The sequence below is a fragment of the Pantoea sp. GM_Pan_3 genome (assembly GCF_026541045.1).
In the GTDB taxonomy this organism is placed as follows: Bacteria; Pseudomonadota; Gammaproteobacteria; order Enterobacterales; family Enterobacteriaceae; genus Pantoea; species Pantoea anthophila.
The window spans coordinates 737,318-794,448 of record NZ_JALNVA010000001.1 but is presented as its reverse complement, the minus strand read 5'-3'; the positions used below and the strand labels follow the sequence as shown (position 1 = coordinate 794,448).

At 55.9% G+C, this 57,131-nt stretch carries 52 protein-coding genes, 2 pseudogenes and 1 other annotated feature (2 of these 55 running past the window's edge); of the genes and pseudogenes, 28 read left to right on the top strand and 26 right to left on the bottom strand.

Features of this window, described 5'->3' with window-relative positions; translation table 11 throughout:
- Positions 1-581 carry the 3' portion of an oxidoreductase gene (locus OXR04_RS03780; protein ID WP_267369289.1) on the top strand. 532 nt of this gene lie to the left of the window's left edge, so 581 of the gene's 1,113 nt are visible here — the last part of the coding sequence; its start codon lies off the left edge, out of view; its stop codon occupies positions 579-581.
- A gap of 27 nt (positions 582-608) precedes the next feature.
- Here OXR04_RS03780 and OXR04_RS03775 read toward each other — a convergent pair whose 3' ends face one another.
- Entirely contained in the window at positions 609-1,505 is an 897-nt protein-coding gene (locus OXR04_RS03775; protein WP_267369550.1) for a LysR family transcriptional regulator, read from the bottom strand.
- A 930-nt stretch (positions 1,506-2,435) separates the two neighbouring features.
- Between OXR04_RS03775 and OXR04_RS03770 the strand changes: the two genes are divergently transcribed.
- Positions 2,436-3,152, top strand: a complete 717-nt coding sequence (locus OXR04_RS03770; protein ID WP_267369288.1) for a metallophosphoesterase — start codon at positions 2,436-2,438, stop codon at positions 3,150-3,152.
- A gap of 368 nt (positions 3,153-3,520) precedes the next feature.
- On the opposite strand, the pseudogene OXR04_RS03765 reads toward OXR04_RS03770, so the two are convergent.
- From OXR04_RS03765 to OXR04_RS03745, 5 genes and pseudogenes are all read right to left on the bottom strand, one after another.
- Positions 3,521-4,475, bottom strand: a pseudogene (locus tag OXR04_RS03765) (integrase core domain-containing protein).
- A gap of 988 nt (positions 4,476-5,463) precedes the next feature.
- Complete coding sequence (locus OXR04_RS03760; RefSeq protein WP_267369287.1) at positions 5,464-5,667, bottom strand: hypothetical protein; 204 nt, start codon at positions 5,665-5,667, stop codon at positions 5,464-5,466.
- Positions 5,668-5,743: 76 nt separating this feature from the next.
- Positions 5,744-6,454 carry a YoaK family protein gene (locus OXR04_RS03755; protein WP_046101899.1) on the bottom strand — a complete coding sequence of 237 codons (711 nt, stop codon included), beginning with the start codon at positions 6,452-6,454 and terminating at the stop codon, positions 5,744-5,746.
- A gap of 167 nt (positions 6,455-6,621) precedes the next feature.
- Positions 6,622-8,166 carry a methyl-accepting chemotaxis protein gene (locus tag OXR04_RS03750; protein WP_267369286.1) on the bottom strand — a complete coding sequence of 515 codons (1,545 nt, stop codon included), beginning with the start codon at positions 8,164-8,166 and terminating at the stop codon, positions 6,622-6,624.
- Positions 8,167-8,327: 161 nt separating this feature from the next.
- Positions 8,328-9,914, bottom strand: coding sequence for a PTS transporter subunit EIIC (locus OXR04_RS03745; RefSeq protein ID WP_267369285.1), 1,587 nt, complete (start codon positions 9,912-9,914; stop codon positions 8,328-8,330).
- A 261-nt stretch (positions 9,915-10,175) separates the two neighbouring features.
- Between OXR04_RS03745 and OXR04_RS03740 the strand changes: the two genes are divergently transcribed.
- From OXR04_RS03740 to pdeR, 5 genes are all read left to right on the top strand, one after another.
- Positions 10,176-12,479 (top strand): FdhF/YdeP family oxidoreductase, encoded by a 2,304-nt coding sequence (locus OXR04_RS03740; protein WP_267369284.1) that lies wholly within the window; start codon positions 10,176-10,178, stop codon positions 12,477-12,479.
- A gap of 110 nt (positions 12,480-12,589) precedes the next feature.
- Positions 12,590-14,524, top strand: coding sequence for an exoribonuclease II (locus tag OXR04_RS03735; protein ID WP_267369283.1), 1,935 nt, complete (start codon positions 12,590-12,592; stop codon positions 14,522-14,524).
- A 199-nt stretch (positions 14,525-14,723) separates the two neighbouring features.
- Positions 14,724-16,793 carry a carbon starvation CstA family protein gene (locus tag OXR04_RS03730; RefSeq protein ID WP_111207592.1) on the top strand — a complete coding sequence of 690 codons (2,070 nt, stop codon included), beginning with the start codon at positions 14,724-14,726 and terminating at the stop codon, positions 16,791-16,793.
- Positions 16,786-17,076 carry a CstA-like transporter-associated (seleno)protein gene (locus tag OXR04_RS03725; protein ID WP_046101904.1) on the top strand — a complete coding sequence of 97 codons (291 nt, stop codon included), beginning with the start codon at positions 16,786-16,788 and terminating at the stop codon, positions 17,074-17,076. Before OXR04_RS03730 ends, OXR04_RS03725 begins: the two co-directional genes overlap by 8 nt.
- Before the next feature lie 159 nt (positions 17,077-17,235).
- Positions 17,236-19,221 carry a cyclic di-GMP phosphodiesterase gene (gene pdeR / locus OXR04_RS03720; protein ID WP_046101905.1) on the top strand — a complete coding sequence of 662 codons (1,986 nt, stop codon included), beginning with the start codon at positions 17,236-17,238 and terminating at the stop codon, positions 19,219-19,221.
- Positions 19,222-19,233: 12 nt separating this feature from the next.
- Here the strand turns inward: pdeR and OXR04_RS03715 are convergent, their stop codons facing one another.
- Both OXR04_RS03715 and araD read right to left on the bottom strand, forming a co-directional pair.
- Positions 19,234-20,100, bottom strand: a complete 867-nt coding sequence (locus tag OXR04_RS03715; RefSeq protein WP_009089985.1) for a crotonase/enoyl-CoA hydratase family protein — start codon at positions 20,098-20,100, stop codon at positions 19,234-19,236.
- Between the two features lie 356 nt (positions 20,101-20,456).
- On the bottom strand, positions 20,457-21,155 hold the full coding sequence (gene araD / locus OXR04_RS03710) for an L-ribulose-5-phosphate 4-epimerase (RefSeq protein WP_267369282.1): 699 nt from the start codon (positions 21,153-21,155) through the stop codon (positions 20,457-20,459).
- A 347-nt stretch (positions 21,156-21,502) separates the two neighbouring features.
- On the opposite strand from araD, the gene osmB reads away from it, so the two are divergent.
- Entirely contained in the window at positions 21,503-21,718 is a 216-nt protein-coding gene (gene osmB, locus OXR04_RS03705) for an osmotically-inducible lipoprotein OsmB (protein WP_003853848.1), read from the top strand.
- 77 nt (positions 21,719-21,795) lie between these two features.
- Here osmB and yciH read toward each other — a convergent pair whose 3' ends face one another.
- From yciH to pgpB, 5 genes are all read right to left on the bottom strand, one after another.
- The gene (yciH, locus tag OXR04_RS03700; RefSeq protein WP_046101907.1) at positions 21,796-22,119 is read right to left on the bottom strand and encodes a stress response translation initiation inhibitor YciH; all 324 of its coding nucleotides are present in this window, start codon (positions 22,117-22,119) and stop codon (positions 21,796-21,798) included.
- A complete protein-coding gene (pyrF, locus tag OXR04_RS03695; RefSeq protein WP_167336720.1) occupies positions 22,119-22,838 on the bottom strand; it encodes an orotidine-5'-phosphate decarboxylase in 720 nt (239 codons plus the stop codon). The genes yciH and pyrF overlap by 1 nt, the downstream gene beginning before the upstream one ends.
- Before the next feature lie 195 nt (positions 22,839-23,033).
- Positions 23,034-24,203 carry a lipopolysaccharide assembly protein LapB gene (gene lapB / locus OXR04_RS03690; RefSeq protein WP_267369281.1) on the bottom strand — a complete coding sequence of 390 codons (1,170 nt, stop codon included), beginning with the start codon at positions 24,201-24,203 and terminating at the stop codon, positions 23,034-23,036.
- A 6-nt stretch (positions 24,204-24,209) separates the two neighbouring features.
- Positions 24,210-24,518 (bottom strand): LapA family protein, encoded by a 309-nt coding sequence (locus OXR04_RS03685; RefSeq protein WP_046101909.1) that lies wholly within the window; start codon positions 24,516-24,518, stop codon positions 24,210-24,212.
- Between the two features lie 134 nt (positions 24,519-24,652).
- Positions 24,653-25,411 (bottom strand): phosphatidylglycerophosphatase B, encoded by a 759-nt coding sequence (gene pgpB, locus OXR04_RS03680; protein WP_267369280.1) that lies wholly within the window; start codon positions 25,409-25,411, stop codon positions 24,653-24,655.
- Positions 25,412-25,637: 226 nt separating this feature from the next.
- On the opposite strand from pgpB, the gene ribA reads away from it, so the two are divergent.
- A complete protein-coding gene (gene ribA, locus OXR04_RS03675) occupies positions 25,638-26,231 on the top strand; it encodes a GTP cyclohydrolase II (protein ID WP_033783243.1) in 594 nt (197 codons plus the stop codon).
- Positions 26,232-26,474: 243 nt separating this feature from the next.
- Here ribA and acnA read toward each other — a convergent pair whose 3' ends face one another.
- The 4 genes from acnA to topA form a co-directional block, all read right to left on the bottom strand.
- A complete protein-coding gene (gene acnA, locus OXR04_RS03670; protein ID WP_009089971.1) occupies positions 26,475-29,156 on the bottom strand; it encodes an aconitate hydratase AcnA in 2,682 nt (893 codons plus the stop codon).
- Positions 29,157-29,755: 599 nt separating this feature from the next.
- Positions 29,756-29,914, bottom strand: coding sequence for a YmiA family putative membrane protein (locus OXR04_RS03665; protein WP_009089968.1), 159 nt, complete (start codon positions 29,912-29,914; stop codon positions 29,756-29,758).
- A gap of 495 nt (positions 29,915-30,409) precedes the next feature.
- Entirely contained in the window at positions 30,410-31,384 is a 975-nt protein-coding gene (cysB, locus tag OXR04_RS03660) for an HTH-type transcriptional regulator CysB (protein WP_009089966.1), read from the bottom strand.
- Positions 31,385-31,568: 184 nt separating this feature from the next.
- Positions 31,569-34,166, bottom strand: coding sequence for a type I DNA topoisomerase (gene topA / locus OXR04_RS03655; protein WP_111207589.1), 2,598 nt, complete (start codon positions 34,164-34,166; stop codon positions 31,569-31,571).
- A 372-nt stretch (positions 34,167-34,538) separates the two neighbouring features.
- On the opposite strand from topA, the gene OXR04_RS03650 reads away from it, so the two are divergent.
- Positions 34,539-34,787, top strand: a complete 249-nt coding sequence (locus tag OXR04_RS03650; RefSeq protein WP_009089962.1) for a YciN family protein — start codon at positions 34,539-34,541, stop codon at positions 34,785-34,787.
- A 28-nt stretch (positions 34,788-34,815) separates the two neighbouring features.
- On the opposite strand, the gene sohB is transcribed toward OXR04_RS03650, so the two are convergent.
- Positions 34,816-35,862 carry a protease SohB gene (gene sohB / locus OXR04_RS03645; RefSeq protein WP_267369279.1) on the bottom strand — a complete coding sequence of 349 codons (1,047 nt, stop codon included), beginning with the start codon at positions 35,860-35,862 and terminating at the stop codon, positions 34,816-34,818.
- Between the two features lie 173 nt (positions 35,863-36,035).
- Between sohB and OXR04_RS03640 the strand changes: the two genes are divergently transcribed.
- Both OXR04_RS03640 and cobO read left to right on the top strand, forming a co-directional pair.
- Positions 36,036-36,797, top strand: a complete 762-nt coding sequence (locus tag OXR04_RS03640; RefSeq protein WP_046102053.1) for a YciK family oxidoreductase — start codon at positions 36,036-36,038, stop codon at positions 36,795-36,797.
- A complete protein-coding gene (gene cobO / locus OXR04_RS03635) occupies positions 36,797-37,387 on the top strand; it encodes a cob(I)yrinic acid a,c-diamide adenosyltransferase (protein ID WP_140925463.1) in 591 nt (196 codons plus the stop codon). Before OXR04_RS03640 ends, cobO begins: the two co-directional genes overlap by 1 nt.
- Before the next feature lie 53 nt (positions 37,388-37,440).
- Here cobO and rluB read toward each other — a convergent pair whose 3' ends face one another.
- A complete protein-coding gene (gene rluB / locus OXR04_RS03630; RefSeq protein WP_058958472.1) occupies positions 37,441-38,331 on the bottom strand; it encodes a 23S rRNA pseudouridine(2605) synthase RluB in 891 nt (296 codons plus the stop codon).
- Between the two features lie 780 nt (positions 38,332-39,111).
- On the opposite strand from rluB, the gene OXR04_RS03625 reads away from it, so the two are divergent.
- Complete coding sequence (locus tag OXR04_RS03625; protein WP_267369278.1) at positions 39,112-39,759, top strand: serine protease; 648 nt, start codon at positions 39,112-39,114, stop codon at positions 39,757-39,759.
- 10 nt (positions 39,760-39,769) lie between these two features.
- Here OXR04_RS03625 and OXR04_RS03620 read toward each other — a convergent pair whose 3' ends face one another.
- Together OXR04_RS03620 and OXR04_RS03615 are read right to left on the bottom strand one after the other, a co-directional pair.
- On the bottom strand, positions 39,770-40,390 hold the full coding sequence (locus OXR04_RS03620; RefSeq protein WP_009089952.1) for an L-threonylcarbamoyladenylate synthase: 621 nt from the start codon (positions 40,388-40,390) through the stop codon (positions 39,770-39,772).
- 12 nt (positions 40,391-40,402) lie between these two features.
- Positions 40,403-41,320 carry a PHP domain-containing protein gene (locus OXR04_RS03615; protein WP_190311340.1) on the bottom strand — a complete coding sequence of 306 codons (918 nt, stop codon included), beginning with the start codon at positions 41,318-41,320 and terminating at the stop codon, positions 40,403-40,405.
- Positions 41,321-41,440: 120 nt separating this feature from the next.
- Positions 41,441-41,542 (top strand) — a sequence feature (Trp leader region).
- Between the two features lie 23 nt (positions 41,543-41,565).
- Between OXR04_RS03615 and OXR04_RS03610 the strand changes: the two genes are divergently transcribed.
- The 6 genes and pseudogenes from OXR04_RS03610 to OXR04_RS03585 all read left to right on the top strand — a co-directional run bounded on the left by OXR04_RS03610 (position 41,566) and on the right by OXR04_RS03585 (position 48,593).
- Entirely contained in the window at positions 41,566-43,131 is a 1,566-nt protein-coding gene (locus tag OXR04_RS03610) for an anthranilate synthase component 1 (protein ID WP_009089949.1), read from the top strand.
- A pseudogene (gene trpD, locus OXR04_RS03605) lies at positions 43,131-44,725 on the top strand (bifunctional anthranilate synthase glutamate amidotransferase component TrpG/anthranilate phosphoribosyltransferase TrpD). Before OXR04_RS03610 ends, trpD begins: the two are co-directional and overlap by 1 nt.
- 2 nt (positions 44,726-44,727) lie before the next feature.
- Positions 44,728-46,089: a bifunctional indole-3-glycerol-phosphate synthase TrpC/phosphoribosylanthranilate isomerase TrpF gene (gene trpCF / locus OXR04_RS03600; RefSeq protein ID WP_267369277.1), complete on the top strand. Its 1,362-nt coding sequence runs from the start codon at positions 44,728-44,730 to the stop codon at positions 46,087-46,089.
- A gap of 46 nt (positions 46,090-46,135) precedes the next feature.
- Entirely contained in the window at positions 46,136-47,326 is a 1,191-nt protein-coding gene (trpB, locus tag OXR04_RS03595) for a tryptophan synthase subunit beta (protein ID WP_009089941.1), read from the top strand.
- Complete coding sequence (gene trpA / locus OXR04_RS03590; protein WP_009089939.1) at positions 47,326-48,129, top strand: tryptophan synthase subunit alpha; 804 nt, start codon at positions 47,326-47,328, stop codon at positions 48,127-48,129. Before trpB ends, trpA begins: the two co-directional genes overlap by 1 nt.
- 149 nt (positions 48,130-48,278) lie before the next feature.
- A complete protein-coding gene (locus tag OXR04_RS03585; RefSeq protein ID WP_009089937.1) occupies positions 48,279-48,593 on the top strand; it encodes a BON domain-containing protein in 315 nt (104 codons plus the stop codon).
- A 48-nt stretch (positions 48,594-48,641) separates the two neighbouring features.
- Here OXR04_RS03585 and ompW read toward each other — a convergent pair whose 3' ends face one another.
- The gene (gene ompW / locus OXR04_RS03580; protein WP_009089935.1) at positions 48,642-49,274 is read right to left on the bottom strand and encodes an outer membrane protein OmpW; all 633 of its coding nucleotides are present in this window, start codon (positions 49,272-49,274) and stop codon (positions 48,642-48,644) included.
- 254 nt (positions 49,275-49,528) lie between these two features.
- Here ompW and OXR04_RS03575 point away from each other — a divergent pair, with 254 nt between their 5' ends.
- From OXR04_RS03575 to yciA, 4 genes are read left to right on the top strand one after another with little or no spacing between them, the layout of a single operon-like run.
- Complete coding sequence (locus OXR04_RS03575) at positions 49,529-49,945, top strand: YkgJ family cysteine cluster protein (RefSeq protein ID WP_009089933.1); 417 nt, start codon at positions 49,529-49,531, stop codon at positions 49,943-49,945.
- 27 nt (positions 49,946-49,972) lie between these two features.
- Positions 49,973-50,707, top strand: coding sequence for a YciC family protein (locus OXR04_RS03570; protein WP_009089932.1), 735 nt, complete (start codon positions 49,973-49,975; stop codon positions 50,705-50,707).
- A gap of 51 nt (positions 50,708-50,758) precedes the next feature.
- Positions 50,759-51,298 carry a septation protein A gene (locus tag OXR04_RS03565; RefSeq protein ID WP_046101919.1) on the top strand — a complete coding sequence of 180 codons (540 nt, stop codon included), beginning with the start codon at positions 50,759-50,761 and terminating at the stop codon, positions 51,296-51,298.
- 59 nt (positions 51,299-51,357) lie between these two features.
- Entirely contained in the window at positions 51,358-51,780 is a 423-nt protein-coding gene (gene yciA / locus OXR04_RS03560) for an acyl-CoA thioester hydrolase YciA (protein WP_267369276.1), read from the top strand.
- A 35-nt stretch (positions 51,781-51,815) separates the two neighbouring features.
- Here the strand turns inward: yciA and tonB are convergent, their stop codons facing one another.
- Positions 51,816-52,565, bottom strand: a complete 750-nt coding sequence (gene tonB, locus OXR04_RS03555) for a TonB system transport protein TonB (protein WP_267369275.1) — start codon at positions 52,563-52,565, stop codon at positions 51,816-51,818.
- A gap of 195 nt (positions 52,566-52,760) precedes the next feature.
- Between tonB and OXR04_RS03550 the strand changes: the two genes are divergently transcribed.
- Entirely contained in the window at positions 52,761-53,057 is a 297-nt protein-coding gene (locus OXR04_RS03550; RefSeq protein ID WP_009089924.1) for a YciI family protein, read from the top strand.
- Positions 53,058-53,128: 71 nt separating this feature from the next.
- Positions 53,129-53,314, top strand: coding sequence for a hypothetical protein (locus OXR04_RS03545; RefSeq protein ID WP_267369274.1), 186 nt, complete (start codon positions 53,129-53,131; stop codon positions 53,312-53,314).
- 83 nt (positions 53,315-53,397) lie between these two features.
- Here the strand turns inward: OXR04_RS03545 and ycgZ are convergent, their stop codons facing one another.
- Positions 53,398-53,640 (bottom strand): regulatory protein YcgZ, encoded by a 243-nt coding sequence (gene ycgZ / locus OXR04_RS03540; RefSeq protein WP_009089921.1) that lies wholly within the window; start codon positions 53,638-53,640, stop codon positions 53,398-53,400.
- Between the two features lie 344 nt (positions 53,641-53,984).
- On the opposite strand from ycgZ, the gene OXR04_RS03535 reads away from it, so the two are divergent.
- Positions 53,985-54,302, top strand: coding sequence for a hypothetical protein (locus OXR04_RS03535; protein ID WP_009089920.1), 318 nt, complete (start codon positions 53,985-53,987; stop codon positions 54,300-54,302).
- 77 nt (positions 54,303-54,379) lie between these two features.
- Here the strand turns inward: OXR04_RS03535 and OXR04_RS03530 are convergent, their stop codons facing one another.
- The gene (locus OXR04_RS03530) at positions 54,380-54,553 is read right to left on the bottom strand and encodes a YciY family protein (protein WP_128084052.1); all 174 of its coding nucleotides are present in this window, start codon (positions 54,551-54,553) and stop codon (positions 54,380-54,382) included.
- Positions 54,554-54,711: 158 nt separating this feature from the next.
- Between OXR04_RS03530 and cls the strand changes: the two genes are divergently transcribed.
- Complete coding sequence (gene cls / locus OXR04_RS03525) at positions 54,712-56,172, top strand: cardiolipin synthase (RefSeq protein ID WP_009089916.1); 1,461 nt, start codon at positions 54,712-54,714, stop codon at positions 56,170-56,172.
- Positions 56,173-56,217: 45 nt separating this feature from the next.
- Positions 56,218-56,541: an HI1450 family dsDNA-mimic protein gene (locus tag OXR04_RS03520; RefSeq protein ID WP_009089915.1), complete on the top strand. Its 324-nt coding sequence runs from the start codon at positions 56,218-56,220 to the stop codon at positions 56,539-56,541.
- A gap of 84 nt (positions 56,542-56,625) precedes the next feature.
- Here OXR04_RS03520 and oppF read toward each other — a convergent pair whose 3' ends face one another.
- Positions 56,626-57,131, bottom strand: the 3' portion of a protein-coding gene (oppF, locus tag OXR04_RS03515) for a murein tripeptide/oligopeptide ABC transporter ATP binding protein OppF (RefSeq protein ID WP_009089913.1). It continues 496 nt past the right edge of the window; only the last 506 of its 1,002 coding nucleotides appear in the window; its start codon lies off the right edge, out of view; its stop codon occupies positions 56,626-56,628.

Here is a 57,131-nt window from a genome sequence, read left to right as displayed (position 1 = left end):
CGCGGGTGGTGGCGGGCTTACAGGCACTGCAGGCTCAGCCGGTTCGCTGGCTGCCCGGCAGCACCGCGCCCCCCGATGCAGAGGCAACCGGCTTCGATCAGCCCGCCCGCTGGCAGCCGGTGCTGAAGCCGCTGGAGCTGCGTTATGCCAGCGCGGAGCAGCTCGCAGCAATCACCCGTTGCCAGTCACTGCCGGGTATGCAGGAGGCGGTCTGGGTGCTGGCACACGATCCTGCGGCGTTATATGGCTGGGCGCAGCTGCGTCAGCACCTCTCTGACGAACCTGCCTTGCCAGAGGCGGTCGCCGCCCGCATCCTCGGCAGTCGCTGGCTTTTCCGGCTGCTGGACGGTCAGGCGAGTCTGATTGAAGGGGTCGATGATGCCGGATCACGCGGCGCAGAACAGCAGATTATCGCACTGGCGGCGCAGCTTACCCGCTCACCGGAGCGCTTCAGCGCGGCCCATCTGCAGCCCCTCATGGAAGCGGGCTGGGAGAATGATGCGCTGTTCGCGCTGATTCAGCGTGTCGCGATAGGCAACTGGAACAGTCGCCTCTTTTACGCACTGGGCGAAGCGCAGTAAGCGTAAAAAGTGCGAGCCTGCCGCCGGTTACATCGGCAGCCGCGCGCGCGCTTCATCGAAAAAGTGCTGGGCCAGCGGGGTGGCACGGCCAGGCTCGGCGATAACCAGCGCCGCCTGACGTGCCATGGGTGGCAGCGTGATGGCGCGCTGCTGCAGCCCCTGAAGTGAAGCGGGCAACAGATGCCCCACTGGTGACACCAGCAGCCCCAGCCCGACCTGGGCACACTGCATCAACTGCATGACGGAAGCGCTCTCGACGATCACCCGTGGCACCAGCCCCGCCTCACGAAAGGCCATGTCGAGATAACGGCGAAAATAGCGGGTCGGCTCCGCCAGGCAGAGCGGCTGTTGCGCCAGATCCGACAGCGCCAGCGGCGTATCACCCACCAGCGCCGGGAAATGGTCAGGATGGAACACCGCTTCAACGCCGCGGTCCGCCAGCAGCTCGGTCTGAAAATGGAGTTCGCGCAGGGTCGCCATCTCAAAAAAGCCGATGCCGACATCCACGGTGTGACTGTTAAGCGCATCCAGCAGCTGATCAGCACTCAGCACCGCAATGCGGTAGTCGAGCTGCGGATATCTATCCTGAACCACTTTCAGCAGCAGCGGCAGGGCCATGCTGCACTGCGGAACCACTCCCACCCGCAGCGTGCCGTTTACCCCATGTTTCAGTGATTCGACTTCCAGCTTCAGCCCCTGATACACCGAAACGATTTCCCGCGCCCATGCCAGCACGCGATCGCCCTCTGGCGTAAATCCGGCGAAGTTATTACTGCGGTTAATCAGCGGCAGGCCCAGCTCTCGCTCCAGATTTTTCAGGCGCATAGAGAGTGTCGGCTGTGTAACGAAACTGGCTTCTGCTGCGCGCCCGAAATGGCGTTCGCGCTCCAGGTTACACAAATAAATCAGTTGTTTAATGTCGATTTTAATTACCAATCAATTAGTCAGGTGTTAATTAAATTTCCATCTAGTGTTTTACGTACTACGCGATGACCTAAATAAAATTTCACCTCAGATTTCTTTTCTTCTCACATCATACTATGCCTGTTGCAGGTGAGCTTCAAATTGTGGGTCGGTTTGACTTTAACACTGACAGAACTTCAGCTGTAACCTTACCCAACACGATGATGCCCTGTAGTTCATGACCCTCTATCGTCTCACCATCCTGAGTGATAATCCCTGTATTGAATAATTCCCCAGTTGCAGGTAGTCATCAAACTGGAATGATACCGTATCACCTGGTCGGGCCTGAAGAGATCGGTCTAACATAGCAAATCCGCCTTGCGTTTCTATGCGGAGCATGTGGTTCGGGCTCTGTCGCCTGTTCCATGAACATATCCTGTTCGCGCCGTATCCACTGATTGCACTGCTGCAACGTCCAGTGATGGTTAACGGCCTCCAGCTTCGTCTGGAATGCACTGGTCGTCACTATCTGCCGCCCCAGTCGGTTCAGCGTTATAGCCTGTTTGAATGCAGGCTGTTTCTCATAGTCTCTCGCCATCAATTATCTTCTTCTGATAAGTACTGCATGAATAAACAACAATAGCGATAGATGGATTTAATCAATGCGAAACGGGAAGCAAAATTGTAAAGCTGAGGATGGTGTTGAAATTTTCGGCTAGAGGCTTCGGTTACGAATAACTAATCTCAAATTACATCCCCCGCAACTTGCTCATTGAGGTGCGGTTGATTCATTACCTGGTCGCCAGGTTTTTTTCGCTTTTAGTAGTATGATATAAATCACGCAATACTAATTTTAATAAATTCCTTAGGGGCAAAATACTTACCAGAAGGGGTTTTTTAGCAATTACTGCAGGTCTGTCTTTAGTTAGCTGTGATTCGAAGTTTTTCTCCATGAGAAAAGACGTTCTTCGTATCTGTGTAGCCTCTAACCTTCACTTTGGTCAAAAAGATACTGACTACCTGGCTTTTGCTAACAGTTTTATCTCGACAGTTAATGGATTTAACAAAAAAGAGAAAATCGATTTTTTAGTTGTTAATGGTGATTTGGTTCATGACGATAGCAAATTCATTATGCCGGTGAGAGACAAATTAAACGAACTTGATATGCCGTATTATGTTACTAAGGTAAATCACGATACTGTTGATGAAAAACCATGGAAGGATTGCTTTAAAACAGAATTCAATCATGAATTTGTAGTTGAAGATGATGCGCTTATTTTTCTTAATACTTCGGATTATGCAGGTGCTTATCTTTGTCCTGACCTTAGCTGGCTTAAAGACCATCTTGAGAAGCACAAGAATGCCAGAAACATCTTGGTGTTCATGCATATTAATCCGGCTGGAGAGACCAAATTTGCGGCAGAGTGCGATGAAATGCTGAATTTGTTTTCTTCGTACCAGAACGTCAGAGCAGTCTTTAATGGTCACGATCATGAGGAGGATGGCGCGATTCTGCAAAAGAGTACGCCATTTATCTTTGACGGCCACATTGGCGGGAGTTGGGGCGTCAATTACCACGGTTTCCGAATCATCGAAATCAGAGGCAAAGACAAAATAATCACCTATATGATGAATCAAGATAAAGTCATCAACAAAACAAAAACTTAATAGTCAGGAGGTGTTAACCTCATCTTGACTGGAATGATTTAGGCATATCTTTCCAAATTATTTACTGAGCTTTTAGGATACGAATCAGACTGAACATCACCCTATATTTTACCAATGCCTTAAGGCTTTCATTTTCCACTTTGGTGCCAATTCTTATTTTGAGTAGACCTGAACGCACAAATCAATCCAGCGCCCAATTGGTATATCAATCGGCGCCCCAGCCTCATATCCTTTAACTTCATTGCGAGCTCAATCCGGATCTGATGCATGTTCGCGATGGAGAGTTTTGATAAGCAGGTTGTGCTGCCCCATAATTAGATAAAACCTTCAGTTAGTAATGTCGGCTGATTTTCTTCATATTTCCTGTTTCACCAGTCCGTTGCAAATCCAGCTGGTGTCTGGTAAGCCAGCAATGAATGGGGACGGATCTCGTTATAGCCCTGCCGCCAGTCATTAATCATTTTCCGGGCATGAAAAATATCGCTAAACCAGTGTTCTTTCAGATATTCATCGCTAAATCATCCTTTGAACTTTCAATAAATCCCTTCTACTTTGGCTTGCCTGACGGGATAAGCTGTATCCACACCATGCTCAACGGCAAATTGATAGAGTGCGCAGCAGGTAAATTCCGGGCCTTGATTGGTTTTTATTGTCGTCGGATATCTTTGAGACAGCGCTATGCTGTCCAGAATACGCGTGACCAGAACGCCTGAAATAACTTAAAGTCTCCTTCGTGAAATCATTTAAACAGGTCAGGCACTTAATCCTGCGGCCGCTGGCAAGTAAGCCCATAAAGAAATTTATCGACCATGTAAGGTTCGGCGCATCCGGGCGCAGAGGCGGAACATGTACGGTCCCCAGCCCTTACGGCGTCGTGTTCGTTTAATCGCAAGCTCATCAATACGCCCTGATAAATGTGCATCAGCAGCCGGACGCTGAGCATCATAACGGCAGTTCGTCAGGGACAAGCCTGTAAGCCTGCTGGCACAACGTTGCGACAGACCGGTTGCATCACACATCAACACTACGGCTCCCTGCTTCTGGCCTGTCGTCAGTACTTTCTCCCCAGAGCCATCTGAAGCGCCTCCTTATCCAGCATGATCCAGCATGTCTTCGGCAAGCAGCTTCCTGAACCTGGCGTTCTCTACCTTTAGCCCCATCAGGCGCTTAACCTCGGACTCCTCCATACCGCCATACTTCTTACGTCAAATGTAAAAGGTGGCGTCGGAAATAGCTTGCTTACGGCAGAGCTCACGGTCAGAAACCCGGCTCAGCCTTGCGGAAAATAATGATGATTTGTTCGTCGGAAAGACGCTTCTTCATAGGGATGTCCTCATGTGGCTTATGAAGACATTACTAACATCGCAATGTATTAATCAACGGGGGGATGTCAACTCCGCCTTAACCTCTCAGTGTGGTAAAGAACTCATATCCATAATTCGCAGGTAAAATTATTTGAATCGGCAATTAATGGCTGGTAAATAATCTTAACTTTCAATAAGGAGATGGATCATGCCTTTGTTCAAATTTGGCCTGTTAACAATTGCAGGTGCAGTTTTAGTACCTGCATTATGGCTGTTATTTTATGGATTCCGCCGTTTTGGAGCCTTTATTGACCGCAAACCAACCCCGGGCGATCGGGTCCCATGGTACCTAGCTATTAGTCTTGTCTTTGGTATTGTTGCTGGCTCTTTATTACAGCCTGGCTGGGATAGAGTAAGCAGTTGCCATAATTATGATGGCACACCGTACGCAAAATGCGTCGGAAACATGATCATACCAGGCAGATAGCAAAAAACCCGCCAAGTAGCGGGTTTTCTAATCGCTTTCTTTAGGGTGGCGAAATAGCTTTGCCTGATTCATTGGCCGCTATACCCATCATAAATGCTTCCGTTGCTTCAAAAAAATGATAGTACGATTAATTGACGTATATTCAAGCCAAAGCATCAGTGCTGGAGTTGCACCAGCCTCCACCACCGCTATCCTAAAGCATTTTGGCCATACGAAAATGCAACATAAAAATCAATAAAATCAACATTCATGAAAATCATGGGCACTGTTCATCTATAAAGATATCGCTGATTTACCTTCGAGGATATGTTAGGTATTCAGCCTGTCCATACATGGGTCATTTACGCACAAAGCATTGAGGTATGGCTGATTACCTTTGGAAAAGGATTATAAGGAGCTTAGATCCAAGCACGACTTGATATAGGCTTTAACGCGCAGACTATTTAAGAGTTTAATGCCGAAATCGGCCAACTGAAGTCTGTAATTGGTTTTCTTTTGGCCAAGCTTCGCCTATGCCTCCTCAGTCAATCAGCAGATACTTAGCGACAGAGCCAATCTTGAGTTCATCGGAAGTTTCAGTGACGTTAATCTCTTCAAGACTGTAGTTTGGAGTGCCAACTTTAAAACGGGCGTCCAGTTTGTCGATGTACCGGCGCAAGATTGCATCATGCGAGCGGAATGCTGAGCTGCTAATAGAGTCGACCTTCAAAATCAGGCCTTCCATGGCGTAATCCAGCGCTCTGAATTGATTGGGGTTTAGAGGTTACCCTGTGCCGGCCCTGAAGGTTTAACCGCACGGTTCATTTGCGCGGCCGGAAAATGGCGTTCAGCGCCAGGCAGATCAGGCCGAACCCCACCAGCAGCAGAAAGTCGTAGCTGAGCAGCCTGTAGAGCCCTATTCCGGCTATACCGCCCGCCAGGAATGCGAGCAGCGTCAGCACATGCAGCCGCAACCGGCTCAGGTAGAGCGGTGCCTCTTTCGGGGAGATTTTACGCCGCAGCACCTCAAACAGCATCGCCAGCTCAATCCCGATATCGGTCGCCGTGCCGGAGACATGGGTGGTACGGACGCGGGCGTCCGAAATCCGTGTGACCACCGCATTCTGCAGCCCCATCAGAAAACTGAGGCTCAGGATTAACACCACGCCAGGCGACAGCGGCGGAAAGTGATTTTCAATCACCCCCAGTACCATCAGCGCAGCGCCTTCAGCCAGGATGACAAAGGCATAAATAGTGCGGATGTTTCTGCGGCGACCGGAATTGATAACCAGGGTGGAGAGCGCCGATCCGGCGATGAAGAGGATGACGATGGCGAGAAAAAAGAGGCCGGTTCCCGGATTCGCTTTTGCCAGATGATCGGAGAGCAGCGAGACATTGCCGGTCATGTTGGCAGAAAAGAAACCGACAATCTCAAAGGCGGCGGTGTTCAGCGCCCCCGCAGCGGCCGCCAGAGTACAGGCCAGACGGGTGTCGGCGCTGTGGCTGCGGGCACTTTCTGTACTGATAAGCATGACCACCACATATTCAGAGGAAAGCCTTATCATCCGCCGATTCCCGGCCGGCGACAAGGCGCTGAATCAAACTCTCCCGGCGCACTGACCTCAGGGCAAGCTGCCCGGATAACATGCCTTACCGGCAGCAGGTTTCGCGCGGCACTGGCGCCGCGCGGAACCGCCGGTTAATGGCTGGCGAGACGGAACGTGGATACCGACTGCGTCAGGTACTGCACCTGCTCTTCCAGCGAGGCGGAGGCCGCTGCAGACTCCTGCACCAGCGCCGAGTTCTGCTGCGTCACGCTGTCCATCTCGGTCACGGCCTGTTCAATCTGACCGATGCCGCGACTCTGCTCATCTGACGCGGTAGAGATATGCTCCATCAGCAGGTTAACCTTGCTGACCGAGGAGATAATCGCGCTCATCGCCTCACCCGTGCGGCTGACCTGATCAGAACCGGCGTGAATGATGGCGACCGATTCGGCAATCAGGCTCTCAATCTCTTTAGCGGCCGTGGCGCTGCGCTGCGCCAGGTTCCGGACTTCGCCCGCCACCACCGCAAAACCGCGACCCTGCTCCCCGGCACGGGCCGCTTCCACCGCTGCGTTCAGCGCCAGAATATTGGTCTGGAAAGCGATGCTGTCGATAACGGTCGTGATCTCTTCAATCTTCTTCGAGCTGGCGTTAATCAGCCCCATTGAAACCACCACTTCCTGCGACACTTTCTCACCGCTTTCGGCATTTTTCACCGCTTCGCTGGTCAGGCGGCAGGCTTCAAAGACGTTTTCGGTGTTCTGTTTCACCGTTGCGCCCAGCTGCTCCATGCTGGCGGCGGTCTCGGTCAGCGCGGCAGCCTGCTGCTCGGTGCGTGAGGCGAGATCGATGTTGCCCGCAGCAATTTCCTGTGACGCGGTGGAGACGGAGCGGGTCGAGTCACGAACCTGCAGAATGATAGAGGTCAGCGCGCTGCGCATCTGCTCCAGCGAGCCCATCAGCAGCTGAATTTCACTGCGGGAGTTCGCCCTGACCGGGACGCTGCTGTCCAGCACGCCCGCCGCAATCAGCCTGCAGTGTTCCTGCGCATCATTCAGCGGAGAGAGCACGTAGCGCTTCATGAAGATGTAGATCGCGATAATGATGGCAAAAAAGAGCACGCCAAACAGTCCCAGCAGGGTAATGCCGGTGGTGAAATGACTCTGCGCATCACTGTTGAGTTTTCTGGCGTAAGTTTCATGCTGCGCCAGCACCCGATCCAGAATGATTTCATACTGGCGATCCAGACGCACCACGGTGGCAATCTGGTTTTTGAATCGCAGCTGGTCGTGCGCTTCTGCTGCCTCAATTAACGGCTGCAGGCCCTGCTGGCGATAGGCCTGATAGGCCTGACGATAGGCTTCCGCTTCAGCCTCTTCGCCCGGCAGACGCGGCGCGTTCATATAGGCTTCAAACGCCGCATCCGCCTTACCGGCAACGGTGCGAACGCTGTCCAGCGTGGCCGGGTTATTCGCCTCACTGCCCTCTATCGACTTCATGTACTCCATCAGGCGGACACGCAGCGTACGGCTGTGGTTGATAGGGTCGATCACCGACAGCACAACGCGAATCTCTTTGTTAACCGCATTCAGGGAGTGATTGCTCTGAACAAGCAGCCAGGTACTGATTGCCACGCTGGTAAGAAACAGCGCCAGCAGGAAAGAAAAAATAATCAGGGAGGACTTTTTTAACGACATCGCTACGTTCCGGAAATTGGGAGGATTAGTGGCTATATCGGCAAAAAAAAGCAGCCCATTAGGGCTGAACTTTTTTTAGTTACAATAAGCGGAGCGGCAGCGTGCAGCCTTTCTCCCCCTTTCCGGCAGACCGCCCGCTGATGACCCGAAACAGGCTGTCGCTAAGCTACGCCGAGCGCCCGCTTTACCTCACTGGCGACTTTCTCGACCTGTGGCCCGTAAATTACCTGAACATCATGCTCGCTGACGCGATTGACGCCGTTGGCACCGGTGCTCATCAGCGTCTGATCCACCACCTGATTCATCTCTCTGACCCGGACCCGCAGTCGGGTAAAGCAGCAATCGACATCCTCGATATTGGCCTGCCCGCCCAGCCCGCTGATAATCACCTGAGTGCGCTCATCCGCCGCGACCTGCTGCGGTTTCTCCTCTTCCGATTCCCGGCCCGGCGTTTCAACATTCATCCGGGTGATCACCAGCCGGAAAGCGTAGTAGTAGAGCGGTGCGTAGACGGCCCCCAGCGCCAGTGTCCACCACCAGTGCGTTTTCGCCCCGCCCAGCATGCCGAACACCACCAGGTCGATGATGCCGCCCTGCACATTGCCAATCATCAGGTGCAGCATCGACATCAGCATGAAGGAGAGACCGGTCAGGAAGGCGTGCAGGAGATAGAGTACCGGCGAGACAAAAATAAAGCAGAACTCCAGCGGTTCCGTAATACCGGTCGTAAACGAGGTCAGCGCGCCCGCCATTACCAGCGCTTTGACCCGCTGTTTATGCTCTGGCCGTGCGGTGTGATAGATCGCCAGGGCAGCGGCGGGCAGGCCAAACATCATGACGGGAATTTTGCCCTGCGCCAGAAACTGCGTGGCGGTGCGTAGCGTCGCATCCGGGATCGACCCCGGGTGGGTCAGCGACGCGTTGAAGATGTTGAGCGCACCGACAATGGTCTGGCCATCGACCACCGCCATACCGCCGATCGGGGTGAAGCGGACGGTTTCGTTGAGGATATGGTGCAGGCCGGTGGGGATCAGAATGCGTTCAAATGCCCCCAGCAGGAACGCGCCATACTGGCCACTTTTACCGATCATCGCGCCGATCCACGCAATCCCCTGGCCGATGGTCGGCCAGACCAGCGCCAGCAGTACCCCCACCAGCGGCAGGCAGACGACGGTGACGATTGGCACAAAACGCCGCCCGCCAAAAAAGCTGATCGCAGTAGGCAGTTGCTGGGTGTAAAAGCGGTTGTGCAGCGCGACCGTTATCAGCCCGGCAATCACCCCACCCAGCACGCTCATGTTGTAGGTAAAAACCCCCAGCATGCTGATATATTCCGCCGAGGTCATCATCGCCGTCGTCTGATCCATCCCCGCCTGCTGCAGAGCGGCCGGTGTGGTGGTGGCGGCCGTGATCCCTTTGGCCGCCAGAGTGGCGCTGATGCCGACATTCATCACGATGTAGCCAATCACCGCAGCAAACGCGGCGGTGGGCTTCTCCGCTTTTGCCAGCCCGATAGCACTCGCCACGGCAAAGAAGAGCGGCAGGTTTGTAAACAGCGCACCGGCGATCTTGCGGATAAAGCCGATGATGACCTGCGGCACCGCCATCTGGACAAACGCCTCACCGGTCACCGCCGGGTTCTGCATCGCCGCCGCCAGCCCGAGAAAGATCCCTGCGGCGGCGATCACTGAGATTGGCATCATTAGCGCTTTGCCGAACGCGTGGATCTGGCTGGTCAGCTGTTTCATGGTGTCGCGCCCTCTCTGATGATAAACAGCAAGTATTAGCCCGTTACCGAGAGAACTCCCGTTATCAGCGCGTTAAAACTGGGTAAAATCTGACCAGCATCACACTTCTGGCCGATGCACGATAAACGCCAGCTATCGCACCATTATGTCAATCAATTAGACAAGGTATGACGATAATTGCACACTCCCCTTCACCATCAGGCTATAACCTGATAACAATCATCAAACAATTATTCCTACTATAAAAAGCCTGCACTCAATATGAAATTTAAACGCCAAATCAAACCCTACCGCGCGGCTGCGGGCGGCTGGGGTTCACTGGAAGCCACCACGCGTTTCGTTCTTGACAGCAAAGCGGCCCTGAAAAATATGCGCAACCTGATGCGCATGAATAAAGCACGCGGTTTTGACTGTCCGGGCTGCGCCTGGGGTGATGACAATAAAAGTACCTTCAGCTTCTGCGAAAACGGCGCCAAAGCGGTGACCTGGGAAGCGACACGTCGTGTGGTTGATACCGACTTTTTCGCCCGCCATAGCGTAACCACCCTCTACACCCAGAGTGACTACTTCCTGGAATATCAGGGTCGTCTGACGCATCCGCTGCGCTACAACGCCGAAACTGACCACTATGAGCCGATCAGCTGGGACGACGCCTTTGCGCTGATCGCGCAGCACATTAAGGCGATGGACAATCCGGATCAGATGGAGCTTTACACCTCCGGTCGCGCCAGCAATGAAGCCTCCTGGCTCTATCAGCTGTTTGGTCGCCTGGTGGGCACCAATAACTTCCCTGACTGCTCCAATATGTGTCACGAAGCCAGCGGCACCGGGCTGAAGCGCAGCATTGGCGTCGGTAAAGGCACCATTCGTCTGGACGATTTTGACCATGCGGATGCGATTTTTGTCTTCGGTCAGAACCCCGGCACCAACCATCCGCGCATGCTGCACAGCCTGCGTCACGCTGCCGACCACGGCGCAAAAATCGTGACCTTTAACACCCTGCGCGAACGCGGTCTGGAACGCTTTGCCGATCCACAGAAACCGCTGGAAGTGGTGACCTCTAAAGCCGGCACCATCAGCTCCTCCTATTACCAGCCGAATCTCGGCGGTGATATGGCCGCCGTGCGCGGCATGGTGAAATCCCTGCTGGAAACCCACCGTGCCCGCCTGGCGGCGGGAGAAAGCGGCCTGTTCGACCAGACCTTTATCAATGCCAAAACCAACGGCATTGAGGCCTACCTCGAGGCCGTAGACAACACCAGCTGGATGCAGATTGTGGCGCAGTCGGGCCTGACGCAGGCGCAAATCCGCGAAGCGGCGGCCATCTATCAGAGCGCTGACCGGGTGATCTGCACCTGGGCGATGGGGATCACCCAGCACAAGCATTCGGTAGACACGGTGCGTGAAATCACCAACCTGCAGCTGCTGTTTGGCCAGCTGGGCAAAAAAGGCGCAGGTCTCTGCCCGGTGCGCGGTCACAGTAACGTGCAGGGCAACCGGACGATGGGCATTGATGAGAAACCGACGCAGGCGTTCCTGGATGCGCTGGGCAACCATTTCGGTTTCGAGCCACCGCGTGCTGCGGGCCACAACACCGTTGAAGCGCTGAATGCCATGCTGCGTGATGAAGTCAAAGTGCTGATTGCGCTGGGTGGCAACCTGGCCGCGGCGGCGCCCGATTCACCGCGCACGGAAGAGGCGTTATCGCGCTGTGGTCTGACCGTACACATCAGCACCAAGCTGAACCGCAGCCACCTGGTGCCGGGTCATGAAGGGCTGATTCTGCCGACGCTGGGCCGCACGGAACGTGACCGCCAGGCGACCGGCAATCAGTTCATTACCGTCGAAGACTCGTTCAGCATGGTGCACGCCTCCGAAGGGATCGGCATTCCGCTGGCGGAGACGCAGCGCTCTGAAACGGCCATCGTCGCCGGGATCGCGCAGGCGGTGCTGGGTGATGACAAAGTGAAGTGGCGCGACCTGGCGGGTGACTACAACCTGATCCGCGACCATATCGCCGCGACCATTCCGGGCTTTGCCGACTTTAACGCGAAATGCGATATTCCTGGCGGGTTCTACCTGGGCAATGCCGCTGCGGAGTTACGCTTCAATACGCCGAGCCAGAAAGCGGAATTTAATGCGTCGATGCTGCCGGACTCGCTGTTCCCGGCGCTGGAGCAGGCGGTGCCGTTTACCCTGCAGACCCTGCGTTCACACGACCAGTACAACACCACCATCTACGGCCTCGATGACCGTTATCGTGGCGTGTTTGGTCAGCGCGAAGTGGTGTTTATCAATCCTGACGATATGGCGGATCTGGGCTTTACCGAAGGCCAGAATGTCGATATCGAAACGCTGTGGAATGATGGCATCACCCGTCGCGTCAGCGGTTTCAAGCTGGTTCCTTATAATATTCCGCGCGGAAATCTGGCGGCCTACTATCCGGAAACCAACCCGCTGGTTCCGCTGAACAGCTTTGGGGATGGCAGCGGTACGCCGACCTCCAAGTCGGTGCCCGTGAAGCTGGAACTCTCCCAGGCGCAGGCCGATCAGCGCATCGCCTGATCCTCTGTCAGCCCCTCTGAAAAGCCGGTTCGTCCGGCTTTTTGCCTTGCCGCGCGGCGTCGATTCGCGTAAAACTGTCAGCCGCATTCAGGCCACGAAACGTAAAAATTATGTTCCAGGATAACCCGCTGCTCGCGCAGCTGAAAGAGAAGCTCCATTCACAGACACCACGTGCAGAAGGCGTGGTAAAAGGCACCGAAAAAGGCTTCGGCTTTCTGGAAGTCGATGCGCAGAAAAGTTACTTCATTCCGCCTCCGCAGATGAAGAAAGTGATGCATGGCGATCGTATCGTCGCCGTGATCCACACCGATAAAGACCGCGAAAGTGCTGAACCGGAAACCCTGGTTGAGCCGTTCCTGAGCCGTTTTGTCGGCCGGGTACAGAAGAAAGACGATCGCCTGTCGATCGTGCCGGACCATCCCCTGCTGAAAGAGGCTATCCCGTGCCGCCCGGCGCGCGATGTCAGCCATGAGTTTGAGAATGGCGACTGGGCTGTCGCTGAAATGCGTCGTCATCCTCTGAAAGGCGACCGCGGTTTTTACGCCGAAATCACCGATTTTATCGTCAAAGCGGATGACCATCTGGCGCCGTGGTGGGTGACGCTGTCGCGTCACAACCTTGAGCGTGAAGCGCCGGATGTCAGCTTTGGCGAGATGATGGATGAGAATCTGACGCGCGAAGATCTGACCGCGCTCAATTTTGTCACCATCGACAGCGCCAGCACCCAGGATATGGATGATGCGCTTTATGTGGAAGCGCAGGCGGATGGCTCGCTCTCCCTGACCATCGCTATCGCCGACCCGACCGCTTATGTCGCGGAAGGCAGTCAGCTGGATAAGCTGGCAGCGAAGCGCGCCTTCACCAACTACCTGCCGGGCTTCAACATCCCGATGCTGCCGCGCGAACTCTCTGATGATGTCTGCTCGCTGCGTCCGAATGTCCGCCGTCCGGCGCTGGCCTGCCGCGTCACCGTGGCCGCCGATGGCAGCCTGGCGGATGATGTCACCTTCTTTGCGGCCTGGATCGAGTCCAAAGCCAAGCTGGCTTATGATGACGTTTCTGACTGGCTGGAAAACAGCGGCAGCTGGCAGCCGGAGAGTGACGCGATTGCAGAACAGATTCGTCTGCTGCATCGCCTCTGCCAGGCGCGCAGCGAGTGGCGTCAGACCCACGCGCTGGTGTTCAAAGATCGCCCTGACTATCGCTTCCTGCTGGGAGAAAAAGGTGAAGTGCTGGAGATCGTCGCGGAACCGCGTCGCATCGCTAACCGCATCGTTGAAGAGGCGATGATTCTGGCAAACATCTGTGCGGCGAAGGTGCTGCGTGACCGTCTCGGCTTTGGTATTTACAACGTCCATGCCGGTTTCGATGCCACCAATGCTGAACAGGCCGCCGCAGTGCTGGCGAATCACGGCATCATCGTGGATGCTCAGGCGATTACTACCCTGGAAGGCTTCCGCGTGCTGCGTCGTGAACTCGATGCCCAGCCGACGCCGTTCCTGGACAGCCGCATCCGTCGCTTCCAGACCTTTGCCGAGATCAGCACCGAGCCGGGCCCGCACTTCGGGCTGGGACTGGAGGCGTACGCCACCTGGACCTCACCCATCCGTAAGTTTGGCGACATGATCAACCATCGCCTCCTGAAAGCGATTATCCGTGGCGAGACGATCGCCCGTCCGGACGATGCCGTGACGGTCACGATGAGCGAGCGCCGTCGTCTGAACCGCATGGCCGAGCGTGATGTGGGTGACTGGCTCTACGCCCGTTATCTTGCGCCGTTTGCCGGCACCGATCGTCGCTTCAGCGCCGAGATCATCGACGTGTCACGCGGCGGTATGCGCGTTCGTCTGCTGGAGTATGGCGCGGTGGCCTTTATCCCTGCTCCGTTCATTCACGCGGTGCGTGATGAGATGGTCTGCAGCCAGGAGAATGGCAGCGTTCAGATTAAAGGCGAGGTGGTTTATCGCGTGACTGACGTGATTGATGTCACCATCGCCGAAGTCCGCATGGAAACCCGCAGCGTCGTGGCGCGTCCCGCCGTCTGAGTTCCAGCTGACTTATGCCATCCGGCGGGATAACTCCGGTTATCTCGCCCGCTCCCGCCCCCGTTCAGGTTGCAAACAGTTTATATTTGTACCCCGCTTCACACTTCTCCACTGATTAACTTTCACTTACATTCCATTACATTAAGTTTAACTCGTTGTTTTCGATCGCCTTCCTCTCGATCCCTACAAGGAGTTAGTCATGAAAAACGTCAAAACCAGCGCGATCTGGTTAGTGGTGGCGTTAATCGGCGCAGGCGCTTTTGCCATGCTGGCCCTCAGCCGCGGCGAACACGTCAACGCAGTCTGGCTGGTGATAGCCGCTGTCGCCTGTTACAGCATCGCGTATCGTTTCTACAGCCTGTTTATTGCCCGTAATATCTTCGAGCTGGACGACCGCCGGATGACCCCGGCCGAGCGGCTGAGCGACGGGCTGGATTATGTCCCGACCAATAAATGGGTGCTGTTCGGTCATCACTTTGCGGCGATTGCCGGTGCCGGCCCCCTGGTCGGGCCGATTCTGGCGGCGCAGATGGGCTTTCTGCCCGGTACTATCTGGATCCTTGTGGGGGTAATGCTGGCGGGCGCGGTTCAGGATTTCCTGATCCTGTTTATCTCAACCCGCCGGGATGGTCGTTCGCTGGGTGAGATGGCCCGTCAGGAGCTCGGCGCGTTTGCCGGTGTGGTGACCATGCTCGGCGCGCTGGGCGTGATGATCATTATCCTGTCGGCGCTGGCGCTGGTGGTGGTGAAGGCGCTGGCTAACAGCCCGTGGGGGCTGTTTACGATAGCCGCGACCATTCCTATCGCGCTGTTTATGGGTCTCTACATGCGCTTTATCCGTCCGGGTAAAATCGCGGAGGTATCGCTGATTGGCTTTGTGCTGATGATGGCGGCGATTATCTATGGCGGCGATGTGGCGCAACACCCCTACTGGGGCCCCTTCTTCACCCTGAAAGGCACCACGCTGACCTGGGTGCTGGTCATCTACGGCTTTATCGCCTCAGTGCTGCCGGTCTGGCTGCTGCTGGCACCGCGTGACTATCTCTCGACCTTTCTCAAAATCGGCGTGATTGTCGGCCTGGCGGTGGGCATTGTGTTTGCCATGCCGGAGATGAAAATGCCGGCGGTGACCCGCTTTATCGACGGCACTGGCCCGGTCTTCTCCGGGGCGATGTTCCCCTTCCTGTTTATCACCATCGCCTGCGGCGCGATCTCAGGCTTCCATGCGCTGGTGTCCAGCGGCACCACGCCTAAACTGGTGGAGCGCGAAAGCCATATCCGCTTTATTGGCTACGGCGCGATGCTGATGGAATCTTTTGTGGCCATTATGGCGCTGATCTGCGCCTCGGTGCTGGACCCCGGCGTCTACTTTGCCATGAACTCGCCTGCGGCGCTGATTGGTACCACCGTGGAGAGCGCCTCACAGGTGATTAACGGCTGGGGCTTTGTGGTGACGCCTGAAATGCTGAGCGGCATCGCCCGTGACGTGGGCGAAGGCTCGATTCTGTCGCGCGCCGGCGGAGCGCCAACCTTCGCCGTGGGGATGGCCCATATCATCACCGAGATCTTTAACAGCCGGGCGATGATGGCGTTCTGGTACCACTTCGCCATCCTGTTTGAAGCGCTGTTTATCCTGACTGCGGTCGATGCCGGCACCCGCGCCTGCCGTTTTATGGTGCAGGATCTCGTGGGCACCGTGGTGCCTTCCATGGCGAACAACCGTTCCTGGCTGGGCAATATGGCGGGCACCACCGTCGCCGTTGCGGGCTGGGGCTTCTTTGTTTATCAGGGCGTGGTAGATCCACTGGGCGGCATTAATACGCTCTGGCCACTGTTCGGTATCGGTAATCAGATGCTGGCGTCGATGGCATTGATCCTCGGCACCGTCGTGCTGTTCAAGATGAAAAAGCAGCGCTATGCCTGGGTCACCATCCTGCCCACCGTCTGGCTGTTTATCACCTCCATGACCGCAGGCTGGCAGAAAATCTTCCATGAGAAACCCGCTATCGGCTTCCTGGCGCAGGCCAGCAAGTTCCGCAAAGGCGTGGAGGACGGCGTGATTATCGCCCCGGCAAAAAGCGTGGCGGACATGCAGACCATTGTGTTCAGCAATCAGATCAACGCGGCGCTGTGTGCCTTTTTTATGCTGGTGGCCGTGACGATGCTGATCGCCGCGTTCTTTGTTATCCGCAAGGCGCTGCGCAGTGACACGCCAACCACCCATGAGTCATCGGTGGCGCTGCGTAACAAGGAGGTGCGCCATGTCTGATGCGATTCATCAGTTCCAGCGGCCGCAGGGGAAATGGCAGATTATCGGCTGTCATCCCCTTACCGCCTCTGCTCCTGTAGCGTTCAGCTGGCGCGGCTTCTGGCGCGGCCTGCAGCAGTGCTTTCGCTTAATGGTCGGGGTACAGGATTATCAAAAATATCTGCAGCATATGCGGCAGCATCATCCTGGCCAGCCGACGATGAACGAGCGCGATTTCCACCGTTACTGTCTGGATGCGCGCTTCCCGAGTCAGGCGGGAAAACTGGGGAAATGTCCCTGCTGATCATGGCTTAATGCCCCGCACCGCCGGGGCTTTTTTGTGCCATTCTTATCTGGATGGAAAAATATATTTGGTTTGCATCTTGTGCTGGCGTCAGATGATGAATACTGTTGCTAAAATAATGAGATAACGCCTGCAGAGCACTTCCCGGAGGAAGTTTCCATGACCGATGAACAAGGGCAAACCTTGTTGTACACCCTGTTTGGTACAACCAGCCCTCATTGGCGTCTGACCGCGGACAGCGATGCGCTACATTTTGCTGAAGATGAGTCGTCACAGACCAATATCGCCCTGCCGCTGACCCCCGGCCAGGCCGCGATGATTCGCGCGATGCCCGTCATCACGTCAAGCATTAACCTGACCATGACCTTACAAGGCATTGATGTGCCTATGCATTTTGTCGGGCGTAAAGTGAACCAGGCATCCTGGGCTGGCACCGCCTCCGCCTGGGGCGACACCTCGGCGGTTGCACGCGATTTAACGCTGGGACTCTCTTTCGCCGAACAGGTGGTTTCTGAAGCCAATTCGGTGATTGTCATCCTCGACCAGCGCGGCAATATTCAGCGTTTTAACCGCCTTAGTGAAGAATATACCGGCCTGAATGAGCATGAGGTGATTGGCCGCAACGTCTTCCAGCTCTTTATGACCAAACAGGAAGCGTCCCAGTCGCGCCGCAACATCGCGGGCTTCTTTCGCGACGGCAACTCCTATGAGGTCGAACGCTGGGTCAAAACCCGCAAAGGCCAGCGACTCTTTCTGTTTCGTAATAAGTTTGTTCACAGCGGCAGTGGCAAAAATGAAATTTTCCTCATCTGTTCCGGGACCGACATCACCGAGGAGCGTCGGGCTCAGGAACGGCTCCGGGTACTGGCTAACACCGATACGGTGACCGGTTTGCCTAATCGCAACGCCATCCATCAACAGATTAGCCTGGCGCTGGAGCGTTCCGAGGGAGATGAGACCGGTGTGGTTTACCTGGATCTCGATAACTTCAAGAAAGTGAATGACGCCTACGGCCATATGTTTGGCGACCAGCTCCTGCAGGCGGTGTCGCTGGCGATCCTGAGCTGTCTGGGCAAAGATCAGACGCTGGGCCGGCTGGGCGGTGACGAGTTTGTGGTGCTGGCCGAGCACACCAGCCAGGCCGCGCTGGAGGCGATGGCCTCACGCATTCTGGAGCGGCTGCGTCAGCCGTTCCGTATCGGCCTGATCGAAGTCTACAGCGGCTGCTCAATCGGCATCGCGTTCGCGCCGCTGCATGGCGAAGATCGTGAAAGCCTGATTCGTAATGCGGATACCGCGATGTATCACGCCAAAGAGAACGGTCGCGGCAAATTCTGCGTTTTTGCCGCCGAGATGAACCAGCGGGTTTTTGAATACCTCTGGCTGGACACCAATCTGCGCAAGGCGCTGGAACTCGACCACTTGCTGGTCTACTACCAGCCCAAAATCGACAGCGATGGCGAAGTCCGCAGTGCGGAAGCCCTGGTTCGCTGGAACTCACCGGAACGGGGCCTGGTCTCGCCGGCCGATTTCATTCCCTATGCCGAAGAGTCGGGACTGATTGTGCCGCTGGGCCGCTGGGTGATGCTCAACGTGCTGAAGCAGATCATTGCCTGGCGCCAGGAGGGCATTTTTCTGCGCGTCGCCGTGAACGTCTCAGCCCGCCAGCTGATCGATCAAAGCATCTACACCGACCTGAAACAGGCGCTGCATGAGGCGGGGCTTACCGACTGCCCCATCGACATCGAGCTGACTGAAAGCTGCCTGATTGAGAATGAGACCGAAGCGCTGAAGCTGATGAAGCAGTTTCAGGATCTGGGCGCGAAGATTCATCTTGATGACTTCGGCACCGGTTACTCCTCGCTGTCGCAGCTGGCCCGTGTGCCGATTAATGCCATCAAGCTCGATCAGAGCTTTATCCGCAATATTAGTACGCAGCCGGTTTCCCAGTCGCTGGTGCGCGCCATCGTCGCCGTTGCCAAAGCGCTCGATTTGCAGGTCATCGCGGAAGGCATTGAAACCCCGGATGAAGAGTCGTTTGTTCTCAAAAGTGGTGTGGATGGGCGTCAGGGTTACTACTACGCAAAACCAATGCCCGCGGAGCAATTTGGGCATTGGCTGGCTAAGCATCCTGCCCGCGTTTAACGCTAAGTCCGGTTATCCCGCTTTACGCAGTGATGCGCTGTGGCGGTTTTGTAACTGAACAAGGCGTTCCATGTAAGCAATGTCTTTAGGTTCGAGCGTAAAGGCGTAATCGACCCAATCCTCGGTGATATCCATCAACTCGGCGCGTGACAACTGCAGCACGCGCTGACGCGCTTTCAGCATCGCCCGCACGCCATTCAGCTTCGGCCGTAAAGTATCGATGAAGGTGCGGGTGGCACGGTAGCTGTCGCCCGGCTGGAAGACTTTGTCCACCAGACCGCGCGTTTCATACCACTCTGCGCTGTGGGACTCCCCTTCACAGATTAACTCCTCGGCCAGCTTCATGCCGGAACGACGGGCCACCAGCGAGTAACCGCCCATGCCTGGGAACAGGTTAAAGGCGATTTCCGGAAACCCCATCCGCGCATTGTTTTGCGCCAGAATGAAGTGATGCGCCAGCGCCGCTTCGAATCCACCGCCTAAGGCACTTCCCTCGATCATCGCCAGCGTTACCGCCCCCGTATCAAATCCGCGCGCCGCCGAGTGGATGCAGTCCACGCAGGCACGGGCATAGGCCCGCAGCGCCTCACGGCGGTTATTGCGAATGCACTCGACGAAGAAGCGCAGATCGCCACCGGCGTTGAACATCTGCGGCACCAGCGACCCGGTGACCCAGAAATCGATGGGCAGACCAGAACGCTGTGCGGCGTAGCTCAGATTCATGATCTCCTCAATCAGTTCATGGTTGAAACTCGGGCGCGGCTGCGCACGCAGCATCATCCACATCGTCCGACGCCCTTCTTCGTAATAGGCGACTAACTGCGTGGTGTTGCCGGCTTCGGTAAATAATCTGCAAGTGGGTTGGTTAATTACTGTCATTGTCTCATCCTCTGTTTATATTTGATGCGTTTAATACGCGACATCAGCGTAATGCAGAGTGAGGCCAGACCAAATGAGAGATTGATTTACAACACAAAATCCAGAGTGATCCCTGACAGGCTCGTCAGAAATAGATTAGGCACGTTACACATTGTCAGCATGCGGTCAGGCAGCACCAGGCCGATGCTTAACGCGCACTGAATAGATAAAGCGGACCGGCGTGCAGTCATCCGGCAGTCGTCTTAAAAAGGGGTGGCCGCAGGTTTCGGCTGTTGAAAAGTCAGAAAAAAGCAGAACAGAGAACGTGCCACCCTGCGTAAAGCGGATAAAAAAAGGACGCCGAAGCGTCCTGATGATTATTTCTGCCCGTACCAGGCATTTTCGCCGTGCTTTCGCAGGTAGTGAAGGTCAAGCAGCGGTTGCTGGATGGGCGGCAGGTTTGCCGTCAGCTGCTGGCTGAATAAGCCCATGTAGGCCACCTCCTCCAGCACGACGGCGCTGTGGACAGCCGCGTGGGCATCCTTCCCCCAGGCAAACGGGCCATGTGAGTTGATCAGCACCGCCGGAATCGCGGAGGGAGACAGGCCACGCTGCGCAAAGGTTTCGATAATCACCTCTCCGGTGTTCCACTCATAATCGTGCTGAATCTCTTCGCTGCGCATGGAGCGGGTACAGGGGATCTCTCCGTAGAAATCATCGGCATGGGTGGTTCCCCAGGCGGGAATCGGTCGTCCTGCCTGCGCCCAGATTGTCGCATGCCGGGAATGGGTATGGACGATGCCCCCCACCTCCGGCCAGGCGAGATAGAGCGCCCGGTGCGTCGCGGTGTCCGATGAGGGACGCTTGTCTCCCTCCACCACCTCACCCGTCGTGAGATCGACCACGACCATGTCGTCGCGCTTCATGACCTCGTAGCGCACGCCGGAGGGTTTAATCACCAGCAGGCCCTGTTCACGGTCGATCGCGCTGACATTGCCCCAGGTGAAGGTCACCAGGTTGTATTTGGGTAGATCCAGATTCGCTTCCAGAACCTGTTGTTTAAGGTGTTCCAGCATGCCTCTTCTCCTGCTGACAATCGTCCCTGAATTTTGCGGAGTTGGCCGCCAAAGGGTTATGGAGCGATTAGCTATAAACGCAGAAGGAATGGCTGTGAATGCAAAAATGTGCCGTGATTTAAGAATTTTCTATCTTCGGAATTTCCGCAGAACGATTAAAATTCTCTCCGGCAATGCATGGACCTGTTGGGACAGCATGGCTACTCATCCGCTACAAACGGTTTGTCCATGGTGATCACATTTCGATGCCGTCACGGACGCGGCAATGATGCGGCACAAGCGGGCTGGGTCAATATCGGAGCTATACTAAGAGTGTTGCCTCTGTGAGCACATCAAAGGAGAAGTGTATGACAACAACAATGAAACGAATCACTGCCGTTGTACTGGCGACCACCTTAGCCGTCGCACTGAGCGGCTGCTCTAACTGGTCCAAACGTGACCGTAACACCGCGATTGGCGCGGGTGCGGGCGCAATTGGGGGTTCAGTTCTGACCAATGGTAGCGCACTCGGAACAGTCGGCGGCGCCGCTGTGGGTGGTATTATCGGTCATCAGGTCCACTAAGGACCTTATTAAAACTATAATCGGCTACGCTAAGCATCTGCGTTACAATCGGGCTACGTCTGTAGCCCGATTTTTTATCAGCCGCCCGCCAGTTTCACCTTCATGCCTTTGGCTTCCAGCAGACTTTTCAGCAGATCGCGTTTATCGCCCTGAATCTCGATCACGCCTTCTTTGACGGATCCGCCACAGCCGCACTTCTTTTTCAGCTCCGCCGCCAGCAGTGCCAGTGCCGCATCATCCAGGTCAATCCCGCTAATCAGGCAGACCCCTTTGCCTTTACGGCCGCTGGTCTGACGCTGGATGCGCACAATACCATCCCCTTTGGGGCGTTCCGCCTTCGGCTGCGACTGGGTAATTCGGCCGCTGTCGGTTGAGTAAACCAGTGGATTATCATTGGCCATTAGCGTATCTCCAGAGAGTGCAGAATTGCCTGCAGCGCGGCAGCCGGATCGGCCGCCTGGGTAATCGGACGACCAATAACCATATAGTCCACGCCTGCCTGCTTCGCCTGCTGAGGCGTCATGATGCGGCGCTGATCGCCTGCCTCACTGCCTGCCGGACGAATCCCCGGCGTGACCAGCGCGAAGTCGTTGCCCATCACCTCTTTAAAGCGAACGGCTTCCTGCGCAGAGCAGACGACGCCATCCAGCCCGCAGGCGTGAGTCAGTTTTGCCAGTCGCTCCGCCTGTTCAGCCGGCGAGAGCGTGATGCCCAGCCCGTTCAGATCGTCGGCATCCATGCTGGTCAGTACGGTGACCGCAATCAGCAAGGGGGCATCGTTGCCATAAGGAACCAGCGCTTCACGCGCCGCATTCATCATCCGCGCCCCGCCGCTGGCGTGGACGTTGACCATCCAGACACCGAGATCGGCCGCGGCCGCCACAGCATGCGCGGTAGTGTTAGGAATATCGTGAAATTTCAGGTCGAGGAAGATCTCAAAGCCGCGCTGCTGCAGGGTTCTGACCAGCGACGGGCCAAACAGCGTAAACATCTCTTTGCCCACCTTCAGGCGGCAACTGCGGGGGTCGATCTGGTCGACAAAACGCAATGCGCTGTCGAGGTCATGATAATCCAGCGCTACCAGAATCGGCGAGGCGGTCACGTGGTGGGGTGAAGGCATGGCATTTCCTCTGCAGTAGGCACCCGCAGGCGCAATAGACAAACGGCAAGCATTCTACCTGCGGCTCCGGAGCATCACAATCGCCGTGCCCCTCTGCCAGGCAATAAATGCACGGCTGCCTCTCCCGGTGCCAGCTCACTTTATAGTATGTTGTAACTACAATGCGCTGATAAACACCGGACAGCGTCGGCCGGATTACTGGCCGTCGAGTCCCCGGATAGGCTTAACGGAAGACCAGGTGCGGCACGATGGGCAGTGCCAGTAGAGCGCATGAGCGGTAAAACCACACTTCTGGCAGCGATAGCGCGGCTTGGTGCGAATCTGTTCACCCACCATGTCACGCAGCACCATCAGGCTCTCTTTGGCCCGGCCATCTTCGGCTTCAAGCAGGTTGAGATCCATCAGACGATGGAACACCCGCATGGTGGGATGACGCTGCAACTGACGACTGATGTAGTTCTGGGCCGCCTCTGAACCCTGCTGCTGCTCAACAATATCAGAGAGATAGAGCTCCGCTGCCGCACCGGTGTTCTCATCGACGCAGCGCTGCAAAAACGCCGCCCAGGCCTCGGGCTGGTTGAGTCGCTGGTAGCAGGTTTCCAGCATCGCCAGTGTTTCACTGACCAGCTCTTTATCCTGATCCAGCACCCGCTGCAGATGCCCCACCGCACGGGCGAAATCCTCTTTTTCCATCAGGATACGGCCCATCATGATGGAGATGCGGGCGCTGTTGCGATCGGCCGCCTCCCCTTTCTTCAGCAGGCTTATGGCACGATCCAGGTCGTCGCTGCTCATCGCCTGCAACGCCAGTTCACAGTAGAAGTGAGCAATTTCGCCTTTCTGTTTCTCTTTGCCGAGCTTAACCAGCCGCTCTGCCACTTCAATCGCCTGCTGCCAGTCGCTGGTGGCCTGATGGATTAACAGCAGCTGCTGTAACGCCCCCACCCGAAAGTCGGTTTCATCGGTGAGCTGTTTAAACATATCTTCGGCGCGGTCATACAGGCCTGCTGCCATGTAGTCCCGGCCCAGTTGCTGCACGGCAAGCAGGCGCTGCTCGTAGCTCAGAGAGGCACTTTCCATTAAAGCCTGATGGATTCGGATGGCGCGGTCTACTTCGCCACGCGACCGGAACAGATTGCCCAGTGTGAGGTGTGCTTCTACGGTGCCGCTGTCCTCTTTCAGCATATCCAGAAAGAGGTCGACCGCTTTGTCCTGCTGGTTAGAAAGCAGGAAGTTTACGCCAGCAACATATTCACGCGAGAGTCTGTTGGCTTCCTGTTGCTTATTCTGATGCGCGCTGCGGCGGCCCATATACCAGCCATACGCAGCCGCAACCGGCAGTAACAGAAACAGCAATTCATGCATCGGGGATTATTCCCGGCCGGCCGGAGAGGATGGCGTGGTCGCCAGCGCGGTGCTCTGTTCAATCTGTGTCTGCATACGCCTGATTTTACGGTTGGCATTCGCCAGTGCGACGCGGGTACGTAACCAGAACAGGCCGCAGATGACCCAGCCGAGGACAAACCCTGCGCCAAACAGTGATGCCAGTAAGGTCGAGATGCTGAACTCACCCTGCGCCAGCAGATAGTTAAAAGTAATGACCTGGTCGTTATGCGCGCCTAAGGTGACGGAAACAATGAAAATGACCAGTACCACTAAAAAAATCAGCAAATATTTCACAGTGCGTCCTGTTGTGAGGTTGTCAGGTAGAATTATGCCAAAACTACAGCAAAAATGCTGCTCCCAGCAGCATTGGCCGAGTCGCTTTTGCGCAAGACCGATCAATAATATGGGGTCTTCGCGGGGAATTACAATCAGGGCTCCCGCTGTGCCACCTCTTTTTGCTCTTCAGGTGGCAGCGTGAGCGGGCCGCAGACGCGCTGGGCCAGCCAGGTCGCCAGGGTCACCAGTATCCAGGAGATCACGGTGGCCATCGCCAGATCGCGAGGCCAGTGCATGCCCAGCAGCATCCGGCTCGCCATGACGCCCGTGGCCCAGATGAAGATCACCACCACGGTTTTATAGTGACGGCGCGGCCACAGCAGCCCTAAAGCCAGTAGCGCCCAGCTGGCCGCAAACATCGTATGGCCTGACGGAAAGGCAAAACCGGTTTCAAAAGCCCAGTGCCGTTTCAGCCAGCCGGGTATCTGCGTCTCATCGGCGATCAGCGACGTTACCATCTCACCACGCTGTTTGCGCTTCAGTTCATAAAAGGTTTTTTCATCCAGTCCGTGATGCTGTTCCAGCCAGATGACATAGGGACGCGGCTCCTGGATCTGCTCTTTGATGAAAGATTTGGTGTATTGCCCCGCCAGGATAGTGGCATTCATGATCAGCAGCAGCAGGATCGCCGGCTTCAGGCGAAAGCGCAGGCACCAGAGCATCCAGGCGCTCAGCAGCACGCTGGTGACAATGCCCCACGGGCTGGTGACCGTTTCGGTCATGAAGAACAGCGTTTTCAGCAGGGCGTTGCTTTCGCCGGGTTGCCAGCGCCAGCCGCTAAGCCAGACGGTAACGGGCATGATCAGCAGCAGCAGCATTCCCAGGGTGGTACGGCGCGAAATCTTAAACATCTCTTCCCTTATCCCGGTGTCAGGTCACAAAGCATGCATAACTTTAGCTTAAAAAAGAATAACATACCTGTTGCAGATTGGATAATTGTGCTTTATCAATGCAATTGGTATGAGAGATTACCAGCCCGACTCAGGGTTGTGGCACAATATTGCACGTTTGTCAGGCCACACTGGCCTGTGCACTATCATGATGATAGTGCATCCTCTGAAGGTTCTGGAGAGTCACATGCAGCTTAAACGGGTGGCAGAAGCCAAACTGCCCACGCCATGGGGAGATTTCCTGATGGTTGGTTTTGAAGAACTGGCAACCGGACATGACCATGTTGCCCTGGTCTTTGGCGATATTAACGATAATGAGCCGGTACTGGCGCGCGTTCACTCTGAATGCCTGACCGGCGACGCACTCTTTAGCCTGCGTTGCGACTGTGGGTTTCAGCTGGAAGCCGCCCTTAACGCCATCGCAGAAGAGGGTCGCGGCGTCCTGCTCTATCATCGTCAGGAAGGCCGTAATATCGGTCTGCTGAATAAGATCCGCGCCTATGCGCTGCAGGATAAAGGTTACGATACTGTCGAGGCGAACCATCAGCTTGGCTTTGCCGCTGATGAGCGCGACTTTACCCTGTGTGCCGACATGTTCAAACTGCTGGGCGTGAATGAAGTGCGCCTGTTGACCAACAACCCACGCAAAGTGGAGATCCTCAGCGAAGCCGGGATCAATATCGTGGAGCGTGTGCCGCTGGTTGTGGGCCGTAACCCGAAAAATGCGCACTATCTCGACACCAAAGCCGAGAAGATGGGACATCTGCTGCCAAAGTCGTAAGGACTGAGTGCGCTGACGAAGCCACATCCGGGCGAGCCTGACCGCCATGGCTAACGTAAAGCGCAGGGAAGACGGTCAGAAGAGGAAAGCGTCCCGCGCCAGGGACGGCGCGGGCCGAGCGGCCATGGATGGCTTAAGCGACTTTCCGATCTGACCGTCTTCCCTGTGCAGCTCCGGTCTTACAGCAGACTGGAAATTGCTCTTCAGCAAATTAAAGCCGGGTTTCCCCGGCTTTTTTGTCACTCAGTTCAGCATGTTGCGGATCACATAGTGCAGGATGCCGTCGTTGCGGTAATAGGTCAGCTCATTACCGGTGTCGATGCGACAGCGGGTATCCAGCTCTTCCTTGCTGCCATCGGCGCGGGTCAGTGTCACTTTAACGCTGCAGCCTGGCGTCAGGGCCTGCAGATTTTCCACGTCGATGCGCTCTTCGCCCGTCAGTCCCAGGCTTTTGCGGGTCACGCCCTGCGGGAACTCCAATGGCAGGATGCCCATACCAATCAGGTTTGAACGGTGAATACGTTCAAACGATTCAGCAATGACGACCCTGACCCCCTGCAGACGCGGCCCTTTTGCCGCCCAGTCGCGGCTTGAACCGGAGCCATACTCTTTGCCGGCGATCACGGCCAGCGGGACACCGTCCGCCTGATACTTCATCGCCGCATCATAGATGGCCAGCTGTTCGCCACTCGGATAGTGTCGGGTATAACCGCCCTCCACACCCGGCACCATCTCGTTGCGGATACGGATATTGGCAAAGGTACCGCGCATCATTACCTCATGATTACCGCGCCGCGAACCATAGGAGTTAAAGTCGGTGCGCTCCACGCCGTGAGAGAGCAGATAGCGTCCGGCCGGACTCTCCGCTTTGATGCTGCCCGCTGGCGAGATATGGTCAGTGGTAACGGAATCACCCAGCACGGCAAGGATCCGCGCGCCGCGGATATCCTGCACCGGCTTCGGCTCTTTCTCCATATCATCAAAGAAAGGCGAAAGCCGGATATAGGTTGACCCTTCGTCCCAGTCGTAAGTCGCCGCCTCACTGACTTTGATCTGTTGCCACTCCGGCGTGCCGTCGAAGACTTCAGCGTACTCTTTATGGAACATATCGCTGGTGACCTGCTGCACCGCCGTGGCAATTTCTTCCGGGGTCGGCCAGATATCTTTCAGGTAGACCGGCTGGCCCTGCTGATCCTTGCCCAGCGGTTCCGTCTGCAGGTTGATCTTCATATTACCCGCCAGTGCATACGCCACCACCAGCGGCGGTGACGCCAGCCAGTTGGTTTTGATCAGCGGATGAATGCGGCCTTCAAAGTTGCGGTTACCGGAGAGGACAGCCCCGACGGTAAGATCGCCCGCTTTGATAGCGGACTCGATTTCATCTTTCAGCGGCCCGGAGTTACCAATACAGGTGGTGCAGCCATAGCCGACCAGGTTGAAGCCCAGCTTATCCAGCCACGGGGTCAGCTGTGCCACGGCCAGATAGTCTGACACCACTTTAGAACCGGGAGCCAGAGAAGCTTTGACCCATGGCTGACGTTTCAGGCCGCGCTCAACCGCTTTCTTCGCAAGTAAACCGGCCGCCATCAGCACGCTGGGGTTGGAGGTGTTGGTACAGGAGGTGATTGCACTGATTACCACGGCACCGTCTGAGAGGGTATGTGTCAGCCCGGTATCACTGTCGGTATAGGTGACATTTTTATGGGGTTTCTGCGCCTGGTTGACTTCAAGCTCGTTGCTGGCGTCAAACGCGGCAGGCACATCCCCCAGCGACACCCGATCCTGCGGACGTTTGGGTCCGGCGAGGCTGGACTCTACGTCGTTCATATCCAGCGCCAGAGAACTGGTAAAGCGCGGCTCATCCCCGGCATGACGCCACAGGCCCTGCGCTTTGGCATAGGCCTCCACCAGCGCAACCTGCTCAGCATCACGCCCCGTCAGCGTCATATAGCTCAGGGTGACATCATCCACCGGGAAGAATCCGCAGGTGGCGCCATACTCGGGTGCCATATTGGCAATGGTGGCGCGGTCAGCCAGGGGCAGATCGGCCAGGCCATCGCCATAGAACTCAACAAATTTGCCGACCACACCGTGCTTACGCAGCATCTGGGTCACGGTCAGGACCAGGTCGGTTGCCGTGATGCCGGCACGCAGTTTGCCGGTCAGCTTAAAGCCAACCACATCCGGGATCAGCATAGAAACCGGCTGACCGAGCATGGCCGCTTCGGCCTCTATCCCCCCTACTCCCCATCCCAGCACGCCCAGCGCGTTGATCATGGTGGTGTGGGAGTCCGTACCGACCAGCGTATCGGGCCAGGCATACTCTTCACCGTTCAGGGTCTCATGCCAGATTGCCTTGCCGAGATACTCCAGGTTCACCTGGTGACAGATACCGGTGCCCGGCGGCACGACGCGGAATTTATCGAACGCTTTTTGCCCCCAGCGGAGAAAGACGTAGCGTTCATGGTTGCGCTCCATCTCCAGCCGGACGTTCTCTTCAAACGCATCATCATCGCCAAAATGGTCAACCGTCACGGAGTGGTCAATCACCAGATCGACCGGCGACAAGGGGTTCACCTTCGCGACGTCGCCGCCCAACCGGTTCACCGCTTCGCGCATGGCGGCCAGGTCAACGACGGCCGGCACGCCGGTAAAATCCTGCATTAGAACACGGGCTGGCCGGTAGGCAATTTCGCGATCGGCATGCGCCTCTTTTTGCCAGTCAACCAGCGCCTGGATATCCTCCGCGGTGACGGAGTCGCCATCCTGCCAGCGCAGCAGGTTTTCCAGCAGAACTTTGAGCGATTTCGGCAGGTTATCGATATTGCCGAGGTGTTGAGCAGCGCGGGGAAGACTGAAGATATGATATTTTTTGCTGTCGACCTGCAGTATTTCCTGACTCTGCTCGCGTAGGGTAGACGACATAGCTCCTCCTTTCATTCATGGTCTTTAAACCTTAGAGAGACAAAGGTTTATGTTAAAGATAGTCCACAAATTCGTTAACGTTTTGATTACAACACAAATTGCTACAATCGCCCATAAACGAAAATGCCCCGTGAAAATCACGAGGCATCATAAAAAGGGGAGGTAATTCAGATTAAAGCGTTATCCACACCGCCGCAGACCAGAACGCAAAGGAGAACGCATACGCGCTAAGCCAGGACATTTTAATCATATTCATTTGGTTCACTCCTTCGCCGGAATCGGGCGTAAAAGTTTTTGCGGTCACCTTACTCTGGCGACACCCTTGGGTCGTACTGGATGTGGAAAGGGGCATTTATAAAAGCCCGCCGGAATGTCCGGTAATAAAAGAGCGGTGACTAAAGAGAGTCAGACAACGTTATTTAGTTTCAGGCTGCAGAAACGACTCAATAAAAAGCCGCTGGTTATCACTCAAATCCCATGACTCGGGGATAGACACTTTTTCGTCCTTTGCAAGCGGCTCTTTCGCTTTGCAGCTGACCGGCTTGGTCTGACGCGCCGTCAGAGAACGTTTATGGCTGAGTGTGTTTGCCCACATGGCTTTAGCCCCAGATACGCCAAATCATTAACGCGACAACCACCCAGAACAGCGCAGAGGCAGCGAATACGGTTAACCAGGCTTTGCGACGGGTGTTACCAGTACGCTCAACCTTGGTGCTTTTTACCGGGAAACCCGGTTCTACAGTCAGTCGTGTATTCATAGTTTCTGATAATCACTCTCAACAAAATGATTGATAACAACGATTAAGATTTAGGAGGAATCCTAAACGCGTTAAGGCCAAAAATCCAGTTATTTTTATTGAGTAAAACGATTAACGGTATTAATCAATAGTCTTAAATAACGCCAGAAATCATTAACAGCGGAACCACTCTTTAATTAAATGAAGCACTAATCAATTTGAGTTAATTCCATTTCAGATCCATTTAAAACTAAAGAGCAAACCCCAGAGCCTGATGTTTACTGGCTTCCAACATAGGCGGTTAACTGGAGTATGGGAATAATCCTGGCATGTCGCAAAGTGACATAGTTAAAAATGTGTTGTGATTCGCATTTAAGAAAGCCGAACCGGAAAACATGTGATCAATGTTTCATTTACAAAAAAATCATAAAAACTTTCAGTCTCATCTGGCGCTAAAGGCTGGCAACAAAAAAGGCTGCACCAGGCAGCCTTATGTTGTCGCGCAGGGGGTAAACCCTATTTAAACGGCAGCTTGATATCTTTAAACATCGCTTCAATGTCTTCATTAGAGCGAAGCGCAACGGCGGTATCCACCACGTCACGCGTCAGGTGCGGGGCAAAACGCTGGATGAAATCATACATATAGCTGCGCAGGAAGGTGCTGCGACGGAAGCCTATTTTGGTGGTGCTGTTGGTAAAGATATCCGCGGCTTCAATGCGAATCAGATCGGGATCGGACACCGGGTCGACCGCCATACTGGCGATCACGCCGACACCCAGCCCCAGACGGACATAGGTTTTGATGACGTCTGCGTCGGTTGCGGTAAAGACGATGCGAGGTGTTAACCCGGCGCGATTGAATGCGGTATCCAGTTCTGACCGCCCGGTAAAGCCAAAGGTGTAAGTCACCAGCGGATACTCCGCCAGCTCTTCAATGGTCACCTGCCCTTTTCCGGCCAGCGGGTGATCGGCGGTAACCACAATCGCCCGATTCCAGTGGTAGCACGGCAGCATGATGAGATCGTCATAGAGATGCAGCGCTTCGGTGGCAATGGCAAAATCGGCATTGCCCTTGGAAACGGCTTCCGCAATCTGGGTCGGCGATCCCTGATGCATATGCAAAGAGACGCGTGGATAGCGTTCGATAAAGCCTTTGATCACGCCGGGCAGCGCGTAGCGCGCCTGGGTATGGGTAGTCGCCACATAGAGCGAGCCTTTATCGGGCCAGGTGTGCTCACCGGCAACCGATTTAATGGCATCCACTTTGGAGAGCACTTCACGCGCAATACGAATGATCTCTTCCCCGGCTGGCGTGACCTGCGTGAGATGTTTCCCGCTCCGGGCAAAAATCTGCACACCCAGTTCATCTTCCAGCATCCGGACCTGCTTACTGATGCCGGGCTGCGAGGTATAGAGACCTTCCGCCGTCGAAGAGACGTTGAGGTTATGGTTCACGACTTCGACGATATAGCGCAACTGCTGTAATTTCATATCTGTTTTGTCCTGGTAAGTTACAGAGTCGCATCCCCGCTTGACCGACAGTCGCAAGGGTGAAGAAAGGCTATGCATCAGGAAAGGTCGGAAATGCTATAACAACTATATCAGTTTAAGTGTGAGAATAGAACGGATTGATATAAGGCTCAGAAAAAGGCCAGCGAATGCTGGCCTGATAAGATTACTTTTTCGCTTCCTGCCATTGGCCATCAACAAAGAAGGCTGACCAGCCGGTGGCTTTACCCTCTTTTTCTGAGGAGACATACTGCTGCTTAGTCTTACGGCTGAACCGCACCAGCGTTTTATTCCCTTCCGGATCGGCGACTGGCGCATCTGCCAGATATTTCAGCTTCTCAGGCAGACGATCTTTGAAGCGCAGCAGCTCTTCCACCAGTGGCGCACGCGTTTCGCGCGATTTCGGGAACGTATTGGCTGCCAGGAAGACGCCCGCTGCCCCGTCGCGCAACACGAAGTAGGCATCTGACTTCTCACACGCCAGCTCAGGCAGCGGCACCGGATCTTCTTTCGGTGGCGCCACTTCCCCACTGCGCAGAATTTTGCGGGTGTTTTTACACTCTTCGTTGGTACACGCCATGTACTTGCCAAAGCGTCCCATCTTCAGATGCATCTCCGAACCGCACTTCTCGCACTCTACGACCGGGCCGTCATAACCCTTAATGCGGAACTCGCCTTTCTCGATTTCGTACCCATCACACTCCGGGTTATTACCACAGACGTGCAGTTTGCGTTCATTGTCGATCAGGTAGCTGTCCATCGCTGTGCCGCACTTCTGGCAGCGACGACGGGCACGCAGGGCGTTGGTTTCGGCATCGTCCCCTTCCAGAATGTTCAGAACTTCGTTTTCCGGAATCAGGTTGATGGTCTGCTTGCAGCGCTCTTTCGGGGGCAGCGCATAGCCGGAACAGCCCAGGAAGACACCGGTACTGGCGGTGCGGATCCCCATCGGACGACTACAGGTCGGACAGTCAATCGAGGTCAGCACCATCTGATTGGGCTGCATGCCGCCCTCTTCAGGATCTTTTTCAGCCTTTTCAAGCTGCTCGGTAAAGTCGCTGAAGAAGTGGTCCAGCACCGCTTTCCATTTCGCCTGGTTATTGGCGACCTGGTCCAGGCTGTCCTCCATGCGCGCGGTGAAATCGTAGTTCATCAGCTCGCGGAAGTTCTCTTCCAGACGATCGGTGACGATTTCACCCATTTTTTCCGCATAGAAACGGCGGTTTTCTACCCGGACATAGCCACGATCCTGAATGGTCGAGGTAATGGCGGCGTAGGTCGACGGTCGGCCGATACCGCGCTTCTCCAGCTCACGCACCAGCGAGGCTTCGCTGAAGCGTGCCGGTGGCTTGGTGAAGTGCTGACCCGGCAGCAGCTGTTGCAGGTCGAGGCTATCCCCCACACTGACCGCAGGCAGCGTGCGATCTTCATCGTTCTTACGCAGCGCAGGCATCACTTTAGTCCAGCCGTCGAAGCGCAGAATGCGGCCTTTCGCTTTGAGTTTAAACTCACCGGCGGCGGCCGTGATGGTGCTGGAATCATATTTGGCCGGGGTCATCTGGCAGGCGACAAACTGACGCCAGATCAGCTGATAGAGCTTCTGCGCATCCGCTTCCATATCCTTCAGTTTTTCCGCCACGACTTCCACATCGGAAGGACGAATCGCTTCGTGCGCTTCCTGAGAGTTCTCTTTGCTGGCGTAAGTGACAGGGCTGTCTGGCAGATATTTTTTACCGAAGTTGTTTTCGATGTAGCCCCGCGCCATGGCGACCGCATCCTGACTCAGGTTGGTCGAATCGGTACGCATGTAAGTGATGTGACCCGCTTCGTAGAGGCGCTGCGCCATCATCATGGTCTTTTTAACGCCAAAGCCCAGACGGGTGCTGGCCGCCTGCTGCAGCGTCGAGGTGATATAGGGCGCACCCGGCTTACTGCTGGTGGGCTTATCTTCACGATCCACAATTTCAAAGCGCGCTTTTTCCAGCAGCGCCACTGCGGCGTAAGTTTCGTCACGGTTGACCGGGCGGAACACCTTGTCGCCGCGGTGTGTCACATCCATCGACAGCTCATCGCCGTTTGGCGTGGTCAGCGCGGCATTAACTTCCCAGTACTCTTCGGGAACAAAGGCTTTAATTTCACGTTCACGTTCCACTACCAGGCGAACGGCCACTGACTGCACACGACCGGCTGAGAGGCCACGGGCGATCTTTTTCCACAGCAGCGGTGACACCATGTAGCCCACCACGCGGTCCATAAAGCGGCGCGCCTGCTGAGCATTGACCCGGTCGATGTTGAGTTCGCCCGGCTTTTCAAACGCCTGACGAATCGCATTTTTGGTAATTTCGTTAAACACTACGCGGCTGAAGCGTGAGTCATCGCCTCCGATCACTTCCCGCAGGTGCCAGGCAATGGCTTCCCCTTCGCGGTCAAGGTCGGTTGCGAGATAGATGTGGTCAGCATTGGCGGCCAGCGCCTTCAGTTCTGCCACCACCTTCTCTTTGCCGGGCAGAATCTGATAATCCGCTTCCCAGCCATGATAGGGGTCAACACCCATGCGGCTGACAAGGGCGGCTTTCTCATCTTTTTTAACTTTTTTGACTTTCTTATCTGTCGAGGCGTCAGCACTTTTCTTTGCGGTTGAACCACTGGTCGGCAGATCCCGGATATGACCCACGCTGGATTTCACCACGTAGTCATTGCCCAGATATTTATTGATTGTTTTGGCCTTTGCCGGGGACTCAACAATAACGAGTGCTTTACCCATATTTACCTTTACCTAATGAAAACATCCTGCTTAACGGGAGAGGATTGGATGCCCAAAAACCCATCGGGTTCAATATTGCTGCGCCTCTCTAACATTTCAAGGCGGAGGGGTCAATCTCAGAACAGATGATCCGGCTAAATGCAACTGCATGATAAAGCATGATTTTTCCATCTGAACTCTTCGCACATCCTGGTGCAAAATCCCTGAAATCGGAATCGCCCACACTCTACCTGATAAAATCTGTTACGCAACTTAATTAGCATTCAGCCCGTCGTTACGCCAGGTTTTCATCGGTCAGGGCGGGTTGTCATGCCAGCAGACTCGTCAGTAATATAGAAAGGATTCGAGTGCTGTCAAAAAAGGAGCAAATAAATGCAGACACCGACCCAGGCTATTTCCCGCCAGGCGTTGCTGGAAAAGGCCAACGCCCTGATTAAAGAACATGATGATTATTTAGCGGGCATGCAGGCGGATGACGTCAGTCAGCAGGGTGATGTGCTGGTTTTTCGCGGCCCGTTTTTTCTCGACGATCAGGGATTGCCGACGGCTAAAACCACAGCGGTGTTTAACGTCTTCAAGCATCTCGCGGTGGTCCTGTCGCCGCACTATCACCTCGAATAAAAAAACCCGGCACAGGCCGGGTTTCGCATCACAGCAGCGGCTTTTCGCCGCGCTGCCAGAGTTTCAGCAGCAGACGCTCTGCCACAGTGCCCGCGCTCTGAGTAAAGCGATCCATCATTTTACGACGGCGGGCGAAGTGCACCCCCAGTACGTTGAACTGATCCATCTGACGGATGATTAAATCATCGCTGGTGCCGATCTCATCAATCAGCCCCAGATCCAGCGCCTGGCGGCCATACCAGTGTTCACCGGTCGCGACCTTATCAATATCCAGCGACGGGCGCATCTGATGCACAAACTGCTTGAACAGCAGGTGCGTTTCGTCGAGATCCTGCTGGAATTTCTCCCGCCCTTCTTCGCTGTTCTCGCCAAACAGCGTCAGCGTTCGCTTGTACTGACCGGCCGTGTGCAGTTCGATATCGATGTCATTGCGCTTCAGCAGACGGTTGAAGTTAGGGATCTGGGCCACCACACCGATTGAACCAATAATGGAGAACGGGGCCGCCACAATGCGATCGGCCACACAGGCCATCATATATCCGCCGCTGGCTGCCACTTTGTCCACGGCCGCGGTGATGCGCAGCCCGTGGTCGCGCAGACGCTGCAGCTGAGACGCGGCCAGACCATAGCCATGCACCACACCGCCAGGGCTTTCCAGACGCAGCAGCACTTCATCGCCCGGTTGCTGCACCGCCAGCACGGCTGAAATCTCTTCGCGCAGCGACGTGACCTCACTGGCATCCATGCTACCTTTGAAATCAAGCACATAAAGCGTCGGCTTCTCGCCACCGCGCGCGCCCTGCTTCGCCGCCTGTTTTTCCGCTTTGGCTTTCAGCTTTTCGCTCTTTTTATGGTTTTTCAGCCAGACCTTCTGCGCCTGCGGTTTCATTTTTGCCAGCTGCAGATCTTCTTTCATCTGTTGATAGTCATCACCCAGATGGGTCAGGCGCAGCTGACCACTTTGCGAGCGTTTACGCAGTGCCGCATTCATCACAATCATGACAATCGCCGCGACCGCAACCACCAGCGTCACCGCTTTCGCTAAAAAGAGTCCATACGTTGAAATAAAATCCATCAGGTCGCCTTAGTAAAAAAGAATCAAAAACAGTTCGCCAGTTTAGCCGTTTTACCCTGTCCCGTCGCCTGAAATGCCAGCAGCTGGCACAGATTGCGCGGGCTGGCGATTGCACCCATTCGTAAATTCAGGCATAAAGCGGAATCATGCTGTTTTCGCCGGAGGACCCCGCTGTGCATTATCAACCGAAAAGTGACCTGCTCAATCATCGAATTATTCTGGTCACGGGCGCGTCAGATGGCATCGGCCAGGAAGCGGCGCTGACCTATGCCCGCTATGGCGCAGAAGTGATCCTGATGGGCCGTAACCCGGAAAAACTCGAACGGGTCAGAACGTCAATCAATCAACTCAATAAACGCCCTGCTCACCAGGTGGTGCTGGACCTGGCCGAGGCCACACCAGAACGCTGCCAGCAGGTTGCCGACCAGCTGGCGCAACAGTTTCCGCGTCTCGACGGCGTGCTGCACAATGCCGGTCTGCTCGGTGAAATCGTGCCGCTGGCTGAACTCGATCCGCAGATCTGGCGTCAGGTGATGGATGTCAATCTGGATGCGACTTTCTTCCTGACTCAGGCCCTGTTGCCGCTGCTGCTGAAGTCAGAGGCAGGTTCGCTGGTATTCACCACCTCCAGCGTGGGCCGCACCGGTCGTGCCGGCTGGGGCGCTTATGCGGTCTCTAAATTTGCAACGGAAGGAATGATGCAGGTGCTGGCGGATGAGTATAAGAGCCAGTCGCTGCGGGTGAACTGTATCAATCCGGGCGGCACGCGAACCAAAATGCGCGCCAGCGCCTTCCCGCAGGAAGATGCAAATAAACTGAAAACGCCTGCCGATCTGATGCCGCTCTATCTCTATCTGATGGGCGATGACAGCCGCCGCAAAACCGGGATGAGCTTCGATGCGCAGCCGGGCAGAAAACCCGGAGCCGCGGAATAATGGCTGACGATCGTCATCAGCAGCGTCAGCAGCGCCTGAAAGAGCAGGTGGATGCGCGTATCGCCGCCGCGACAGCGGTTCGCGGCATTCTGATGGTGTTTACCGGCAACGGCAAAGGCAAAACAACTGCGGCCTTCGGCACGGCACTGCGCGCCACCGGCCATGGCAAGCGCGTGGCGGTGGTCCAGTTCATCAAGGGTGACTGGCCGAACGGCGAGCGAAACCTGCTGGAGCAGCACGGGGTGGAATTTCAGGTTATGGCCACCGGCTTTACCTGGGAGACGCAAAACCGTGAGACGGACACCACCGCCTGTCTGGCAGTCTGGCAGCATGCCCAGCGGATGCTGGCCGATGCGCAGATCGATCTGGTGGTACTGGACGAAATTACCTATATGGTGAGCATGGGTTATCTGCCGCTGGAGGCGCTGATCGCCGCGCTGCAGCAGCGCCCGGCGCAGCAGAGCGTCATTATTACCGGACGCGGCTGTCACCGCACCCTGACTGAGATGGCCGATACCGTGACGGAGATGCGCCCGGTTAAGCACGCCTTTGATGCCGGTATACAGGCCCAGCAGGGTATTGACTGGTGACAGAAAAAGAAAACGCAGCCCGGAGGCTGCGTTTTTTTATCCTGCCGGCATAATTAACCGGAATTGCGTTTGCTGCCCGGATTGCGGCGCGGCGTACGAGGGGTCGAGCTGACTTTGCTGTGGCGTTTTACCGCACGACGGATCTGGTTTGCTTTGGTGCGACGACGATCTTTCTCAACGACCAGTTTGGTCACCGTCTCATCATCCATCTCTACCAGGTTACGCAGATAGTTTACCGCCGGCAGATCCAGCTCCGTCCAGCCGCCGCGCGGCAGGCCTTTCGGTAAGGTAATATCGCCATAGCGAACGCGCATCAGACGGCTGACCTGGACACCGACCGCTTCCCATAACCGACGCACTTCACGGTTACGTCCTTCGGTCAGGGTCACGTTATACCACTGGTTGATCCCTTCTCCGCCGCCAAAACGCAGGGTTTTGAACGCAGCCGGGCCATCCTCCAGCTGAACGCCCTTGCTCAGCTGACGAATTTTATCATCATCCACCTGGCCAAAGACGCGCACCGCATATTCACGTTCCACTTCACGGCTGGGATGCATCAGACGGTTCGCCAGCTCGCCGTCCGTGGTGAACAGCATCAGACCACAGGTGTTCACATCCAGACGGCCGACGGCAATCCAGCGTGAACCGCGCAGACGCGGCAGGCGATCGAAGACCGTCGGGCGCCCTTCAGGATCGCTGCGGGTACAGAGTTCACCTTCTGGTTTGTAATAGGCCAGCACGCGGCAGACTTCGGTTGCTGATTCAGCAATCGAAACCAGATGGCCATCAATACGGATTTTCAGGGATTTGCTGCTTTCGACACGGTCGCCCAGGGTGGCGATCTTTCCGTCGACGCTGACACGGCCAGCGGCAATCATTGATTCGATTTCACGACGCGAGCCATGACCGGCACGCGCTAAGACTTTCTGTAACTTTTCGCTCATTGAGCTTCCTCTTTGTCGCCTTCCCAGGCGTCATGGCAGGGTGATAATTCTTTCTTTATCAACAGGTTAACCTATTAACTTTGGCCCATTATACAGGCATTTAACCCCGATGTAACGCCCTTTGTGCTTCTGAAAATAGCCGATAAAAAAGCATAGAGACCGGATAATGATATTCTTCATTATTTACATGCCTGATTAAAATAACAGCAGACTCAGTTAAGGAAATATACTGAATAAAACGGCATTAGCGAAAACTTTATAGCTGAAGAAAATTAAATTTTTTAAACACTGGCGGGGCAATGAAAAGAGACCGTAACGATCAAAAACTTAACACTATCTTAAACTTCCAAAGATCTTTCTGCGAATCTAATCCTCTGGCTTCCCCCTCAAAGGCAGCACAAAAATCCGCCCAATTGCCTTTAGTCAACCTGTCAAACCGAATAAATCGCTTCAGTAAGATTATTCCTAATGCAGATTCTGTTAAAACCCTATTTTCAGGTTTTTTTAATTCTTATTAGCTTTAATAAATTGTCTGACACTATTAAGCTGATACACTTTCTCTCAGCAGCACAATAAAAAAGCAGCACCTGAAATTTCATGGTCCTGCATCATAACAGTACGGCCCTTTGTTATTCGTTAATAAAAATCGTGTTTTCAGATAATCCAATAAACCGGCGCATCCGGAATTGTTGCGTTAATACGGTTCACTGATGAACCTTGCTTGCATGTCATAAGTCTTCACCAGGGATTTTCCGACATGCCGGAATAAAGAATGCCATCATGAGAAACCTGTTTCTGTGCCCGGTGCTGGCTGCACTGGTGCTGAGCGGGTGTTCCGTGGGCCACACTGAGTACAGTCGTACGGCGATGCAGCACGTAGATATGAGCGTGACCGGCATCCCGACGATCCTCGGTTTCGGCACACTGGGCACCAGCATTCCACTGACGCCTGAATATAGCCTTACCGCAGCGCACGTCGCCAAAACCGCCGTGCAGCGCGTGAAGTCTTATCATCCCTATTGCGACCTTGCGATTATTTATCACAAGAATGATGCCAACACCCTGGCGAAATTCCGCAGTGGTGATATTGGCGATCCCGTTAAAATGTACGGATACAGCTTCATTTCCGCGATGCCGGTAGAGTCGACGGGGGTGAATTTAGCCCGCACGGCTATTCGGAATAAATGGAATAAAAGTCCCTGCATTGCGATGGCCTCTAATGCAGGCGTGGTTCAGGGAATGTCGGGCGGCGGTGTTTATAACCGCGATGAAACGCTGAGCGGCGTGATTGTCGGTTATTCCGATGCCATTAAAAATGGCCGTAACGGGAAAGTGATCCTGAAAGACGTTTCACTTTATATTCCCTACGGCCAGTTTAAAAGCTGGTTGCAGTCAAATCTGCCCCCGACACCGACGCGCGGTGTCTGAGCCGGATTGATTACAGGAACGGGCGGGTATCGCCCACACCTTCACGCACAATTTCCGGCGTATCGGTGGTCAGATCGACCACCGTGGTCGGCTGCTGCCCCAGCGTCCCGCCGTCGATGATCAGATCGACCAGCTTGCCAATGGTATGCTGAATCTCTTCCGGATCGGATTCCGTAAAATCGTTGCCCGGCAGGATTAACGAGGTCGACATCATCGGCTGATTCAGGGCTTCCAGCAGCGCCAGCGCCACCGGATTGGATGGCACACGCAGACCAATGGTCTTACGCTTTTCGTTCATCAGACGGCGCGGTACCTCTTTGGTCGCCTTGAGAATAAAGGTGTAGTTACCTGGCGTGTTGTTTTTCAGCAGGCGAAAGGCCGAGTTTCCCACCTGAGAATAGACCGACAGCTCAGAGAGGTCACGGCACATCAGGGTGAAATTGTGGTGTCCATCGAGCTGACGGATACGGCAGATACGCTCCATCGCGCCCTTCTCTTCCAGCCGGCATCCCAGCGCATAGCCGGAATCGGTGGGATAGACGATGACGCTGCCTTTGTTCAGGTAGTCGACCGCCTGGTTGATCAGGCGCGGCTGCGGATTGTCCGGATGAATATGAAACAGTTGACTCATAGAAACCTCGTGTCACCTTTCCGTGATTGCCACTGCGGGAGCGAGGTCCGGAAAGCGTTCCCAGACCGGCTCAACGTCGCCGGGCAGCCAGAGTTTGCGGCCCAGCTCAATCCACGGGCAGGGTTGATGAAAATCTGAACCTTGCGATGCGGCCAGCTCATTCTCTCTGGCGTACTGCGCCAGTTGCGTGCGCTCATTGGGTGGCTGCTGGCACTGTGCCACTTCCATGGCATCGCCCCCCGCTTCGCGGAAGTGGGCGATCAGCCGTTTCAGCCACTTCGCCGATAAACCATACCGGCCCGGATGAGCCAGCACGGCGCAGCCACCAGAATGATGAATCGCATCAATGGCTTGTTTAATTGTACACCATTGTGGCGGCACGTAGCCGGTTTTGCCTCGCGCCAGATAATTTTTGAAAACCTGGGCCATGTCACCGGCTTTGCCCTGCTCTATCAGGAAGCGGGCAAAGTGTCCGCGGGTAATGATGCCGCCCCCGGCCAGTCGGGTTGCCCCCGCCAGTGCGTCGGGAATACGTGCCTTCGCCAGCCGCTCACCAATCTCTTCCGCGCGCCGCTGCCGGCAGGCCAGTTGCCCCGCCAGAAAGGTCACCATCGCCGGATGATGGATATCGATGTTCAGCCCCACGATATGGATCTCATGATTCTCCCACAGGGTAGAAATCTCAGCACCGGCCAGCACTTTTATCGGCAGATCCTGGTCACGGGCGGTCTGCTGCGCCTCGCTCACCCCGTCCACGCTGTCGTGATCGGTGATCGCCAGAACGCCAACCCGCATCTCTACCGCGCGCTGCACCAGCACGGCGGGCGTCAGTAAACCATCGGAGGCGCGCGTGTGGCTGTGTAGATCATAAACCGGGAAACGGGCGATATCGCTCAAGAGAACTCCTGCTGAAACTAAACCGGCCAGCATGATAACGATTTTAACGCTCAGTGAAAAAGTGTATTGACATTTCCGCCCCGAACCCGTTAACTAGTACACAAGTTCACACGTAACGGGTATTACATCATGGCGATTACAATTACGCATTTACATGGCTGGCGCGATGTTCCCGAAACCGGGCGACACGGTCGTGCACATTTTGCGTAAACGCTGTGCAGATACCTGAGCCCGCCACCGAGCGGGCTTTTTTTTGAGCGAAATTCAGAGAAATCATCATGCCAAATGCGAAACCTACAGTGAAGTTGATTACCGGCACCGCGCCCTACCGCGAAGATCCGGCCGCAGTGTTTCACCAGCTGTGCGGCGCACGTCCGGCAACCCTGCTGCTCGAATCCGCTGATATCGACAGCAAGCGCAACCTGAAAAGCCTGCTGATCGTCGACAGTGCGCTGCGCGTCAGCGCACTGGGCAGCGAAGTCACCGTGCAGGCGTTGTCAGAAAATGGCCGCGCCCTGCTGCCGCTGCTGGATGAAGCCCTGCCCGCGTCAGTGATGAATCAGGTGCGTCCCGATGGCCGTGTCCTGACCTTCCCGCAGAGCAGCGATCAGCAGCAGGATGAAGATTCCCGCCTCAAGGCCCTGTCGGTGTTTGACGCGCTGCGTCTGATTCCGCAACTGGTTAACGCCCCTGCCGACGAACGGGAAGCGGTGCTGCTGGGCGGTCTGTTTGCTTATGATCTGGTCGCCGGTTTTGAAACCCTGCCGGCGCTGGATAATCAGCAGCGCTGCCCCGACTACTGCTTCTACCTGGCCGAGACCTTACTGGTGATCGATCACCAGAGCCGCAGCGCACGTCTGCAGGCCAGCCTGTTCTGTCCGTCCACCAGCGAATTCCAGCGCCTGCAGCGCCGCATTGAGCAGCTGCATGGCCAGATGCTTCAGCCCGCACCTGTACTGCCGGTACAAAAGGTGGAGCAGATGACGCTGACCACCAGCCAGAGTGATGAAGAGTATTGCGACGTGGTGCGCAGCATGCAGCAGGCAATTCGCATCGGCGAAATTTTCCAGGTCGTCCCTTCACGCCGTTTCTCGCTGCCATGTCCTTCACCGCTGGCGGCGTATGACACGCTGAAGAACAGCAATCCCAGCCCCTACATGTTCTTTATGCAGGATCAGGATTTCTCGCTGTTTGGTGCCTCGCCGGAGAGTTCACTGAAGTATGACGCCATTTCGCGTCAGATTGAGATCTACCCGATTGCCGGTACCCGCCCGCGCGGCCGCCATGCGGATGGCTCGCTGGATCGCGATCTCGACAGCCGTATTGAGCTGGAGATGCGAACCGACCATAAAGAGCTGGCGGAACACCTGATGCTGGTGGATCTGGCGCGCAACGATCTGGCGCGTATCTGCGTGCCGGGCAGCCGTTACGTGGCAGACCTGACCAAAGTAGACCGGTACTCCTTCGTCATGCATCTGGTCTCCCGCGTTGTGGGCACGCTGCGTGATGACCTTGACGTGCTGCATGCCTATCGCGCCTGTATGAACATGGGCACCCTGAGCGGTGCACCTAAGGTGCGCGCCATGCAGCTGATAGCCGGGGCGGAACGCACCCGCCGCGGCAGCTACGGCGGTGCGGTGGGCTATTTCACGGCTCACGGCGATCTCGATACCTGCATCGTGATCCGTTCGGCCTACGTTGAAGAAGGCGTGGCCACCGTCCAGGCGGGCGCCGGTGTGGTGCTGGACTCCAATCCGCAGGCTGAAGCGGATGAGAGCCGTAACAAAGCCCGCGCCGTTCTGCGCGCTATCGCGACTGCCCATCACTGCAAGGAGATCTTCTGATGGCCGATATTCTGCTGCTCGATAACATCGATTCCTTTACCTATAACCTGGTTGATCAGCTGCGGACGTTTGGTCACAACGTGGTGATCTACCGGAACAACCTGCCTGCGGAACTCTTAATTGAGCAGCTGCAGCGGATGGAAGACCCGGTGCTGATGCTCTCGCCCGGCCCCGGCGCGCCAAAAGATGCCGGTTGTATGCCGGAGTTACTGCGGGTGCTGCGGGGACGGTTGCCGATTATCGGCATCTGCCTGGGGCATCAGGCGATCGTTGAAGCCTACGGCGGCCACGTGGGTCAGGCCGGTGAGATCCTGCACGGCAAAGCCTCCTCTATTGACCACGACGGCGAGGCGATGTTTGCCGGCCTGAGCAATCCGCTGCCGGTGGCGCGCTATCACTCACTGGTGGGCAGCAATACGCCGGATGAGCTGACGGTCAACGCCAGTTTCAACGGGATGGTGATGGCGGTGCGTCATGAGACCGACCGGGTGTGCGGCTTCCAGTTCCATCCTGAATCCATTCTGACTTCTCAGGGTGCGCGTCTGCTTGAGCAGACGCTGGCCTGGGCGCTGGCGAAGTAACAGGGAGAATGACTATGCAACAGACACTGGAAAAACTTTACCAGGCGCAGACGCTGAATCAGGCTGAGAGTCATCAGCTGTTCAGCGCCATTATCACCGGCCAGCTGGAACCGACGCAGCTCGCCGCCGCTTTAATCGCCATGAAGGTGCGGGGCGAAACGCCGGAAGAGATTGCCGGGGCGGCGACCGCGCTGCTGGAAGATGCCCGCCCCTTCCCGCGCCCGGATTATACCTTTGCCGATATCGTGGGCACCGGCGGCGACGGCAGCAACAGCATCAATATCTCCACTGCCAGCGCCCTGGTGGCGGCGACCTGCGGTCTGAAGGTGGCGAAGCACGGCAACCGCAGCGTCTCCAGCAAATCAGGCTCCTCCGACCTGCTGGCGGCCTTTGGCATCAATCTGGATATGCCTGCTGACCGGGCGCGCAAGGCGCTGGACGATCTTAACGTCTGCTTTCTGTTTGCGCCGCAGTATCACACCGGATTCCGCCACGCGATGCCGGTACGTCAGCAGCTGAAGACCCGCACGCTGTTCAATGTGCTGGGTCCGCTGATCAACCCGGCGCGTCCCCCGCTGGCGGTGATTGGTGTTTACAGCCCGGAACTGGTGATGCCGATTGCTCAGACCCTGAAAGTGCTGGGCTACCAGCGTGCAGCCGTGGTCCACGGCGGCGGCATGGATGAGGTGGCCCTGCACGATGTGACGCACGTCGCCGAGCTGCGCGAGGGGGAAATCACCCGTTATCAGCTCTCTCCTGAAGACTTTGGCTTTGGCTTCCACCCGAAAGAGGCGCTGGCGGGCGGCACCCCGGAAGAAAACCGTGACATTCTGACAGCTTTACTCCAGGGTAATGGCCAGCAGGCTCATGAGGAAGCTGTCGCCGTTAACGTGGCGATGTTGCTTAAAATATTTGGTCAGGAAGACCTGCGTGAAAACGCACAGCAGGCGCTTAACGCCATCCGCAGCGGACAGGCTTATGAGCGCGTTGTCGCACTGGCAGCAAGAGGGTAATCATGAAAGGCACCGTGTTAGAAAAAATTGTTCAGGACAAAGCGATCTGGGTTGAAGCCCGTCAGCAGCAGCAGCCTCTCTCCACCTTTCAGAACAGCATTGAGCCTTCCAGCCGTCATTTTTACGACGCGCTGCAGGGGGCCAGAACCGCGTTTATCCTGGAGTGTAAAAAGGCCTCTCCGTCGAAAGGCGTGATTCGCGAGGATTTCGATCCGGCCGCGATTGCCGGGGTCTACCGCCACTATGCGTCAGCGGTCTCTGTGCTGACCGATGAAAAATATTTTCAGGGTGACTTCGCTTTCCTGCCGATTGTCAGCGCAGCCATCACGCAGCCGGTGCTGTGCAAAGATTTTATTATCGATCCTTACCAGATCTATCTGGCGCGTTACTATCAGGCGGATGCGATTCTGCTGATGCTGTCGGTTCTGGATGATGAGCAGTATCGTCAGCTGGCCGCGGTGGCACACAGTCTGAAGATGGGCATTCTGACTGAGGTCAGTAATGAAGAGGAGCTGGAGCGTGCTATCGCCCTGCAGGCGAAAGTGGTGGGCATCAACAACCGCGATCTGCGCGACCTCTCTATCGACCTTAACCGCACCCGCCAGCTGGCGCCTCGCCTGTCGCATGGCGTGACGGTGATCAGCGAATCGGGTATCAACAGCTATGCGGACATTCGCGAGCTGAGCCACTTCGCCAATGGTTTCCTGATCGGCTCCTCCCTGATGGAAGAGGCAGATCTGACAGCCGCGGTGCGTCGGGTTACCCTGGGCAGCAACAAAGTGTGCGGCCTGACCCGTGCCGAAGATGCGCGTGCCGCCTATGAAGCGGGTGCACTCTTTGGTGGTCTGATCTTTGCAGAAGGATCGCCGCGTCAGATTGATACCGCCACGGCGCAGAGCGTGATGGCCGCGGCCCCGCTGCGTTACGTTGGCGTGTTCCGCAACGCCAGCGTGAGTGACATTGTCACGCAGGTCAGCGCCCTTTCTCTCTCTGCGGTTCAGCTGCATGGCGATGAAACGCCGGCGTTTGTCGCTGAACTGCGCGCCGCCCTGCCTGCCACCGTGCAGATCTGGAAGGCACTGCGCATCGAAGGCCATCTCCCGGCGCGCGACTGGCCACACGTTGACCGTTATGTGTTTGACAATGGTAACGGTGGTACCGGTCAGCGTTTCGACTGGTCCCTGTTGCAGGGTCAGACGCTGCACAATGTGCTGCTGGCCGGTGGCCTCGGTGCGGACAACTGTGTTGAAGCCGCACAGCTGGGCTGTGCCGGACTTGACTTCAACTCTGGCGTGGAAAGCGCGCCCGGCATCAAAGATGCCCGTAAAATTGCCGCCGTGTTCCAGACACTGCGCGCGTACTGATTTGCCTGGCCTGCCCGACGGCGGGCCTGAGAAAGGAAGAGAAAAGATGACGTTACTGAATCCCTACTTTGGCGAATTTGGCGGAATGTATGTTCCGCAGATCCTGATGCCTGCCCTGCGCCAGCTCGAAGAGGCGTTTGTCGACGCCCAGAAAGATCCTGCCTTCCAGGAAGAGTTTACCGAACTGCTGAAGAACTATGCGGGTCGTCCGACCGCGCTGACGCTGTGCAAAAACCTGACCAAAGGCACCAAAACGCGCCTCTACCTTAAGCGTGAAGATCTGCTGCACGGCGGTGCGCACAAAACTAACCAGGTGCTGGGTCAGGCACTGCTGGCTAAGCGCATGGGTAAAAACGAAATTATCGCCGAGACCGGCGCCGGTCAGCATGGTGTGGCCTCTGCGCTGGCCTGTGCGCTGCTGGGCATGAAATGCCGTATCTACATGGGCGCGAAAGATGTGGAGCGTCAGTCGCCTAACGTCTTCCGTATGCGACTGATGGGCGCGGAGGTGATCCCGGTTCACAGCGGCTCTGCCACGCTGAAAGATGCCTGTAACGAGGCGCTTCGCGACTGGTCTGGCAGCTACGAAACGGCGCACTACATGCTCGGCACCGCCGCGGGCCCGCACCCCTTCCCGACCATCGTGCGTGAGTTCCAGCGCATGATCGGCGAAGAGACGAAAAAACAGATTCTGGAAAGAGAGGGTCGCCTGCCCGACGCTATTCTCGCCTGCGTGGGCGGGGGCTCCAACGCTATCGGCATGTTTGCTGACTTTATTGATGAAACCAGCGTGAAGCTGATCGGCGTTGAGCCTGCGGGTCACGGCATCGAAACCGGCGAGCATGGCGCACCGCTGAAGCATGGTCGCGTCGGTATCTACTTCGGCATGAAAGCGCCGATGATGCAGACGGAAGATGGCCAGATCGAAGAGTCCTACTCCATCTCTGCCGGTCTCGACTTCCCGTCGGTCGGGCCACAGCATGCGCACCTGAACAGCACGGGTCGGGCGGATTACGTCTCGGTTACCGATAACGAAGCGCTGGCTGCCTTCAAACAGCTCTGCCGGGCGGAAGGGATTATTCCGGCGCTGGAATCCTCTCACGCCCTGGCGCACGCCCTGAAGATGATTCAGGAGGAGCCGGAGAAAGAGCAGCTGCTTGTGGTTAACCTTTCCGGCCGCGGCGATAAAGATATTTTCACCGTTCACGACATTCTGACCGCGCAGGGAGAAATCTGATGGAACGTTATAATCAACTGTTTTCGCGCCTGTCAGCCAGCAACGAAGGCGCTTTCGTCCCGTTCGTCACGCTGGGCGACCCTTCACCTGAGCTCTCCCTGCGCGTGATTGACGCGCTGGTTGAGGGCGGTGCGGATGCGCTGGAGCTGGGCATTCCTTTCTCCGACCCGCTGGCGGATGGCCCGACCATTCAGAATGCGACCTTACGTGCGTTTGCCGCAGGCACCACCACCAGCCAGTGCTTTGAAATGCTGGCGACAATCCGCCGTAAATATCCTGACCTGCCGATTGGCCTGCTGATGTATGCCAACCTGGTCTTCACCAACGGCGTGGATGCGTTCTATGCACGCTGTGCCGAAGCCGGTGTCGATTCGGTTCTGGTCGCCGATGTGCCGGTTGAAGAGTCGGCGCCGTTCCGCCAGGCGGCGATGCGTCACGGCGTGGCCCCTATCTTTATCTGTCCACCCAATGCCAGCGATGCGCTGCTGCGTGAGATCGCGTCGCACGGCCGGGGCTACACCTACCTGCTGTCGCGTGCCGGGGTGACCGGGGCTGAAAACCGTGCCAGCCTGCCGCTACAGCACCTGATCGACAAGCTGCGCGAATATCATGCCGCTCCGCCACTGCAGGGCTTTGGTATCTCAGAACCTGAGCAGGTGAAGGAAGCGATTGCCGCCGGTGCCGCCGGAGCCATCTCCGGTTCCGCCATTGTCAGGATCATTGAGAAGCATCATGCCGAACCGGACGTGATGCTGAGCGAACTGAAGAACTTTGTCAGTCGCCTGAAAGCCGCCAGTCGTTAATCCTGTCAGCATGCCTTATCACGCGATAAGGCATGATTTGTTTCCTTTTTTTTCATTCCGCCATTTGCCCTTTTTTCAGAATCTGCACCACAATGACAAAGCGCCGTTACGGTAACGTCGCATCCATTTTGTGACAGGGAGAGAAAGCAATGAAATTCGTTAAACTGCTGACAGGTGCTGTACTGGCGGGTGTGGTTGCGCTGACACTGAGCGCCTGTGCGCCAACCGCAACCAAAGAGGGAACCGGTGGCTACATCGATGACACCGTTGTAACCACGAAAGTGAAAGGTGAACTGCTGAAGGATGACTCGCTGAAATCGACTGAAATCAACGTAGAAACCTTTAAGGGTAAAGTTCAGCTGAGCGGTTTTGTGTCATCGCCACAAATGGCTAATCGTGCTGTTCAGGTAACGCGCAGCGTACCGGGCGTGAAATCTGTCGTGAACAACATGCAGATTAAATAACGTTATACAGACACAAAAAAGGCCGCTGAATCAGCGGCCTTTTTCTCATCAGAAGCGGTAACCTGCCCCGAAGAAGAAGACCCACGGATCGATGCGCATATTGATGTTCTGCTGCTCGCCTCCCGCTTTAAACTTCACTTCCGTGTCGATATCCATGTACCACACCGACGCATTCAGCATCCAGTCGCGGTTAATCTGATAATCCAGGCCGACCTGACCCGCCACGCCCCACGAATCCTTGACGCTGAGATCGGTCAGGCCTGCGTCGCGACCGGTCTGGTTGAAATCGGCATCATAGAAGGTGGTGTAGTTGACGCCCACGCCCACGTAGGGACGGGCTTTGCTTTTGCTGTCGAAGAAGTAGTACTGCGCCATCAGCGTCGGCGGTAACTGGCGCACGGTAGCCAGCGTGCCGGTCGGGCCAAGACCCACTTTGTGACGGAACGGCGTGGCGGCGAGAAGTTCCACCCCGATATTGTCCGTCGCCATATAGGTAAAGGTCAGGCCGAGTTGCGTGTCGTTGGAGGCGCTGAACTCCCCCATGCCTAACACATTATCGGAGCCTTCGGTGGGGCGTACGGTTGCACTGCCGGCACGCATAAAGAAGTCGCCTGCTTCATGGGCCATCGCCAGCTGGGGTAAAGCCAGCGCCAGCAGCATCGCGCATTTTGCCAGTTTCATTATCACTCCTTTGCTTAATGTTGATGTCGCGAGGGGTTATCATTTTTTTGCTGGCAGTTATTTAACGCGATTTACAGGAAATTGCACTCTGAACGCTTCAGATAAATTGCTTATAAAACAATGGATTGATTTAGATCAATTTCGGCACGCTTCGGCACCCGCAAATTCCCCTTGCTGAAAAATTCCGGTGGCCCTATTTTGCTTCTCTTCCTGGTTGATTTTGGTTCGATGCCTCGGGAGGGGCGGGTGATCAAATGAGTGACACATTAAATCCTTGTATCAGCTGTGGCGCCTGCTGCGCCCATTTTCGCGTCTCATTTTACTGGGCGGAAGCCGACGATGCGGGCGGTCTGGTGCCGACCGATCTGACCGAGCCGCTCAGCCTGCTCATGCGTAACATGCGGGGCACCAACGATCGCACCCCGCGCTGTGTCGCCCTGCAGGGAGAGATCGGCGGATGCGTTTCATGCGGAATCTATGAGCAGCGTCCCACCCCCTGTCGGGAGTTCTCGCTGTCAGGAGAAGGCGGTATTCACAACGAAGCCTGCGATCGGGCCCGCGCCCGCTATGGCCTTCCCCCACTTTTTTCGCCATCTTTACCTGTCGTGACAGAAAGTTATGCCACAGCGGGTGCCCGTGAGCTGCCAGAACATGTACAATCGCCGGGTTAATTAACCCGGTTCCTCCAAGGAGTGTACATGTCTATCACGGCAAGCTCGTTATACCGTGACACTGGAAATTTTGCGCGACATCAGCTGGCTACCCTGCTGCTGCTGTCGCTGCTGACCGCTTTTATCACCGTCATGCTGGTGCATGTGCTGACGCCTGGTGTCGATGAGATGGCCATTCTGCAGCAGGGTGACGACAGTGCCAGATCGTTGTTTGAGATAGTGCAGAGCATGTCGCCGGAACAGCAGCAGGTTCTGCTGCGGGCTTCGGCTGCCAGCACCTTCGCTGCGCTGTTGGGTAACACGCTGCTGCTGGGCGGCATGCTCTGCCTGATTCCGATGGTCTCTTCCGGTCAGCGGGTCAGCGCTTTGCGGGCTATCGGGACTTCTGCGCCGCTGCTGCCCAGACTGCTGCTGCTGACCTTCCTGATGACGCTGGTGGCCCAGCTTGGCTTTATGGTGCTGGTGGTCCCCGGTATTCTGCTGACGATCCTGCTATCACTGGCGCCGGTGATGCTTGCCAGTGAGAAGATGGGCGTGTTTGCCGCCATGCGCGCCAGCATGCGCATGGCCTGGAAGAACGTGAAGCTGATCGCCCCCGCCATCCTGCTCTGGCTGCTGGCGAAAGTGGTCGTGATGCTCTTTTTCGCTTCGCTGACCGTGCTGCCGCTGAATGTTTCATCGGTCATTTTTACCGCGGCCGGCAATCTGGTTTCAGCCCTGTTGATCATCTATCTCTATCGGCTCTATATGCTGTTACGTTGACGGACGGTGCGCCTGCGGGCGCACTGGCATGCAACCCTGACGGGAATCACTATGAAGCAGTTACTCGACTTTCTCCCCCTGGTAGTTTTTTTCATCTTCTATAAGCTCTATGACATCTTTGTCGCCTCGGGCGCACTGATTGTCGCGACCGGTCTGGCGCTGGTCGTCAGCTGGGTGCTCTATCGCAGACTGGAAAAGATGACCATTTTCACCTTTGTGCTGGTCGCGGTCTTTGGCACCCTGACGCTGGTGTTCCACAACGATGAGTTTATTAAGTGGAAAGTGACGGTCATCTACAGCCTGTTCGCGCTCGCCCTGCTCTACAGCCAGTGGTTTATGAAGCAGCCGCTGATCCAGAGCATGCTGGGTAAAGAGCTTCAGCTGCCGGATGCGGTCTGGCGTCGACTTAACGTCGCCTGGGCACTCTTCTTTCTGATTTGCGGCCTGGTGAACATCTACGTCGCCTTTTGGTTATCCCAGGCGTTTTGGGTTAACTTTAAAGTGTTTGGTCTCACCGGTCTGACCTTACTGTTTACCCTGCTTAGCGGACTCTATATCTGGCGACAGATGCCGCAGCAGGAACAAAAATAATCACCCGCCCGGTTCGCCGGGCTTTTTTTCAGCATTCATCTGCATAAGAACAGGAAGCAATGGGCGAAAAACATAAATTACCGCAAGGTGAAATGGTGCTGCGTACGCTCGCCATGCCGGCAGACACCAACGCTAACGGCGATATCTTTGGTGGCTGGCTGATGTCACAGATGGATATGGGCGGCGCGATTCTGGCTAAAGAGATCGCGGAAGGCCGCGTGGTGACGGTACGCGTCGACGGCATGTCATTTCTGAAGCCGGTGGCGGTAGGGGATGTCGTGAGCTGTCATGCGCGCTGTATCCGGACCGGCAACAGTTCGATGACCATTAACGTCGAGGTGTGGATCAAGAAAGTGTCGTCTGAGCCGATTGGACAGACTTATTGTGCCACCGAAGCGGTCTTTATCTATGTGGCCGTGGACAGTGCGGGCAATTCCCTTCCGCTGCCAGCCGGCCGCGCCAATCAGCAGCCCGGCGAATAAAAAACGGGTCAGGCATCTCCGCCTGACCCGGCCTCTTACTCTATGCTGGCCCCGCCTTTAAGCTTAAAGACGATATTCATTGTGAGTCCCTGACCCGGGCGACCGCTCTGGTAACGCCACTTTTTCATCGCCTGCTTTACGTCGCGCTCAAACATATTGCGCGGTTCCGCAGAGAGGATCTGAATGTTCTCTACCCGACCGTCACTGTCCACGTCAAACTTCACCCGCACGCGCCCTTCAACCCGCAGCGCATAAGCGCGCTGAGGATAGCCTGGCTTACTGACGCTCAGCGCTTTCGGGCCGGTTGATACCGATGCTGTCGGTGACGGAGTCGCTTTTGGTGCAGTGGCTGGGCGGGTCTGGGTCGCCGGCGCCTCCTGCCGGAACGGATTATCCTGCGGTTTACTCTCCTGACGCGGCTTCACGTCGCGTACAGGTTTCTCCCGCTTGTGCTCGGTTTTAGGTTTGGGTTTTGGTTTGGGCTTCGGCTCAGGTTTTGGTATCGGCACCGGTTCCGCTTTCGGCGGTTCCGGCGCCAGCTGAGGTTCCGGTTCTGGCTGCGGCTCAGGCTCTGGTGCAGGCGGCTGCACAACAGCCGGAGCAGGCTCGGGCTGAACTTCCGGGGCAACCATGGTGACGCTGATGGGCTGAGAGGCCTTTGGCACTTCCGTCACCTGCTGGAATGACGCATACAGAATTCCGGCAATGACGGCCCCATGCAGAACAACAGACAGCAACATGGAGAGTGGCGTGCGTTTGGGTAAGGGCATAGTCAGCGTGGTCATAACAGTCGCATTGATTGAATGAAGCAGCGATTTTAAATGCAAATAGCAATCAGTTTCAATAACTCCCGCCTTCAGGCCATCAGAAAAGCGCATTTAGCCCTTTATGCTGCGCCTCCCAGCCGCCCGAGTTTTCGTTTGCACTCTGAAGGGCAATCCCTTAACGTGTGCAAAATTCTGGTTAATGGGAGTTCCTGAGTGCTTTACGTCATTTATGCAGAAGATACTGCAGATTCACTGGAAAAGCGTAACGCCGTGCGCCCTGCCCATCTGGCACGGCTCAAACTGCTTCACGAAGAGGGACGCCTGATTATCGCTGGTCCGATGCCCGCCGTGGACAGTAACGATCCCGGCGTGGCGGGCTTTACCGGTTCCACCGTCATTGCGGAGTTCCCGTCGCTGGAAGCGGCGCAATCCTGGGCGCAGGATGATCCCTATATTGCGGCGGGCGTCTACAGTCAGGTCGCGGTTAAGCCGTTCAAACGCGTCTTCTGATTGCATCTGAGTATTAAAAATGGCTTCTGTGCCTGGCGCAGAAGCCATTTTTTTTCGTAGAGAGAGGGAATATGCAGATTGTTATTCTGGCGCTGCTGCTGGTCATCGCTTTACTGCTTGGCAGGGCTATTTATCTCTGGCGGACGCAGGGCTGGCGCAGCAAGAAACAGACGATCGTGATGCTGATTGTGCTGGCAGCAGCGTTGCAGCTGGTAAATGTCACGCTGATGATGACGAAGCCGCTTCATCCCGGCTGACCATAAAGCCACTGGGGTAAAAGGCATTAAAGATCAGGACAGCTGATTGACTGTCCTGTTCTTCATACTCTGTTATCTTTATATCAGCCGCGATCCAGAATCAGACCAATCAGCGCGTGATAGTGCTGTTCTTCTTCCGGGCTGGTAACATGCTGCAGGCGGCTAATCAGTTTTGAGCAGATCGCTTTGCGGTTCAGGCTGCGGCCGGAACGAATAATTTCCGTGACAACCGACCCCAGGATCGCCTGCTGTGAAGGCTGTGCAGCACTGTGCAGATAGGCGGTAATGTCTGAAACTGAAGCGGGAATATGTACGTTAGTCTGCATGATTGTCCCTTAAAGGCGTCGTTAAAGTTACTAAGCGATGCGGTAAAGTTATACAAAAACGCCCCTACTGTACAGGTATTTAGCGCGAAAAATCACCCAAAGCGTGACATTTTTCATTAAATTCATTTAATACATAGACTTAAAACAATGTAAAGTTGTACAAGTTTCTTTTCTCTTTGTACACATCCCCTGTCAGCCCCCTCAGACCCGCCCCTTTTTCGCCTGATCCTTTTAACTTACGGCTTTTTTTGACCGGCGAGAGGATTTATTTGTTACCTCTGTCTACATTTACTATTCGTGATTTACACCTCTGAATGGATGCACCGCACTGTCGCGAGCTCACTATGAATAAAACCTATCCTGTTCCGGTTCTCACTCTGGCTGACACGCTGTTATCCCGGCTTGCCGCGCTGGCCGATCCTAAAATAGAAGTATTAAGTGGTTATCCGGCGAACTGCTCTGCCTGGCTGACGATCTACTATCAGCGCAAATCAGGCCGGTGGAGTTACGAATGGTACGATCGGGAGGGTTATCGCCGGCCAGCGGCGCTGGGCAGCGCAATGCCCTGTCTGATGCTCGAGGTCAACGATCGGGGAGCGTCGCCTCAGGAGCAGGCTCAGGCGCGCCGGTTACTGGCCGAGCAGGGCTTTTTTGAAGCCTGAGGGTGCCGCGGACAATGCGCAGCCCGCCTGCTGCCTCAAAGGGTATCGGCTTACGGGCGGGCTGAAGAGGTGCGGGATTAAACCATCTGCGTGATGAACAGAATCGATCGGCGCTGCTGCTGCGCCAGCTGGTGGCGGATACAATGGATGCGCTTATAGCGGCGTGATTGCCCTTCCAGCCAGCGTGAACGGCGACGGTGAACCTGCCGTAACATTCTCCAGCGTGCCACTTCATTTCTGCTTCGTTTCATCACTTCCTCTCTGCCATCGTCTACGCCGCCGCATTATAGAGATCTCTGCGACAATACCCAATCTGTTCTCTCATTATTCTCGTCAGGGATAAAGGTTTCGTTAGCCGTCATCTGCACGTAAACTTGCCAGACGGAAGCGCGAACGGGATGTCCACTTTATGACCACTTTTTATACGCTGATCAGCTGGTTGCTGCTGTTTGGTTACTGGCTGCTGATTGCCGGTGTCACACTGCGCATCCTGATAAAGCGCCGGGCTGTCACGTCGGCGATGGCCTGGCTGCTGGTTATCTATATTCTGCCGCTGGTCGGCATTATCGCTTATCTCTCCTTTGGCGAACTGCACCTGGGTAAACGTCGCGCGGAGCGCGCCCGCACCATGTGGCCGTCAACGGCCCGCTGGCTGAACGATCTGAAGCAGTGCCGCGAGATTTTCGCGACGGAACACAGCGACGTCGCGCGCTCGTTATTTGAGCTTTGCTACCATCGTCAGGGCATTGCCGGGGTAAAGGGAAATCAGCTGCAACTGTTAACCAGCGCCGATGATGTGATGCAGGCACTGATTCGTGACATCCAGCTGGCCCGCCATAATATCGAGATGGTGTTTTACATCTGGCACCCCGGTGGTCTGGCAGATGAAGTTGCCGAATCGCTGATGGCGGCGTCGCGCCGTGGCGTCCACTGCCGTCTGCTGCTGGACTCAGCGGGCAGCGTAAACTTTTTCCGCAGCCCCTGGGCGGGCATGATGCGCAACGCCGGCATTGACGTGGTGGAAGCGTTACAGGTGAGCCTGCTGCGCGTCTTCCTGCGGCGGATGGATCTGCGCCAGCATCGTAAAATCGTGCTGATTGATAACTACATCGCCTACACCGGCAGTATGAATCTGGTCGACCCCCGCTTCTTTAAACAGAGTGCCGGTGTGGGTCAGTGGATTGATCTGATGGCGCGTATGGAAGGCCCGGTCGCGACCGCGATGGGGATTGTTTTCAGCTGCGACTGGGAAATAGAGACCGGTAAGCGCATTCTGCCGCCCCCGCCCGATCGCAACATCATGCCGTTTGAACAGGAGAGCGGCCACACCGTGCAGGTGATCGCCTCCGGTCCCGGTTTTCCGGAAGATATGATCCATCAGGCCCTGCTGACCGCCGTCTATTCGGCACGTGAGCAGCTGATCATGACGACCCCCTACTTTGTGCCCAGCGACGACCTGCTGCATGCGATCTGCACGGCAGCGCAGCGTGGCGTCAGCGTCAGCCTGATCCTGCCGCGTCACAATGACTCGCTGCTGGTCGGCTGGGCCAGCCGCGCCTTCTTCAGTGAATTGCTGGAGGCGGGCGTGAAGATTTACCAGTTTGAGGATGGCCTGCTGCATACCAAGAGCGTGCTGGTGGACGGACAGCTGAGCCTGGTCGGCACCGTGAATCTCGATATGCGCAGTTTATGGCTTAATTTCGAGGTGACGCTGGTAGTGGATGATGCGGGCTTCGGCAGTGACCTGGCCTGCGTACAGGATGACTATATCGCGCGGTCGCGCCTGCTGGAGGGTAAGCGCTGGGCAAAACGTGCCTGGTGGCAGCGCATTGTTGAACGACTGTTTTACTTCTTCAGCCCTTTACTGTAAAACGAGCCAGATTGTGTAAATGGCCGCAGGCAGACAGGACAGACTATGGATTTAAATAATCGCCTTACCGAAGATGAAACGCTGGAACAGGCCTACGATATTTTTCTCGAACTGGCAGGTGACAATCTCGATCCGGCAGACATCATTCTCTTCAATCTGCAGTTTGAGGAGCGCGGTGGCGCAGAGCTGTTCGACCCGTCTGAAGACTGGAAAGATCATGTTGATTTCGATTTGAACCCTGACTTTTTCGCCGAGGTGGTGATTGGGCTGGGTGAAGCGGACGGTGAGCCGATCACCGACGTCTTTGCGCGCGTGCTGCTGTGCCGTGAAAAAGATCACAAGCTGTGTCATATCCTGTGGCGTGAATAGACCGTAGATGCGCGGTGACGGGAATGTCGTCGTCGCGCAGCATCCCACAACAGAAAACGCCGGGCAATTGCCCGGCGTTTTGCTTCAGAGCGGGTCGACCTTGAGACAGGAGACCGCATGGTGGAAGCTGCCTTCCAGCAGCGGACGGGTTTTCGCACACTCCGGTCCGGCAATCGGACAGCGGGTGCGGAACACACAGCCTGACGGCGGATTGATCGGCGACGGCAGCTCCCCTTCCAGTAGCTGAATCTGCTTGTTCTTCTCCAGATCGGGATCGGGAATCGGCACGGCAGACATCAGTGCCCGGGTGTAAGGGTGCTGCGGATTGCCATAGACCTCGCTGTACGTGCCCAGTTCTACCGCATGTCCCAGATACATCACCAGCACCCGGTCAGAGATATGTTTCACCACGGCCAGATCGTGCGCGATGAAGATCAGCGACAGTCCCATTTCACGCTGCAGCTGCTGCAGCAGATTCACCACCTGCGCCTGAATCGACACGTCGAGCGCCGACACCGGCTCATCACAGATAATGAGCTTTGGCTCCAGAATCAGCGCTCGGGCGATGCCGATACGCTGGCACTGGCCGC

Coding starts and splice junctions, on each gene's coding strand:
- lapB (WP_267369281.1), bottom strand. CDS start 24,203: ATGCATGAATTGCTGTTTCTGTTACTGCCGGTTGCGGCTGCGTATGGC.
- OXR04_RS03535 (WP_009089920.1), top strand. CDS start 53,985: ATGAATAAAACCTATCCTGTTCCGGTTCTCACTCTGGCTGACACGCTG.
- OXR04_RS03760 (WP_267369287.1), bottom strand. CDS start 5,667: ATGGAAGGCCTGATTTTGAAGGTCGACTCTATTAGCAGCTCAGCATTC.
- OXR04_RS03770 (WP_267369288.1), top strand. CDS start 2,436: ATGAGAAAAGACGTTCTTCGTATCTGTGTAGCCTCTAACCTTCACTTT.
- pdeR (WP_046101905.1), top strand. CDS start 17,236: ATGACCGATGAACAAGGGCAAACCTTGTTGTACACCCTGTTTGGTACA.
- cobO (WP_140925463.1), top strand. CDS start 36,797: ATGGCTGACGATCGTCATCAGCAGCGTCAGCAGCGCCTGAAAGAGCAG.
- osmB (WP_003853848.1), top strand. CDS start 21,503: ATGACAACAACAATGAAACGAATCACTGCCGTTGTACTGGCGACCACC.
- OXR04_RS03615 (WP_190311340.1), bottom strand. CDS start 41,320: ATGCTGGCCGGTTTAGTTTCAGCAGGAGTTCTCTTGAGCGATATCGCC.
- OXR04_RS03585 (WP_009089937.1), top strand. CDS start 48,279: ATGAAATTCGTTAAACTGCTGACAGGTGCTGTACTGGCGGGTGTGGTT.
- yciH (WP_046101907.1), bottom strand. CDS start 22,119: ATGGCCAATGATAATCCACTGGTTTACTCAACCGACAGCGGCCGAATT.
- OXR04_RS03565 (WP_046101919.1), top strand. CDS start 50,759: ATGAAGCAGTTACTCGACTTTCTCCCCCTGGTAGTTTTTTTCATCTTC.
- OXR04_RS03735 (WP_267369283.1), top strand. CDS start 12,590: ATGTTCCAGGATAACCCGCTGCTCGCGCAGCTGAAAGAGAAGCTCCAT.
- tonB (WP_267369275.1), bottom strand. CDS start 52,565: ATGACCACGCTGACTATGCCCTTACCCAAACGCACGCCACTCTCCATG.
- yciA (WP_267369276.1), top strand. CDS start 51,358: ATGGGCGAAAAACATAAATTACCGCAAGGTGAAATGGTGCTGCGTACG.
- trpCF (WP_267369277.1), top strand. CDS start 44,728: ATGAAAGGCACCGTGTTAGAAAAAATTGTTCAGGACAAAGCGATCTGG.
- cls (WP_009089916.1), top strand. CDS start 54,712: ATGACCACTTTTTATACGCTGATCAGCTGGTTGCTGCTGTTTGGTTAC.
- OXR04_RS03530 (WP_128084052.1), bottom strand. CDS start 54,553: ATGAAACGAAGCAGAAATGAAGTGGCACGCTGGAGAATGTTACGGCAG.
- OXR04_RS03650 (WP_009089962.1), top strand. CDS start 34,539: ATGCAGACACCGACCCAGGCTATTTCCCGCCAGGCGTTGCTGGAAAAG.
- OXR04_RS03725 (WP_046101904.1), top strand. CDS start 16,786: ATGTCTGATGCGATTCATCAGTTCCAGCGGCCGCAGGGGAAATGGCAG.
- OXR04_RS03750 (WP_267369286.1), bottom strand. CDS start 8,166: ATGTCGTTAAAAAAGTCCTCCCTGATTATTTTTTCTTTCCTGCTGGCG.
- trpB (WP_009089941.1), top strand. CDS start 46,136: ATGACGTTACTGAATCCCTACTTTGGCGAATTTGGCGGAATGTATGTT.
- OXR04_RS03665 (WP_009089968.1), bottom strand. CDS start 29,914: ATGAATACACGACTGACTGTAGAACCGGGTTTCCCGGTAAAAAGCACC.
- ompW (WP_009089935.1), bottom strand. CDS start 49,274: ATGAAACTGGCAAAATGCGCGATGCTGCTGGCGCTGGCTTTACCCCAG.
- pyrF (WP_167336720.1), bottom strand. CDS start 22,838: ATGCCTTCACCCCACCACGTGACCGCCTCGCCGATTCTGGTAGCGCTG.
- OXR04_RS03620 (WP_009089952.1), bottom strand. CDS start 40,390: ATGAGTCAACTGTTTCATATTCATCCGGACAATCCGCAGCCGCGCCTG.
- OXR04_RS03575 (WP_009089933.1), top strand. CDS start 49,529: ATGAGTGACACATTAAATCCTTGTATCAGCTGTGGCGCCTGCTGCGCC.
- pgpB (WP_267369280.1), bottom strand. CDS start 25,411: ATGTTTAAGATTTCGCGCCGTACCACCCTGGGAATGCTGCTGCTGCTG.
- ribA (WP_033783243.1), top strand. CDS start 25,638: ATGCAGCTTAAACGGGTGGCAGAAGCCAAACTGCCCACGCCATGGGGA.
- OXR04_RS03715 (WP_009089985.1), bottom strand. CDS start 20,100: ATGACAGTAATTAACCAACCCACTTGCAGATTATTTACCGAAGCCGGC.
- rluB (WP_058958472.1), bottom strand. CDS start 38,331: ATGAGCGAAAAGTTACAGAAAGTCTTAGCGCGTGCCGGTCATGGCTCG.
- OXR04_RS03745 (WP_267369285.1), bottom strand. CDS start 9,914: ATGAAACAGCTGACCAGCCAGATCCACGCGTTCGGCAAAGCGCTAATG.
- OXR04_RS03730 (WP_111207592.1), top strand. CDS start 14,724: ATGAAAAACGTCAAAACCAGCGCGATCTGGTTAGTGGTGGCGTTAATC.
- OXR04_RS03610 (WP_009089949.1), top strand. CDS start 41,566: ATGCCAAATGCGAAACCTACAGTGAAGTTGATTACCGGCACCGCGCCC.
- OXR04_RS03520 (WP_009089915.1), top strand. CDS start 56,218: ATGGATTTAAATAATCGCCTTACCGAAGATGAAACGCTGGAACAGGCC.
- OXR04_RS03740 (WP_267369284.1), top strand. CDS start 10,176: ATGAAATTTAAACGCCAAATCAAACCCTACCGCGCGGCTGCGGGCGGC.
- cysB (WP_009089966.1), bottom strand. CDS start 31,384: ATGAAATTACAGCAGTTGCGCTATATCGTCGAAGTCGTGAACCATAAC.
- araD (WP_267369282.1), bottom strand. CDS start 21,155: ATGCTGGAACACCTTAAACAACAGGTTCTGGAAGCGAATCTGGATCTA.
- OXR04_RS03545 (WP_267369274.1), top strand. CDS start 53,129: ATGCAGATTGTTATTCTGGCGCTGCTGCTGGTCATCGCTTTACTGCTT.
- topA (WP_111207589.1), bottom strand. CDS start 34,166: ATGGGTAAAGCACTCGTTATTGTTGAGTCCCCGGCAAAGGCCAAAACA.
- sohB (WP_267369279.1), bottom strand. CDS start 35,862: ATGGATTTTATTTCAACGTATGGACTCTTTTTAGCGAAAGCGGTGACG.
- OXR04_RS03570 (WP_009089932.1), top strand. CDS start 49,973: ATGTCTATCACGGCAAGCTCGTTATACCGTGACACTGGAAATTTTGCG.
- ycgZ (WP_009089921.1), bottom strand. CDS start 53,640: ATGCAGACTAACGTACATATTCCCGCTTCAGTTTCAGACATTACCGCC.
- OXR04_RS03755 (WP_046101899.1), bottom strand. CDS start 6,454: ATGCTTATCAGTACAGAAAGTGCCCGCAGCCACAGCGCCGACACCCGT.
- trpA (WP_009089939.1), top strand. CDS start 47,326: ATGGAACGTTATAATCAACTGTTTTCGCGCCTGTCAGCCAGCAACGAA.
- acnA (WP_009089971.1), bottom strand. CDS start 29,156: ATGTCGTCTACCCTACGCGAGCAGAGTCAGGAAATACTGCAGGTCGAC.
- OXR04_RS03625 (WP_267369278.1), top strand. CDS start 39,112: ATGAGAAACCTGTTTCTGTGCCCGGTGCTGGCTGCACTGGTGCTGAGC.